Source organism: Microcoleus sp. CAWBG27, from assembly GCF_020883145.1.
Lineage (GTDB): Bacteria > Cyanobacteriota > Cyanobacteriia > Cyanobacteriales > Microcoleaceae > Microcoleus.
Genome location: NZ_JAHREU010000002.1, coordinates 12,769 through 70,439, shown reverse-complemented (window position 1 = coordinate 70,439; position 57,671 = coordinate 12,769). Strand labels below are relative to the sequence as shown.

General features: G+C 43.7%; 41 protein-coding genes and 1 CRISPR repeat array (1 of these 42 running past the window's edge). Of the genes, 25 read left to right on the top strand and 16 right to left on the bottom strand.

Features of this window, described 5'->3' with window-relative positions:
• Window positions 1–162: the 5' portion of a hypothetical protein gene (locus tag QZ938_RS01695; RefSeq protein WP_293152974.1), read on the bottom strand. Its footprint begins 3 nt before the window's first position; only the first 162 of its 165 coding nucleotides appear in the window; the start codon lies at window positions 160–162; its stop codon lies beyond the left edge, outside the window.
• Window positions 163–395: 233 nt separating this feature from the next.
• Here QZ938_RS01695 and QZ938_RS01690 point away from each other — a divergent pair, with 233 nt between their 5' ends.
• Window positions 396–1,301, top strand: a complete 906-nt coding sequence (locus tag QZ938_RS01690) for an alpha/beta hydrolase (RefSeq protein WP_293347022.1) — start codon at window positions 396–398, stop codon at window positions 1,299–1,301.
• 198 nt (window positions 1,302–1,499) lie between these two features.
• Here QZ938_RS01690 and QZ938_RS01685 read toward each other — a convergent pair whose 3' ends face one another.
• Complete coding sequence (locus QZ938_RS01685) at window positions 1,500–2,027, bottom strand: DUF4330 domain-containing protein (protein WP_293174713.1); 528 nt, start codon at window positions 2,025–2,027, stop codon at window positions 1,500–1,502.
• A 395-nt stretch (window positions 2,028–2,422) separates the two neighbouring features.
• On the opposite strand from QZ938_RS01685, the gene QZ938_RS01680 reads away from it, so the two are divergent.
• Window positions 2,423–3,274, top strand: a complete 852-nt coding sequence (locus QZ938_RS01680) for a M48 family metallopeptidase (protein ID WP_293347019.1) — start codon at window positions 2,423–2,425, stop codon at window positions 3,272–3,274.
• Window positions 3,275–3,812: 538 nt separating this feature from the next.
• Window positions 3,813–6,198: direct repeats of the CRISPR family, unit length 36 nt; unit sequence GTTTCAATCCCCTTGCGGGGAAGTCGTTTGGGAAAG.
• 391 nt (window positions 6,199–6,589) lie between these two features.
• On the opposite strand, the gene QZ938_RS01675 is transcribed toward QZ938_RS01680, so the two are convergent.
• The 5 genes from QZ938_RS01675 to rfbF form a co-directional block, all read right to left on the bottom strand.
• Window positions 6,590–7,369, bottom strand: a complete 780-nt coding sequence (locus QZ938_RS01675) for a metallophosphoesterase family protein (RefSeq protein WP_293347016.1) — start codon at window positions 7,367–7,369, stop codon at window positions 6,590–6,592.
• Between the two features lie 691 nt (window positions 7,370–8,060).
• Window positions 8,061–8,807 (bottom strand): DUF1995 family protein, encoded by a 747-nt coding sequence (locus QZ938_RS01670; protein ID WP_293347013.1) that lies wholly within the window; start codon window positions 8,805–8,807, stop codon window positions 8,061–8,063.
• Between the two features lie 150 nt (window positions 8,808–8,957).
• The gene (locus tag QZ938_RS01665; protein WP_293347010.1) at window positions 8,958–9,701 is read right to left on the bottom strand and encodes a cyclase family protein; all 744 of its coding nucleotides are present in this window, start codon (window positions 9,699–9,701) and stop codon (window positions 8,958–8,960) included.
• Window positions 9,702–9,896: 195 nt separating this feature from the next.
• On the bottom strand, window positions 9,897–10,961 hold the full coding sequence (locus QZ938_RS01660) for an acyl-CoA dehydrogenase family protein (RefSeq protein WP_293347007.1): 1,065 nt from the start codon (window positions 10,959–10,961) through the stop codon (window positions 9,897–9,899).
• Window positions 10,962–11,266: 305 nt separating this feature from the next.
• Window positions 11,267–12,043 (bottom strand): glucose-1-phosphate cytidylyltransferase, encoded by a 777-nt coding sequence (gene rfbF / locus QZ938_RS01655; RefSeq protein WP_293347311.1) that lies wholly within the window; start codon window positions 12,041–12,043, stop codon window positions 11,267–11,269.
• Between the two features lie 365 nt (window positions 12,044–12,408).
• Here rfbF and QZ938_RS01650 point away from each other — a divergent pair, with 365 nt between their 5' ends.
• Together QZ938_RS01650 and QZ938_RS01645 are read left to right on the top strand one after the other, a co-directional pair.
• Window positions 12,409–12,948 (top strand): RNase A-like domain-containing protein, encoded by a 540-nt coding sequence (locus tag QZ938_RS01650; protein ID WP_293153004.1) that lies wholly within the window; start codon window positions 12,409–12,411, stop codon window positions 12,946–12,948.
• The gene (locus QZ938_RS01645) at window positions 12,945–13,244 is read left to right on the top strand and encodes a contact-dependent growth inhibition system immunity protein (protein WP_293153007.1); all 300 of its coding nucleotides are present in this window, start codon (window positions 12,945–12,947) and stop codon (window positions 13,242–13,244) included. Before QZ938_RS01650 ends, QZ938_RS01645 begins: the two co-directional genes overlap by 4 nt.
• Before the next feature lie 1,023 nt (window positions 13,245–14,267).
• Here the strand turns inward: QZ938_RS01645 and QZ938_RS01640 are convergent.
• Window positions 14,268–15,596 (bottom strand): beta-xylosidase, encoded by a 1,329-nt coding sequence (locus QZ938_RS01640; protein ID WP_293347004.1) that lies wholly within the window; start codon window positions 15,594–15,596, stop codon window positions 14,268–14,270.
• Window positions 15,597–15,892: 296 nt separating this feature from the next.
• Window positions 15,893–19,399 (bottom strand): glycosyltransferase, encoded by a 3,507-nt coding sequence (locus QZ938_RS01635; protein ID WP_293347001.1) that lies wholly within the window; start codon window positions 19,397–19,399, stop codon window positions 15,893–15,895.
• Window positions 19,400–19,889: 490 nt separating this feature from the next.
• Here QZ938_RS01635 and QZ938_RS01630 point away from each other — a divergent pair, with 490 nt between their 5' ends.
• From QZ938_RS01630 to QZ938_RS01620, 3 genes are all read left to right on the top strand, one after another.
• Window positions 19,890–22,208, top strand: coding sequence for a tetratricopeptide repeat protein (locus QZ938_RS01630; protein ID WP_293346998.1), 2,319 nt, complete (start codon window positions 19,890–19,892; stop codon window positions 22,206–22,208).
• A 583-nt stretch (window positions 22,209–22,791) separates the two neighbouring features.
• Window positions 22,792–24,084: an ATP-binding protein gene (locus QZ938_RS01625; protein ID WP_293153022.1), complete on the top strand. Its 1,293-nt coding sequence runs from the start codon at window positions 22,792–22,794 to the stop codon at window positions 24,082–24,084.
• A 583-nt stretch (window positions 24,085–24,667) separates the two neighbouring features.
• A complete protein-coding gene (locus QZ938_RS01620; RefSeq protein WP_293346996.1) occupies window positions 24,668–29,860 on the top strand; it encodes a PAS domain S-box protein in 5,193 nt (1,730 codons plus the stop codon).
• Between the two features lie 259 nt (window positions 29,861–30,119).
• Here the strand turns inward: QZ938_RS01620 and QZ938_RS01615 are convergent, their stop codons facing one another.
• Complete coding sequence (locus QZ938_RS01615) at window positions 30,120–30,683, bottom strand: Uma2 family endonuclease (protein WP_293346994.1); 564 nt, start codon at window positions 30,681–30,683, stop codon at window positions 30,120–30,122.
• A gap of 165 nt (window positions 30,684–30,848) precedes the next feature.
• Here QZ938_RS01615 and QZ938_RS01610 point away from each other — a divergent pair, with 165 nt between their 5' ends.
• Entirely contained in the window at window positions 30,849–32,216 is a 1,368-nt protein-coding gene (locus QZ938_RS01610) for a lipid-A-disaccharide synthase-related protein (RefSeq protein ID WP_293346992.1), read from the top strand.
• Between the two features lie 413 nt (window positions 32,217–32,629).
• Here QZ938_RS01610 and QZ938_RS01605 read toward each other — a convergent pair whose 3' ends face one another.
• A complete protein-coding gene (locus tag QZ938_RS01605) occupies window positions 32,630–33,379 on the bottom strand; it encodes a 2-phosphosulfolactate phosphatase family protein (protein ID WP_293153034.1) in 750 nt (249 codons plus the stop codon).
• A gap of 219 nt (window positions 33,380–33,598) precedes the next feature.
• Between QZ938_RS01605 and QZ938_RS01600 the strand changes: the two genes are divergently transcribed.
• Entirely contained in the window at window positions 33,599–34,492 is an 894-nt protein-coding gene (locus tag QZ938_RS01600; RefSeq protein ID WP_293346990.1) for an EI24 domain-containing protein, read from the top strand.
• Window positions 34,493–34,495: 3 nt separating this feature from the next.
• Here the strand turns inward: QZ938_RS01600 and QZ938_RS01595 are convergent, their stop codons facing one another.
• A complete protein-coding gene (locus QZ938_RS01595) occupies window positions 34,496–34,771 on the bottom strand; it encodes a hypothetical protein (RefSeq protein ID WP_293346988.1) in 276 nt (91 codons plus the stop codon).
• 547 nt (window positions 34,772–35,318) lie between these two features.
• Here QZ938_RS01595 and QZ938_RS01590 point away from each other — a divergent pair.
• The 4 genes from QZ938_RS01590 to QZ938_RS01575 all read left to right on the top strand — a co-directional run bounded on the left by QZ938_RS01590 (window position 35,319) and on the right by QZ938_RS01575 (window position 40,085).
• On the top strand, window positions 35,319–36,830 hold the full coding sequence (locus tag QZ938_RS01590) for an MBOAT family O-acyltransferase (protein WP_293346986.1): 1,512 nt from the start codon (window positions 35,319–35,321) through the stop codon (window positions 36,828–36,830).
• Window positions 36,831–36,840: 10 nt separating this feature from the next.
• Window positions 36,841–37,743, top strand: a complete 903-nt coding sequence (locus tag QZ938_RS01585; RefSeq protein WP_293346984.1) for a hypothetical protein — start codon at window positions 36,841–36,843, stop codon at window positions 37,741–37,743.
• Between the two features lie 216 nt (window positions 37,744–37,959).
• Window positions 37,960–38,691, top strand: a complete 732-nt coding sequence (locus tag QZ938_RS01580) for a hypothetical protein (protein ID WP_293346982.1) — start codon at window positions 37,960–37,962, stop codon at window positions 38,689–38,691.
• Window positions 38,692–39,146: 455 nt separating this feature from the next.
• A complete protein-coding gene (locus QZ938_RS01575; RefSeq protein ID WP_293342734.1) occupies window positions 39,147–40,085 on the top strand; it encodes a serine/threonine-protein kinase in 939 nt (312 codons plus the stop codon).
• Between the two features lie 532 nt (window positions 40,086–40,617).
• On the opposite strand, the gene QZ938_RS01570 is transcribed toward QZ938_RS01575, so the two are convergent.
• The 3 genes from QZ938_RS01570 to QZ938_RS01560 form a co-directional block, all read right to left on the bottom strand.
• The gene (locus QZ938_RS01570) at window positions 40,618–41,244 is read right to left on the bottom strand and encodes a DnaJ domain-containing protein (protein ID WP_293153058.1); all 627 of its coding nucleotides are present in this window, start codon (window positions 41,242–41,244) and stop codon (window positions 40,618–40,620) included.
• A gap of 129 nt (window positions 41,245–41,373) precedes the next feature.
• A complete protein-coding gene (locus QZ938_RS01565) occupies window positions 41,374–41,967 on the bottom strand; it encodes an ATP-dependent Clp protease proteolytic subunit (RefSeq protein ID WP_193971784.1) in 594 nt (197 codons plus the stop codon).
• Window positions 41,968–42,150: 183 nt separating this feature from the next.
• Window positions 42,151–42,810 carry an ATP-dependent Clp protease proteolytic subunit gene (locus QZ938_RS01560; protein WP_293153061.1) on the bottom strand — a complete coding sequence of 220 codons (660 nt, stop codon included), beginning with the start codon at window positions 42,808–42,810 and terminating at the stop codon, window positions 42,151–42,153.
• A 775-nt stretch (window positions 42,811–43,585) separates the two neighbouring features.
• On the opposite strand from QZ938_RS01560, the gene QZ938_RS01555 reads away from it, so the two are divergent.
• The 5 genes from QZ938_RS01555 (at window position 43,586) to thrB (ending at window position 47,829) form a co-directional block, all read left to right on the top strand.
• The gene (locus tag QZ938_RS01555; protein ID WP_293346980.1) at window positions 43,586–44,821 is read left to right on the top strand and encodes a VWA domain-containing protein; all 1,236 of its coding nucleotides are present in this window, start codon (window positions 43,586–43,588) and stop codon (window positions 44,819–44,821) included.
• 204 nt (window positions 44,822–45,025) lie between these two features.
• Window positions 45,026–45,592 carry a Uma2 family endonuclease gene (locus QZ938_RS01550; protein ID WP_293346978.1) on the top strand — a complete coding sequence of 189 codons (567 nt, stop codon included), beginning with the start codon at window positions 45,026–45,028 and terminating at the stop codon, window positions 45,590–45,592.
• Window positions 45,593–45,599: 7 nt separating this feature from the next.
• Window positions 45,600–46,076, top strand: coding sequence for a tetratricopeptide repeat protein (locus QZ938_RS01545; RefSeq protein ID WP_293346976.1), 477 nt, complete (start codon window positions 45,600–45,602; stop codon window positions 46,074–46,076).
• A gap of 52 nt (window positions 46,077–46,128) precedes the next feature.
• Window positions 46,129–46,698, top strand: coding sequence for a Uma2 family endonuclease (locus QZ938_RS01540; RefSeq protein WP_293342708.1), 570 nt, complete (start codon window positions 46,129–46,131; stop codon window positions 46,696–46,698).
• A gap of 78 nt (window positions 46,699–46,776) precedes the next feature.
• On the top strand, window positions 46,777–47,829 hold the full coding sequence (thrB, locus tag QZ938_RS01535; protein WP_293346974.1) for a homoserine kinase: 1,053 nt from the start codon (window positions 46,777–46,779) through the stop codon (window positions 47,827–47,829).
• Here the strand turns inward: thrB and QZ938_RS01530 are convergent.
• Window positions 47,818–49,182 (bottom strand): NB-ARC domain-containing protein, encoded by a 1,365-nt coding sequence (locus QZ938_RS01530; RefSeq protein ID WP_293346972.1) that lies wholly within the window; start codon window positions 49,180–49,182, stop codon window positions 47,818–47,820. The genes thrB and QZ938_RS01530 overlap by 12 nt on opposite strands.
• Before the next feature lie 226 nt (window positions 49,183–49,408).
• On the opposite strand from QZ938_RS01530, the gene QZ938_RS01525 reads away from it, so the two are divergent.
• From QZ938_RS01525 to tal, 7 genes are all read left to right on the top strand, one after another.
• On the top strand, window positions 49,409–49,630 hold the full coding sequence (locus QZ938_RS01525; protein WP_293346970.1) for a hypothetical protein: 222 nt from the start codon (window positions 49,409–49,411) through the stop codon (window positions 49,628–49,630).
• A 112-nt stretch (window positions 49,631–49,742) separates the two neighbouring features.
• Entirely contained in the window at window positions 49,743–50,903 is a 1,161-nt protein-coding gene (locus QZ938_RS01520; protein WP_293346968.1) for an FxsB family cyclophane-forming radical SAM/SPASM peptide maturase, read from the top strand.
• A 34-nt stretch (window positions 50,904–50,937) separates the two neighbouring features.
• Window positions 50,938–52,782, top strand: a complete 1,845-nt coding sequence (locus QZ938_RS01515) for an HEXXH motif-containing putative peptide modification protein (protein WP_293346966.1) — start codon at window positions 50,938–50,940, stop codon at window positions 52,780–52,782.
• Window positions 52,783–52,788: 6 nt separating this feature from the next.
• Window positions 52,789–53,760, top strand: a complete 972-nt coding sequence (locus QZ938_RS01510; protein ID WP_293346964.1) for a DUF483 domain-containing protein — start codon at window positions 52,789–52,791, stop codon at window positions 53,758–53,760.
• 83 nt (window positions 53,761–53,843) lie between these two features.
• A complete protein-coding gene (locus QZ938_RS01505; RefSeq protein ID WP_293346962.1) occupies window positions 53,844–54,644 on the top strand; it encodes a hypothetical protein in 801 nt (266 codons plus the stop codon).
• A gap of 322 nt (window positions 54,645–54,966) precedes the next feature.
• Window positions 54,967–56,040, top strand: a complete 1,074-nt coding sequence (gene fbp / locus QZ938_RS01500; protein WP_293346960.1) for a class 1 fructose-bisphosphatase — start codon at window positions 54,967–54,969, stop codon at window positions 56,038–56,040.
• A gap of 165 nt (window positions 56,041–56,205) precedes the next feature.
• Window positions 56,206–57,360, top strand: coding sequence for a transaldolase (gene tal, locus QZ938_RS01495; protein ID WP_293346958.1), 1,155 nt, complete (start codon window positions 56,206–56,208; stop codon window positions 57,358–57,360).
• Window positions 57,361–57,671 lie beyond the last annotated feature (311 nt).

Below are 57,671 nucleotides of genomic sequence, written 5' to 3'. Positions count from 1 at the left end.
AAAGCCACTGCTCCGTAAAATATGGTAATTAATTATTTGCGATCGGCGATCGGATGTAAACCTGCCGCGATTAAAAGCTAGATCTGATACCGCTGCTTTCCGAGTGCCTGCTTTCGGAGTCGGCGAACCGACTTGATTGTGTTGAGGGGTCTTACCCATCATTTTGTTATTATCTCCGATCGCAAGTAGTTTGCAACGGTGAGGATAACTGCACAACCTGGGCGCGCAGATCGCAAAACTTAGTTGCTGTGTGTAGTTTCAGGCTTCACTTGTACTAAAATAGATTGAAATCAATACTGAATCTTTACAAAAACGGCGCCAGCTTTGCAATCTTTTTAAATAAAGACGAGGCGACGCGCGAAACTCTACAATCTCACAGCGATTGAGGCTTATTTATGCTTGTTCCTCTCGGCTTCGGTCAGCGATCGATCGTGACTTCTCTCGGCAGAATGGTATATTACACTGCTGAAAAAATGCCTTGGATCGGATTGCCGAACTCAAATTCGGAAAATCTACCTAATTTGGTATTTTTTCACGGTTTTGGGGGCGGGTCAAGTGCCTACGAATGGTCGAAAGTTTATCCGGCTTTTGCAGCGGAATATCGAGTCTTAGCACCGGATTTAATCGGTTGGGGGCGATCGGAACATCCCCAAAGAAATTATCAGGTCGAAGATTATATCACATCTCTGATCCAATTTATCGAAAAAACTTGCGGAAGTCCTACCGATGTGATAGCTTCTTCGCTGACTGGGGCGATCGCGATTCGAGCTGCGATCGCCCGCCCGGATCTGTTCAAATCGCTAATTTTGACGATTCCCAGCGGTTTGTCGGACTTCGGACAAGATTACGGCAGCAGTTTCTTCGCTAAGCTCGTCAATACGCCGATTTTAGACCGCTTGCTCTACAGTACGGGCATTGCCACAGATGGCGGCATACGCAGCTTTTTAGAAGAGCGCCAATTTGCCGATTCCCGTCGAGTGTACCAAGAAATTGTCGATGCTTATCTGGAATCTGCTTTGGAACCAAATGCAGAATATGCAGCCTTATCTTTTGTGCGGGGAGATTTGTGTTTTGATTTGTCACTTTATATCACTCAGCTAACAACGCCGACTGCGATTATTTGGGGTGACAAATCTCAGTTTACTAGCCCCGAGATTGGTCAGCGGTTGGCTAATCTTAACCCGGAAGCAATTAAGGTTTTTCAAACTCTGGAAAATGTGGGTTTGACTCCGCAGTTGGAAGTTCCGGCTGTGACTATTGGTTTAATTCGGCAGTATTTAAGGTTGTTTTCTGAGGAGTAAAGAAGAAGGTACGTAGTTGCGCTTCAGCGCTCTTAGCGAATATAAGATAAGAGCGCTAAAGCGCAACTACGTACCTAATTTGATAATTACAACTGTCAAACTAATCAAGGTACGTTGTTGGGCTTTAGCCCTCTTTAGACGTATATCTAAAGAGGGCTAAAGCCCAACAACATACCTATTTTACTGTCAACTAACTGACTATTCTTTAACTCGCACGTCGATGACGCTGGCGTTGAAAATGTATTTTTTGCCTTCAAGTTCGAGAGTAGTTCCGATTTTGACTTTCATGTTTCCTAAAACCGGGCCGTTTTCAGTAATTTGACCTTTCCCCTCTAAAGTAAATCTCATATTTCTGCTGAAAGATTCTTCTTCTCTAGGATCTGGGACAGCTTTTAATGTGCCGTTGGGCTGAGGAACTGCGAGGGTTCTAGTTATGGTTTTTACCTCTTTGATTGTAATCTGACCGGAGGGCTGGTTGCGGATTACTACGTTGATTTTATCGCCGGCTTTGAACAACTCTTGAAAGTTTGTGCCTTTGAGTCCGATCGCAATTGCATCCATTTCTACGGTTTTGACGCTGGCGCCGCCGACTTGGGCCACCGAACCGCCGGATGTACCGGGAAAGAAGAAGATGCCGACTGCAACTAGCAGCACAATCATTGCTGCACCTACGTCTAGAATGCTGAGTTTACCGAACAACCGGCCTTGAGAATCCAAAATTTTCATAAATCGCTTAATTCACTGACAGCGACAGGAGTATCTGTACAAGCCAAAAGATATTACCACAACGATCGCCCAAAATCCGCAGAACTTGGAGAGTCGGGAGATAGCCAGAGGGGGAAAGTGGTTAAAATTTGGTAACAAGTTAAAATAGCAACTAAGCAGCGTTATATTTCGTCTGCCGATTTATACCAATTTTTTATGAAGCTGCATACAATTCGGATATTCGGATCCCCCCTAACCCCCCTTGATAAGGGGGGGACAAGATTGTTCTCTTTCGTCTCCCCCTTATCAAGAAGATGCGAGGGCGATCGAGATATGTGCAAATTCACATTAAATTGGTATTAGTGACTTTTTGAGTTTTTCCTAAAAATTAATCTAACTTCTCGCACGTATCAATCATGTTAAAAGGTTTTTGGTTGACTTGTCGGCGTAGTTGTGGCCGGGGGATTTATCTATTTTTGTCGGTGATTGTGGCTGCGGGTATCTGCGTAATTTCCCCACAACCGACTCAAGCATTTTCTTTGCCGGAACTGATTATGCGGGGGATTCAAGTTATTCAATTGTCGAATATGTCCGATCGCCAGGAGGTGGCTGTTGGCCGACAAATCAACCAGCAGTTGACGAATCGGGAGTTTAGGATCGATCGCGATCGGGCTACTACAGCATACATCAACCGCATCGGTCAGCGGCTGGCCCAAGAAAGCGATCGCCCGGATATTCCTTATACTTTTCAGGTGATTGACGATAACAATATTAATGCTTTTGCGACGATGGGCGGTTTTGTTTATGTGAATAAGGGTTTGATGGCGGCGGCGGATAATGAGGCGGAATTAGCAAGTGTCATCGCCCATGAAATCGGGCATATTAGTGCTCGCCATTCGATTAAGCAAATGCGTCAAATGGCGATCGCATCTGGTGTAGCTTCGGCGACTGGGCTCAGTGGTTCTAGGGCGGTACAGATTGGGGTGGAATTGGCTTTGCGTCGCCCTCACAGCCGTCAAGCTGAGTATGAAGCGGATCAGTTGGGTTTGCAAACGATGGGGCGATCGGGCTACGCTCAATCTGGGATGGTTGATTTTATGAAAAAGTTGCTTAACAAGCCTTCTCCCCCAAGTATTTTGAGCACTCACCCGGCTACTAGCGATCGAATTGCTGCGATTTCCCAGGCTATAGATCCGGATCTGGCTAGCGGTGAAGGTTTGAATAATGCGGCTTATAAGCTGGAAATGCGTCGGCTGTTGCGATCGTAGATCGGGCGATCCGACGATCCGACAGGGGTTGAAACCCCTGTCTCATAGCGAAAGTCGTCTGAAGACGACTGAAGATTCATTGATATTTTAGTCGGTTTTTAACTGAGATCTTGTATAGCGATTCTCAGAAAGATGAGGTACGTTGTTGGGCTTCAGCCCTCTTGGTTTCAGTGGTTATGTAACCTGTCAGTCATACCTCACCTTTTTGAGAAAGGCGATACCAATGTCATTAAGCCGATAAAAGCTGGGTTTTTGGCGATCGCATGAACGGAAAATGGAAATATTTGTATATTGAAATACAGTTTTTACTACAATCCCAGGAGAGCCAAGATTCATTGGTATTTCAGTCGTCTTCAGACGACTTTCGCTATGAGACAGGGAATTAATTCCCTGGCGGACTTCGGGAAAGTGCATAATTCAGAAGGGGATGCAGACTTGGGGAAAGCGGATTAATTAAGAGGCGGATTCCGAGAGGCGGGGGAGTCGTTTGGGAAAGAGAAAATAAGGAGATCCTTGTTTGGTCAGGGACTCAAATAATGTTTCAATCCCCTTGCGGGGAAGTCGTTTGGGAAAGTAAGAATTCGTTGGGTGCAAATTGGGAAGAAGATGTTTCAATCCCCTTGCGGGGAAGTCGTTTGGGAAAGAGTTTCACTTTGTTCGCTTATGATTTTGGCAATGTTAGTTTCAATCCCCTTGCGGGGAAGTCGTTTGGGAAAGGGAAAAAAGAACCTCCAAGTTCGGATATATTCTTTAAGTTTCAATCCCCTTGCGGGGAAGTCGTTTGGGAAAGGCAAAAGTAGATGAAAGTCAAAAAACCGTAGAGTTAATTGTTTCAATCCCCTTGCGGGGAAGTCGTTTGGGAAAGAAGATGACTTTTGGGTCGGTTTTGGAATTTTTGAAAAAGAAAGTTTCAATCCCCTTGCGGGGAAGTCGTTTGGGAAAGAGTCTAAAGATCTTCTTGATTAAAAACTATCCCAGTTTGTGTTTCAATCCCCTTGCGGGGAAGTCGTTTGGAAAAGTCGAATATGAACAAAGACATTATTATCTTGATGTTTCAATCCCCTTGCGGGGAAGTCGTTTGGGAAAGTTCACTGTTCTTGTCTCTCTCGGTCTGACTTTGGTGTTTCAATCCCCTTGCGGGGAAGTCGTTTGGGAAAGCCAAATCTAAAATACAACGAAGTTGTACACCTCTACCGTTTCAATCCCCTTGCGGGGAAGTCGTTTGGGAAAGTTGATTCTGGTTGGCGAAAAGCTTAATCTATAAGGTTTCAATCCCCTTGCGGGGAAGTCGTTTGGGAAAGTCAAAGTGTTGCTTATATGGGCAATTATTACGAAAGGTTTCAATCCCCTTGCGGGGAAGTCGTTTGGGAAAGTGCCAGACGGCAATGGCGGTCTTAACTGCTTTCTGAAAGTTTAAATCCCCTTGCGGGGAAGTCGTTTGGGAAAGGCTGCCAGAGTGGGTGATGCTTCGATCAGGATTGGAGAAGGTTTAAATCCCCTTGCGGGGAAGTCGTTTGGGAAAGTTGATAGCTCTCAACAGCAAAAACTCCATCAAATTTTGTTTCAATCCCCTTGCGGGGAAGTCGTTTGGGAAAGTCAACCTTCGTCGCTTATTCCTAACGATGAGGACGAAAAGTTTCAATCCCCTTGCGGGGAAGTCGTTTGGGAAAGTGGTGAAAAGTGGATACGACATGACCGAAGAGGAAGACGAAGTTTCAATCCCCTTGCGGGGAAGTCGTTTGGGAAAGTGCCAAGTTCTGTTCGTTAATTTGGTCTGTAGAATATCAAGTTTCAATCCCCTTGCGGGGAAGTCGTTTGGGAAAGGGAGGTGGTAGAAAGCAGAAGTGAGGCAATCAAGACAAAGTTTCAATCCCCTTGCGGGGAAGTCGTTTGGGAAAGCCTCCTCGCTTTGACAGTGATAAAGACACACTACCAGGTTTCAATCCCCTTGCGGGGAAGTCGTTTGGGAAAGGTTTTTTTCGTTAAGAGAGGTTTTGTTGAAATGAAGTTTCAATCCCCTTGCGGGGAAGTCGTTTGGGAAAGTCGGGTAACTGTCGCTATTGCGACGGATTGGGTTATAAAAAGTTTCAATCCCCTTGCGGGGAAGTCGTTTGGGAAAGGCTCCTAGTGGCACAGACTTGGCTGTTCTAGGCTTATTGTTTCAATCCCCTTGCGGGGAAGTCGTTTGGGAAAGTTGGGTACATCGGATTAGTTTGGTCTTCCCGTGAAGAGTTTCAATCCCCTTGCGGGGGAGTTGTTTGGGAAAGTCGTAGTGGCTCTCGTTGTGGTCAATGTACCACAAAAGGTTTCAATCCCCTTGCGGGGGAGTTGTTTGGGAAAGCAAAGAAGCTACAATTAGTCGAACTTTCAAAGTTTGAGTTTCAATCCCCTTGCGGGGGAGTTGTTTGGGAAAGGCTTCTTCCAACTTTTCTACCGCTTTGGTTGAAGTAGTTTCAATCCCCTTGCGGGGGAGTTGTTTTGGAAAGTCAATTCTTTAATGCCAACGGAGGAGGTAATCTAAAGTTTCAATCCCCTTGCGGGGGAGTTGTTTTGGAAAGTTCTTTATCTCTTGTCCCAAGTTTTCCGCACCTGGTTTCAATCCCCTTGCGGGGGAGTTGTTTTGGAAAGTGTTTCGCATCATGCTACGACCCAAATACAACAAGTCGGTTTCAATCCCCTTGCGGGGGAGTTGTTTTGGAAAGCTAAAATTTTCACTCCATCGGGGATAAATCTAGGAGCACTGTTTCAATCCCCTTGCGGGGGAGTTGTTTTGGAAAGGGAACTTCGAGGACGGATTAGCGAGTTTCATAAAACGTTTCAATCCCCTTGCGGGGGAGTTGTTTTGGAAAGCATAACAAATGCATTGTAAGGACTGACAACATAGTCTTGTTTCAATCCCCTTGCGGGGGAGTTGTTTTGGAAAGAGTTCGGCTACAAACCCTTACCCAGAGAGCGTTCCAGACGCCAAATCGACGCACCGTTTTTTCACTCTCAATAAATGGGGGGTCATCTTCAACAAGCATAGGATTGAAAACGCCCAAACCCAGACTACAAAGACAATCGACGCACCTCAACGAAAGAATCAGGGTTTCGTCGATCGCCCTAGGTGCGTCGAAATCGCTTGCGGCAATGAAACCTACCGCAGCCGATCGCCCACCTAGATCGAAATCGCTTGCAGTAATGAAACCAACCGCAGGCGATCGCACAATCTATTCAATTTTCAAAGTTCCGCGTGAAAACTCTTGCTTTCCACTACTACAAACAATAGAGACTTAAGGAGAGATTGTCAAGCTTTTCCAAGCACTTCGTTTGGATTTAAGCTTCCTGTTGAACAACAGAGCTCAACTGAGCTTTTGACTGAACTTTTGGCAGAGGAATCTGCGGCTTCACTTGTCTGACAACTTCATCAAACGGCAAAATTCGGACTTGATTGTTAAACACATTTACCTGATAAACTCTGCGATAACTCAAGTCAAATCCAGTCAGCCAGCCACTCTTTGGATGATAAGCCCCCGTGTCAATATCCAGCCACCCTTGGCCCCTGACTAATTCCCCGGGCCTCACCCCCTCAAAGGTAAACGTGATCGTGTGACCGGTAATAATTAATTTATCGGGAAAATACGGTTTCGGCATCGCATGAAATTCCTTGCGAATCCAGCACAATTGTTCGATCGACTGTTTGTCAATTGGCATGGTAGGATGGACGCCCGCGTGCACCAGCCAGATATCCCCTAAGTCTAAATGGGTTGGGAGCGATCGCAACCACTCTAAGTGTTTGTACGGCATCATCCCCGTATCCTTGTAACTGGCGACAGTCGCATCCCCACCGCTGTACAGCCAAGATTGCCACGCCCGCAAATCCACTGAGGGCCCCGACAAAGCATCTAACATTAGTTGTTCGTGGTTTCCCAGCAGGGTTTGATACCGGCTTTGCTGCACGAAATCCAATACCTGAGCGCTTTTCGGCCCGCGATCGATTAAGTCTCCTAAAAAATATACGCGATCGTCCGAACTCGGGGCAAGTGCCTCTAGTAAAAGCATTAATCCATCGTAATGCCCGTGTACGTCCCCAATAACAATGCGCCGGTGCTCCACTGTGTTTATCCGTTTTTCTGACTCGAAACCTTAATTACTAGCTTATAGCATCTGATTTAGCTGCTATTTCCTCCGATCTTTTGCTTAGGAGGGGTGTCACCCATTATACTACTTTTATAAATTTTTGGTAAAGTTCCCCAATTTTGTTTGCGTAGTTACAGATCGGAAGACTGAGAAGTTATCCCAGCTTTCGGTATAGTTAAACAGTTGACAGTTGACAGTTGACAGTTGATAGCGAAGTGATAAGAACCGAGATTTAAACTCCGTTCCGATCGCAATCTGCCTTGATGAGTAAGGGCTTCAAACCCCTGCTATTCGGTGAAGTACAGAAATACCCTAGAAACACGGGAGTGCCGTATCCTGTGAATCTTTCAGAGATATTGATAACCGCTGTTAATTGTGCTGTGGTAATTGCTACTACCGAGTCATACCATTTTTCTGTGAAACGGCATAGAATCTGATCGCCCTGGCACTCCCCTTAATAAGGGGGGGACAAGAGTTAGTCAAAGTCCCCCTTCTTAAGGGGGATTTAGGGGGATCCGGATATGTGCAACGACCCATTAAATTGGTATCAGTCGATTTTAGATTGACTCAATATTGATTTCACGATTGATTTTACGGTGTAGGATGCGCCAGCGATTAGTCGATCGAGCAAATCGAAGATAACTCTAGCTAACGCATTCTACAATGACTACTGAGTCAAAGCTCTGAGAAAAGTCTGCATTTCTGCTAAAAAACCTTTCTTTTTTAGCGGTTTTGCCGGTGCAGTCGAATCCGGATCGGCGATTCCCATAGCTTTCGCTAAAATCCTTTCTAAATCGTCTCCCACAGGTTTTTGGGCAGTTTCCGAAATTAACTCGTATTCGTCGTTGATTTCCAGCCAAACTTGCCACGGCTGCGGATAACAGCGGAATAAAGCCGCCGTATCTAGCGGTCTGATATAGTAACAGGATTCGATTTTGCTCAGGAATCGATCGCGCAACTGACGGCCTGCATACCCTATACCTATAGTAGCAACATCTTCCAGGCGCGGGTTGAGCAAGATCACAGGGCGGCCCGCCGCAGCTATATAAAGTTTTTCAACTTGCGACACCTCTACCGCCGCCGGATTCACTAGCAAAAACAGTTCATCTTCCGGTGCTATATTATCTTCAACAGGAGTGCGGCTGCTGCCCAAATCACTTATTTTAAAAGGTACTTCTCCCCAATCGCGGCGGGCGAGGGCGGCTGCACCAGCATCGGGAAAAAAGACTTTCATTCCCGAGTGGCTTTCCTCAAATTCTGGTAAGAATTGTTGCGTGATAGATTGTGCTTGCAGGGCGATTTCGGGAAAGACTAATTCGACTTGCAGGAGATTCTTGCCATCCGAGAGGGCGGCGGCGGTGGCAATGCGCGATTGGGCGATCGCATCATTGAGATCGTTGGGCAGTTCTGTCATTAATCTTATTATTCGTACTCGACTTCTCTCAATCTAATTTTACCGCATTTAAGAACGCTCAGCATTGAAATTTTAATCTTCAAAAATAATCAAAATCTTCTGGGCGGGCTTTTAGCGGGCCCGAAATATCCAATTTAAATATGCCACAGCTTAAGCCACAAAAGCTAACACAGACACGGGCGAACCGGAACCTCCCAAAAGGCGTAATATTCCGATCGCCAAAGTGAAGTCTGTCGCAGGTAATAAGTGGAGGTTTGCCAGATTTTCCAGTACAATTCGCTGCTGTTGCAATACCATTTTATTGACAGCAAAACTTTCATCTTGTCCCGGATCGACTCCGTGAGTGTCAATACCAATTCCCGCAATCGATCGCTCTTCTAGCAAAAATTGAGTCGCAGCTTGACCAAATCCCGGAAAGTGGCAAACTCCGCCTTCGTCAGGATTTAAAAATGCTCGCTCATCATGCCATTTGGCTTGCCATCCAGTATATAATAGAACTAGATTGTCCGGTTCAATAAATTTGTGCTGGCGTTCCCAATTCAATATATCATCTATCGTTAAAGTGTAATCGGGATTGGCAAGACATTGCTCCCGAAGGTCGATCGCAATTCCGGGCAAAACTAGAGACTGCGGCGCATAACTATCAATACTCGCGCCTGCTGGATCGAAGGTATTGGGTGCGTTGATGTGAGTCCCACTGTGTTCTCCCATCGAGAATTTTCGCAGGAAATAGCCGTTTTTGTCTATTTCAGATACTATTTCAAATTCCGGCACTGGATCTCCCGGCCAGATGGGAATTTGTGGATGAATTGGATGGGTTAAGTCTATAATGTCGCGGTAGGCGATCGTTTTTAAATTATTTGAGTTACTGTTTGAGTTAAAGTTGTTTGTCATCGACACAAAAACTCACATTATATTAATGGTAAGGTGCGTAATATCAAATCCGGTAGCATCGTCCTGTATTATAATCTCTCTAGTCTCTCTCTGTGTCCTCTGCGCCCTCTGCGGTTAAATAATTCCGGTACAGCCTGATTGAATATCAGCCATTAGTCGATCGCTCTAATCCAAAATCCTTCTAACCGACGCACCCTACAAATCGACAAGGCGATCGAGCGTCGCTGCCATCACATCCTTTGTTTGCCCGGAAACAGTATACACCAAAGCCTCTCGATAAACTCTTCCAGCCGGGTGCAGCCTACCGTTAGCCGCACCGCTGGAAACCACCACCGCAGCGTGCCCGCACCGCACCGCCAAATCAATAGCTGCCGCTCGGAGCGCTAATTGTTCCGCTTTTGAGCTATGTTGAGATTGTAGGAAATGCTGTTTTAGCCGATCGAGCTTCTGTTCCAATTTTGTGCAAGCCGCTGCGATCGCAGGCGAATCTTTAACTATCGCCGCCGCTGCAATTACATCCAATCCCGCGCGAATGCAGCCAAAAGTAACCGGCACAAAATTCAAGATATTTTTGCTGTCATTTTCCGCAATCCAACCGACAGCTTTAACCGAAATTATTTCCGATTCATGCAACAACCAATTATTGAGACTTGCTGTCACAGTATTAGTCGAGTTCATCGCGATTAACGGCATGATTTCGCTAACAGCTATTTTACCAGATTCCCGTTCAACATTAGCAAAAGGCAGCAAACCAAAAACCGCGCGATTGTCTGGAAGTACCGCAGCCACAATAAACTTGTCAAACAAGCCAAAACCAGTAATCCAAGGAACATTCCCCGACAGTAGATAGCCATCTTTTACCGGAGTTGCCGTAACTGCCGGATTGCCAGATCGCCTCAAATGCGAAAACCCAACACCCAAGCGTAACTCTTTTTGGGCGATCGCGCGCAAGTATCTGCCTTTGAGCATTTCATTGTCACTGTTAGCAATCATCGCAGTTGCGCTGTGGTGCTGAGTTTGGAGGAAAGACAAAGCCCCAGAATATCGCGCAGTCAATTCCTGATATTGGTAAAAAAGCTCCGGTGGAATGTCCGCGCCGCCCCATTTTTGGGGAAATCGCAACGCTAAGAGCGATCGATTTTCCAATCCTAAAAGTGCTGTTTTCAGCGCTTCTGAGTCACTGTCGATAATTTCCGCGCGGGGTGCAACGCACTCTTTCAAATAACTTTCCGCGCTATCAAGAATATCTTGAAAATCCATCTTTTATAATTAATTTTATATACCGATTATCAAAAAAAATGAGGTACGTTGTTGGGCTTTAGCCCTCTTATATTATATAGTAGTAAGCGAGATCGCATCAAAAAATATTTACATTAATACCTCATATTTCGGAGCGATATTATATAGCCTTTCTCAGAAAGATGAGGTATGACTGGTGGCTTGTATAACCGCTGAGACTAAGAGGGCTAAAGCCCAACAACATACCTAATCTTTCCGATCAATGCTATAGTTATTTTTTATGATAATGATTGTGGGACGGGCATCTTGCCCGCCCCAAAGCTCACTTATTCCCAAACTTTCCAAGGAGCCTTACCTTCATCCCAAAGCTCGTTTAAATACTTATATTCCCGATAAGTATCCATCGCATAAAAGAAGCCTTCATGGCGGTAAGCCATCAACTGTCCATCTGCTGCCAAACGTTGCATTGGCTCCTGTTCTAAAACACAATCATCTCCACCCAAATACTCAAATATCCGGCGGTTAAATATAATATATCCAACACTAATCCAGCCGTCTATTTGAGGTTTTTCAGCAAATTCTCGTACTTGACCTTCACTGTCAACATCCAAAATTCCAAAACGCGAAATCGGGCGAAATGTAGTTACAGTTGCCAGCTTACCGTGAGACTTGTGAAACTCCATCAATTTATCAATATTGACATCAGCAACTCCATCACCATAAGTCACCATGAAATTCTCGCCATCGATATATTTCTCGATCCGTTTTACCCGCCCTCCCGTCATGCTTTCTGCACCAGTATCAGCCAGCGTTACATGAAAATTTTGTTCGCGATGTTCCTGCTGATAAGTGATGGTATTTTTCCGTCCCAGACATATCGTAAAGTCATTGTTCATGGCTTCATAATTCAGGAAATATTCTTTAATCATGTTGCCGCGATAGCCCAAGCAGACAATGAAGTTTTGGAAGCCGTAGTGGGCGTAGATTTTCATGATGTGCCAAATAATCGGGCGCCCGCCGACATCAACTAAAGGCTTGGGGCGAAATTCTGTTTCTTCTCTCAGACGAGTACCAAGACCGCCCGCTAGGATGACTACTTGCATTTTTTCACCTTTTGAAAACTTATCAATTAATCTATCATCAATTATCTGGGATTTTTTCAAAGAATTATTAATAATTTCTCAGATTGAGTGAAGCTTTGTAAACCCTAAAAAAATCCTATTCTAAATACAATGTAGGGTGCGGACTGTGCATCGCGCACTTAAATGGTGCGTGCAATTCCTAACTCAGTCTGTCCCGGACACATCAACCTCAAAGAAACCGGGTTTTTCACCTAATTTGTGGGTGAGAGCGAATAATTTTCGTGAAAAAACCCGGTTTCTAGCCAGTGCGTCCAGGACTATCACTAATGCTAAACTAGGAAACAGACAAAAACATTAGACAACTATACTGAACATCAAAAACAACAATGAAAAGTCAACTCGATCGCCTAAAAAGATTTTTAGGTATAATCTGCGCGATCGCCTCAATTACAATTTTATTGCACTCGGCAACATCCGCTGTTGGTGGCGCTGTTTTTGCAGGGGAGGTCTCAAATATACCACAAACCACCATAGCCTTTGTCCCTCAGATACCGGGCGGCGGATTGGATGTTCACGAAGCCGCAGGAGGGCATACTTTAGAGAGACACGTTGGTAAAACAGAAGGAGAACTAGCACAGCGACTCGGACGAGAAATGGAAATTTCTGCGGCATCTTCCTTTGCTAGCCGTTCCATCGCTGAAGCCGCGATTGCGGAAGCAATGTACAAACAGAAAAGTGCGATCGACTCCTGGGTGAAAAAAGGAGGCAATCGTTATACGATCGACTACAACGCCAACAGAATAATTGGCATTAGCCTGCGCCGCCGTTCATCCAAAGCAACTCCAGTCTCTCGCCTAAAAATTGTCCTCCAGCGCAGCAAGAAATTACCTCCCGGATACTTTATTCTCACCGCTTATCCCCAATGATCGATCAATTTCCTAATTTAACCCAATTTTTCAGTTCCTACTTTCACCAAGACTGGCCGCTAGAAGCTGACACTCCCAGCCAAGCAGTCAACAACTATTTGAACAGCGAACCCCCCGAAAGTATTGAAGCTGCATCGCAAGAACTCGCTCAACTGCTAGAAATGCCGATTTCAGAACCAGATTTAGAAACCTTCATCCTCGATGAATTAGGCTGTTACTATGACGCACAATCGGAAAATCAAACCGTCAGAGAATGGCTAGAATCTGTGCAAAAATCTTTGACAGATCGCAGTTAATTCGGCGGTTGAAACCGCGACTACACAAACCAAGTCTGCCTCCGCAGACTAAGAGATAGAGGAATATTTAAGCCTGATTTTTTTGTAGATACTGCCTACTCTTTAGTCTCGCGTTGGGCGGACATCGTTTGTGTAGTCGCGGTTTCCAACCGCCGGGTTTCTAACCGCCTCGGATTTCAAATTAGATCGCACATTTCTCTCAAATCCCATATTTCTTCGTCCGCGAAGGCGGACATCGTTTGTGTAGTCGCGGTTTCCAACCGCCGGGTTTCTAACCGCCTCGGATTTCAAAATAGATCGCACATTTCTCTCAAATCCCATATTTCTTCGTCCGCGAAGGCGGACATCGTTCAGAGAATGGCTAGAATCTGTGCAACAATCTTTGACCAATCCTAGATGATTCGGCGGTTGGAAACCGCGACTACACAAACCAAGTCTGCCTCCGCAGACTAAGAGATAGAGGAGTATTTAAGCCTGATTTTTTTGTAGATACTGCCTACTCTTTAGTCTCGCGTTGCGCGGACATCGTTTGTGTAGTCGCGGTTTCCAACCGCCGGGTTTCTAACCGCCTCGGATTTCAAATTAGATCGCACATTTCTCTCAAATCCCATATTTCTTCGTCCGCGGAGGCGGACATCGTTCAGAGAATGGCTAGAATCTGTGCAAAAATCTTTGACCAATCCTAGATGATTCGGCGGTTGGAAACCGCGACTACACAAGCCAAGTCTGCCTCCGCAGACTAAGAGATAGAGGAATATTTAAGCCTGATTTTTTTGTAGATACTGCCTACTCTTTAGTCCGCGAAGGCGGACATCGTTTGTGTAGTCGCGGTTTCCAACCGCCTCGGATTTCAAATTAGATCGCACATTTCTCTCAAATCCCATATTTCTTCGTCCGCGAAGGCGGACTTCGTTTGTGTAGTCGCGGTTTCCAACCGCCGGGTTTCTAACTCTCAAATCCCATATTTCTTCGTCCGCGGAGGCGGACATTGTTTGTGTAGTCGCGGTTTCCAACCGCCGACTTTTACTTGCTAATAGTCAACAAATAACCTTCATGGACATTGACATTAGGAACAACATAAGTCAAATTATTACCAACAACCGAAACACTTTCTTCTTTAACCGCAACCAGCTTTTGCACAGCGCCTTCGAGATTGTTAGGAATCTTCTCTAATTTGAGACTAACTTTTTGACCGCTTTTAATTCCAAGCTGCTGCAAATTCACAAGATTCAAGGTAACGGTTGTGGCTGACGAATAATTGCGATCGAAATAACCCAAAAGTACCTGTGCTTTACCTTCGGGATTTGACTTGCTAGCTAAGGCCACAAGACGATCGCGATCTGATCGGCTCAGCACCCGCGAATTTACTCCATCAGCATAAGCTTTGTAAGTCCACCAAGCAGCCCTCGGCTCAAAAGTATTCGGTACAACCGTCCCAGTCAGCGTATTGTTGAAGCAATTACTAACTTTTTTACCTACTGTTGTATCCCAACAAGCTCTGCAAGCACCATCAGCTCTTGCATACTCTAAGTTAGACAAATAACCTAAAATTTCCCCAGGCTGGTACTGCGCTAATTCTCCGACAATTTCGTTGACATAAACTTTTTGCATTTTCAGTTCCTTGTAAAAGGGACTTTGTTGAAAATTGCGTTTAGCATCAAATACGTGATCGTCAACAAATAAAATTATGGTATCATTGAGTTCGTGCCAAGCTAGGAAATTTACTTCCAGTTTGTTCGCTTTGCAGTAATCCAAAAAATCCGCAAGATATTCTTTGTTGTAAGTGCTGATGCTCGGCCCGCCAATCATCGCTGACGGCCCCAATTCTTGCCGCAAGATTTTGTAAGCCCTTTTGTAAGTTTCAAAGAATTGTTCTCTGCTTCCCTTCCAAAACGGATTTGCTAAATCTGGTTCGTTCCAGATATCCCAAATAATTTTTTTGCCTTTATTTTGTTGGGCCAACTGTCGGATGAAGGCTTCCCACGCGGGGTAATTTTGATAGGGCCAGCCTTTGGGGTTGCTGCCGTAGCCCCAGAGGTCGCTAACTAATAGTTGAAATTCGGCTCCGCTAGCGATTACTCGATCGTACACATCGAGTCTTCCGGCGCGCCACAGCTTGGGCTGCAAGGGCTTAATCGAGCTATCGGGGGGCTTGCTGGGGTCGATTCCGTGCAAGAAGCCGCTCATGGAGGTGATACCGGTGGCTGGTTGTCCAAAATCGACTGTGACGTGCGATCGCATTTGGGCAATAGTTGGCTGCTGACCAAAATACGCGATTAACAGGACTGTTACCAAAGTTAAGCAAATTGGTAGCAGCTTATTAATTGGTTTGAACTTGAAGGTGAATTGCATATTGTATGTGGTTGAAAATAGAAAGAGACTTCAATAAAGGTATGTAGTTGCGCTTTAGCGCTCTTTTCTATTTAATATATGAAAGAAAGAGCGCTGAAGCGCAACTACGTACCTTAGAATGAGTTCAATCAAGGTATGTAGTTGCGCTTCAGCGCTCTAATCTATATATTCAAAGAGCGCTGAAGCGCAACAACGTACCTTAAAATGAGGTTTTTGAAAGGTATGTAGTTGCGCTTTAGCGCTCTTTGAATATATACATTCAAAGAGCGCTTAAGCGCAACTACGTACCTTAAATTTTAACGAACAGACAAGGCAACTTCATAACCCTGTACTAATTCCATCAATTCTTGCCAAGCTTCTGAATTAATTAGCGAACAAGTATCAAGTTGAACCCCCTTTTCTGAAGATAACGCAACAAAATTTACGATCCAACTCAAGATAGTTTCGCTTGTCAACAATGGCGTGCATTTCCAAGCTGACTGCAACTTCTCCACCATCCCGGACATATCCCCCCGCTCCCAAGCTTGCCAAGCCTGCCATACTAGATAATAGTAATGGAGCATACTGTCAACTTTTTCGATCTGTTTTTGGACTTTGGGGGCGATCGCAAATTTGTCTCGATTCCCACTAGCAGATAGAACTTGGGCGACAACTTCTGAGTATTCCAACAGCATCCGTTCTTCCTTAAAAAGCTCTTGAGCCCGCAGTTTGCAAGCTTGTCCTGCCAGCCTCCGCAATTCGGGATTTTGGGCCCATAATTCTACGGTTTCAGCTAACTCTTGTACAGTCTGTTGCGAATCTATTGTCGGATCCGCAATTAACTTTCCGGTATCTCCCAACTCTTCGGGAATTCCGCTGACTGCTGTGGCAATTACGGGCAATCCCTTCGCCATTGCTTCCATTACTGCTAGCGGCATTCCCTCGGCTTTGGATGATAAAATAAAGATGTCGCTGGCATCCAACCAATCGGCAACATCCCACCGCTGGCCGATAAATTTAACTTGTTCGGTGACTCCTAATTGGCTGACAGTTGCTCTCAATTCCGGTTCCATGTTGTCGTGAGTGGTGGAACCGGGGCCGGCCCAAACGAAGTAAATTTGCGGCCAAACAGGCAGATTTTTCAGTTTGGCGATCGCCTGCAATTGATACTGATATCCTTTAATTGGAGTCAGTCTCGCCGCCGTGAAACAAACCACAGCCTCTTCGGGAATGCCTTGTTCTTGGCGCAGGCGTTGGCGGGTTGAGAGATTGGGCGGTTCAAAGTAATTGTTCGGCCTGCCGTAATAAATTACTTTCCCCCATTCCCGAGGCATTTTGAACAAACTCTTGAACAAGTTTAAATTCTCGTGGGAAACAGCTATCACCGATTTAGCCAAGTTGTACTGGTAGGAGACTGCATCGAAATAGGGAATCTGATCTCCACGGTTAAAAGTCTTATAAGTGCGATCGATATAACCGAGAGTAATTACATAAGGTATGTTCTGTTTGAGTGCAACTTGTTTCGCAGCAAAATTTGCCATCGGCCAGCCATCGCTAAATATAATTAAATCCGGTTTAGCTTCCGCGTAAATTCTTTCAGCATCGCTACAATTGTAGGCAATTCGCAAAAACTCCCTCATCGTATCGAACTCCAGCCAAATATGCTCGATACCTAGTTGTTGTTGTTCGGTAATTAAAGGATTAGAAGCTTTAGTTTGCACGCTAGTAACTCGGTAGCCATCGGCTGCTAATTTGCAAAGCAGCGAGTGGTTAAACTGCGCCAAACCGCCGATTCCGTGGTCTTCTGCGTAGACGAGTACGTGCGGTGCAAGTTTGCGGCCAATTGAACTGGGTTCTGATTTAAATTGATAGGTATTGTTGACTGCCTCCGCCACCATGTCTTGCCATTCTTTTAAATTGGTTAAGGCATAGGCATCAAAGTTGTTCGTGTATTTTTCCGAAGAAACTCTAAAAGTTTCCAACCATTTAAAAACTGTTTCTGTGCCATTATAAGGAGTATAGTAGAGAGATTTTTTCAAACACTCGACCATCTCTGGCAAATATCCGTCGTGGTACATCCGCCACGCTATCCACACTAAAGACTTGTAACGTTCTGCCTTTTGTAATTGGCGTATGCGATCGGGTAAATTGGGTTGGGCGAAGAATTGCTCCATCACAGTTTCCATGCTTTTCATCACTTTTTGCCCGCCGGACATGAGATTGCTATTGTGCTGGCGGTAGCAGGTTAATATCTCTTTCAACCACGCACATTTGCAGCCTTTTAAACCCAAACGCAAAGCAAAATCTAAATCTTCTGTTGGCGGAAAGCGATGGTCAAAACCGCCCAGACGTTCCCACCACTCGCGCCGCACCATCATTGCACTGGGACGCACGCTTTTGTGCAGGACAAAGCTTTCTAAATCTAAGTTGGGCGTGTCTTCCCAAGGCATGACTGGGTAGATGTCTTTTCCGGTTTCATCAACCATCAACCAGCCGTTTTGTACCATCCCTAAAGAGGGGTCAGCTTCAAAACAAGCAATTTGTTTGGCGAGTTTTTCTGGCAGGAAAAAGTCGTCGGCATCCAGAAATGCTAAGAATTCGCCTTTGGCCAGTTCGCAAGCGCGGTTTCGGGCTTTTGCTGCTCCTTGATTTTCTTGATATACGTACTGAATTACATCGCGGTACGGCTCTAAAGTTTGCCTCGTATTGTCTGTAGAACCGTCATCTACGACGATGATTTCCCAGTTTTGGTAAGTTTGATTTACAGCACTCTCCACAGCTCTAGTAATGTAGCGTTCGCAGTTGTATGCCGGGATAATTACGCTGACTCGCGGTGTTTTTGAGGTAGGTATGCTAGCCATTATTTTTTTCCATTCTGGTAAGTTTCTTAACGATTGAAAATCGATTGTAACTCCATAAGTTTGAGCGATCGCACTCAGACGCTTCTGCCAATCTGTGACTGTTGGCCTTAGAGGATAAGGACTGTACTGGATAGATTTTTGGAAAAATTCAACCGCCTCTACTGGATGGTTACTATAGTACAATTGCCAAGCCATCCAAGTCAATGCTTCGTAAAAAGCCGGATTTTCTAACTCGCGGATGTGCTGCGGCAAATCTGGTTTGGCGAAAAATTGCTGTTTTAAGGTAATAAAAAGATTGGCTTGTTTGAGAGCTTTTTTTATGGATACATTTTGATCGTGCTGGCGGTAGGATACTGTCACTTGAGGCAGCCATGCTGCTTGGCAACCCAAGAGGGCTAAACGCAGGACTAAATCTGAATCGTCTACTGAATCAAATTCTGAATTAAATCCGCCTGCAAGTTCGAGCCAATGGCGCGAAAACATCATGGCGCTGGGAAGTACGGGCATTTGTACTATCCAAGTTTCTAAATCTAATTTGGGGAAATATTCCCAAGCTTTGATATCGGAAATTTTGTCGCCTTGCTGGTTGACAATGCGCCAGCCGCTGTTAACAATTCCTAAGGATGGTTGCTGGCGAAATAGGGATATTTGTGCTGCTAATTTATCTGGCCAAAAGAAGTCATCTTGATCTAAAAAAGCGATGAATTCGCCTTTGGCTTCTTGAATTCCTCGGTTGCGGGCTGCTGCTACTCCGGCATTTTCTTGATATACGTAGCGAATTTTGTCAAAATAAGGCTGCAATACCTGATGTGTCTCATCTGTCGAACCGTCGTCTACAACGATAATTTCTAAATCAGTAAAAGTTTGGCACAGCACGCTTTCTACCGCTTGCACGATGTAGCGAGATCCGTTGTATGCTGCTATAATTACGCTGACTTGCGGTGTGCGTGTGGCTGCTGACATTGTTTACCTGGTTGTTAAGTAGAAGGCCGAAGGAAGAGGGAAGAGGGAAGAGGGAAAAAGATATACACAACAAGCTTGAGGGCGAGCCGTATTTTGAGTTTTATTAGGTGGATTTACTTGACTGGTTGCTATCTTAGTTTAATCGAAATATGTGTTTGCTCGACTTGCCTACAAATTAACTTAAAGTTCGTTAGCGCAGCCCTCGAAGAGGATCGCACCAATGGCATCCAGATACTCGGCATTTACCAAAAAAAATTGGTTGAAAGCCCCAATCCGGAGCGGGAGAAATTAAAATCAGACTATTCATTACTCGATTCGTCGGACTTAATGGTAGAGTTCGATTTAAGGTGTCAACTGTCAACTGTCAACTGTCAACTGTCAACTGTCAACTGTTGAAAGCCGGCCGATGTCGGTGCACGATTTGGAGGATATTAGAGAGGTTTTGCTCTACAATTACACAGGGAATTATTACTAAACAGGAATGTTAAAAGTGAATTCAGAAACAGCAGCGGTTGATTTGCAACAACAGGCAGAAATATATTTAGCTTTAGGGAAGTTGGATCGGACGATCGCACTTTGCCACCAAATTCTCGAATCCCACCCCGATTCCGCCGAGACTTGCAAAACCCTAGGAAAGGCGCTGCAAGCTCAGGGTAAGCTAGAAGACGCTCGGTATTGGTATAAAGTTGCGATCGCCCACAAACCCGATTTTGCCGAAGCTTTTGCTAACCTCGGCACCCTCTGCGCTAGTTTGCAACAATGGCAAGAGGCGATCGACTGTTACCAAAAAGCGATCGCCCTGCAACCAGACTTTGCAGGATTTTACCGCAATTTGAGCCGGATATTTACCGAAGTCGGTCAACCTCGGCAAGCAGCCGACTGTTGGTATCAATCACTCAGCGTGGAACCCATCGACATACCGGAAGAATATCTAGATTTGGGCAATACCTTATTGGCGCAAAACAAGCCACAAAAAGCTCTAGTTTGTTACCACCGCGCTATTTATTTAAACCCTAGTTGTTGTGAAGCTTACACCAAATTAGCCGAAGCTGCTAGCGCCCTAAAACAGTGGGACGAAGCTATTGTTAACTACCGCAAAGCTATCAAGCTGCAACCGGATATTTCGGAGTTACATTACAAATTAGGCAATGTTTTGCAAGCCAATAAACTCTGGCGCGAAGCAGAATCTGCCTACTGCGAAAGTATTGAGCTGAATCCGAATTCTTTTTGGTCTTACTACAATTTAGGCAGCGTTCTGCTCGAATTAGAACAATGGCAAGAAGCTATTATTGTCTACCGCACGGCTGTGGCAATTGACCCAAATTTTTCTTGGTCTTACTACAGCCTCGGCGAAGCTTACGGCAAATTAGAAAAATGGTCGGAGTGCGCCGCAGCATACCAGCACGCTGTTGACTTAGACCCAAATTTTTCTGGTTCTTGTCACAAGTTGGGAGATGCACTTTTTCAATTAGAAAAATGGTCGGAAGCTGCGACAGCTTACCAGCGGGCGATCGCCCTTAATTCCGAATTCTTTTGGTCTCATTATAATTTAGCATTAACTTTAGTTAAACTCCAGGATTGGTTGGCAGCAATCTCCGCCTACCAGCGCGCCATCGAACTCAATCGAGACTTTTCTTGGGCTTACCACAATTTAGGAGAACCGCTGTTAAAAACCCAGCAGTGGAAAGCAGCAGCTACTGCTTATCAGCGCGCTATTGAACTCAACCCCAATTTTTCTTGGTCTTATTATAATTTAGGCGATGCTTTGACTGAGATCCACAACTGGAACGAAGCTGTTTCTGCTTACCTTTGTGCGCTGCAAATCGAACCCGAACTCCCCAACATTGACGCCAAGTTAGGCGATGCTCTCATCAAAAGAGTGCCGTCAGGGTTAGATCCGGCAACGAGTTACTATCACCACGAATTGCAGCCGCTGCACGCTCCTGAATTTTACTGCGAAACAGCCCAAAAGTTTGCCGAGAGCGATCGCCCCGACGCAGCTACAGTCTTGTACTTGATGGCGTTAGAAATTCGGCCGCAAGATGCCGCAATATCCGGGAAATTGGCGGAAATTTTGCAAAAAAAGGACTTTACGGGCGATCGCAGTATATTATCAGAGTTGGAGAATGACGATATTCGCGATCGCTACATTGCCCGAGTCGTCAAAAATCACACTTTTGCAGAAGTCGGGGGATTGTGGGGAACAGTCAACGAAAAAGTATCTGTAGCAAGCAAATACGGTGCAGTTTCTCTGACAATGATTGATGTCACGCCCCCAGCCGCACACATTTGGGATGATTTTCGCGATCGTATGGCAAGTTTAAATATTGCTAATTATAATTGTATCAGTCAAGATATAACTCAGATTCAGCTTGCAGAAATTGGTGAGCCTTACGATGTCGTCCACTGTGCAGGAGTTTTGTACCATCACCCCCACCCTTTGCAAATTTTAATGAGCTTGCGTCAAATAACAGGGCAGTATTTAATCTTAACTTCAGCAATTACCCAAGAACTTATAGAAAACGAGCGGGGACGCTACGAAATTCCAGCTTCTGGGGTAATCTTCATTCCCGCTTTGGGCGAAGCAGAACGAGCTATCTTAACAGCTTACTGGCAACAGTACACCTACGGCACACCAATTCTCGGAGTAATTGATAAAGCAGTTTTTGACATCAACGACTTTGGCCCATGGTGGTGGCTTCCTACAGCTTCTGCTTTAGAATCTATGTGTAAAGTAGCTGGCTTTAAGGTTTTAGATAAAGGATTGACTTGGTACAATAACGCTCTGACTCTATTGCTGGAGATTTAAAGATTGTGCATTCAGTTGACAGTTGTAGGGGCGGTGGATGGTGCGTGCCCGCCCTCTTCGTTAACAGTTGACCGCTTGAGGGCGACCTCTACCTAGAAGGAAGAGGATTGGAGTAATGAATAGTCTGATTTTAATTTATTCCAAAAGGGAGAGGATTTAAACCAATTCTTTCTGGTAAACGAACAATTTCAAAAAATCCGCACAAACAAATGATCGAAAATTCTATTTATGAGATGATTCCTAGTTCTCTTCCTCCAATATTCCTACTAGAACCCAGTCTGTTTTTAATTGCCAAATAAAATATACGAACCGCACCCGATGGTTGGGATTTTATTAATTACCCAAATCCTTGCTTTATTGCTTCTGACTTATCTTCTACATAACTAAGCCTTATTCCATCCGTTACAGCGGTTCTCAAAAAAGTGATGTATGCCCTATGCCCTATGCCCTGTTTGCCCTATGCCCTATGCCCTATGCCCTATGCCCATGAGTACCTCATATGGGAGATCGAAAAGCTATACATCTTCTGTTACATAATCCATTGCCGAACTTCCTTCTTCCTTTATATTTGGAAAAACACTCAATGAACAATCAGCAACCAGAGACGGCATTAGGAAACATTTTAGTAGTAGACGATACGCCAGAAAATCTGCGGCTGTTGTCTACAATGTTGACTCATCGGGGGTACGCGCCCCGCTGCGTGATTAACGGGCAAATGGCTCTGAGAGCCTGCAATTCTAATCCGCCCGATTTGATTTTACTCGACATAATGATGCCGGAAATGAACGGCTACGAAGTGTGTCAGCATCTGAAATCCGAACCTAAAACTCGCGAAATTCCGGTAATTTTTATCAGCGCTAAAGATGAAGTTTTCGACAAAGTAAACGCATTTGCAGTAGGAGCCGTTGACTACATCAGCAAGCCATTTCAGTTTGAAGAAGTGCTCGCCCGCATCGAAAGTCACCTGACCCTGCGGAACTTACAAAAACAGCTAAAAGAACAAAATGTGCTGCTTCTAGAAGAAATAACCAGCCGTTTAGCCGTTGAAAAAACTCTTTACGAAAAAAACCAGGTTTTGCAACAAGAAATCAGCAACCGCCTCGCCGTTGAAAAAGCCTTGCAAGAGCAAAACTTGCTCCTCCAACAAGAGATATCGAACCGCAAGCGCGCTGAATCTGCCCTCTTAAAATCTAACCAAGAATTGGCGCGGTCGAATGCCGAACTAGAACAATTTGCTTATGTAGCTTCTCACGACTTGCAAGCGCCTTTAGCAACTATTGCCAGCTACGCTCAACTTTTAGAAAAACGCTACAAAGACCAACTCGACAGCCAAGCTATTAAGTTTATCACCAATATCGTTCAGGGCTGCACGAGAATGCAAACTTTAATTGACGATTTGCTCGAATATTCGCGAGTTGGTCGCAGTCAGAAACCCTTTGAATTGGCAGATTGCAATCATGCCGTCCAGCAAGCAATTGCCAACCTACAAGGGGCTATCCGCAACGCTCAAGCAGTTGTTACCTACAGTGAATTGCCAGAGGTAATGGGGGATATTTCTCAACTGGTACAGCTTTTTCAAAATTTACTCGGCAATGCAATTAAATATCGCCACGATGCACCGCCTACGGTTCATATTACCGCTTCCCAACATGAGGAAAACTGGTTGTTTTCTGTGTCGGATAATGGGATTGGGATTGCTCCACAGCATCAAGAACGCATCTTTCAAATTTTCCAGCGCTTGCACACTCAAAGAGAATATTCTGGGACAGGTATTGGTTTAGCAATTTGTCAAAAGATTGTGGAACGTCACGGTGGATCTATGTGGGTGGAGTCGGAACCGGGTCAAGGTTCAACTTTTCACTTTACTCTCCCTTAATCGAGACATCAAGCACACACTTATAGCGGTTATCGGAAAGATGAGGTATTGACCAATTCATTAACCATTACAAAATTCCGCAATCCCCGAATCCCCGAATCCTCGAATCTCAAATCTCAAATCAAATTTGTACCTCATCTTTCGCTCGAAAGGCTATATAGCGGTTCTCAAGCGTGGTGAGGTATTCCCGATGCCCGATGCCCTATGCCCGATGCCCTATGCCCGATGCCCGATGCCCTATGCCCGATGCCCTATGCCCGATGCCCGATGCCCATGAGTACCTCATATTTTTGAGAAAGGCTATATCCAGAAGCTAGATGACAGGAGAAGCTGAATTAAATCCTATATTTTCAGGGCGAAGCTTGAAGGTAGCAGTTAAATTGCAAGTTAGAATAAAACATATTTCGCGTTGACAGCCGAGTGAATTTGTGATATAATTATAACTCTTAAACACAAGTTTTGTAGCGTTCAGTCACACCGCAATCCGATCGCCGATGTATGTGTAGGTGCAATTCGATAACTCCCCCGGAAATAAAAGATAAAATCCAAGTTAGCTTGAGACAACTTTTAATTAATAAATATTATGAAAGCAGTTTTTAACTTAGCTGTACCTCCTACGTGCTTCAAGGTTCTGTTAGTAGAAGACCACCCTCAGGAAGCTGAGCTTATTGAAGATTTGCTCTCAGGAATTAGCGGCCTGCAGTATATATTGCTGACGAAAGTAGAGTGCCTCAGCGAAGCGCAGCAGCGATTGAATCAAGAAAGTTTTGACATAATTTTATTAGACCTTTCACTACCAGACAGTCAGGGCATCGAGACGGTGGCTCGGATACAAGAGTACGGGGTAAATGTGCCGATCGTAGTTTTGACCGCCCAAAACGACGAAGAGCTGGCGCTGCGGTTGATTTCGGTGGGCGTACAGGATTATTTAGTCAAAAGAAAAATCGACGGCGAACTGTTAATGCGATCGCTCCGTTACGCCATAGAACGCCAGAACAGTCAAGATGCTTTGCGAAAAAGCGAAGAAAAATATCGCTCGGTGGTGGAAAATTCCCTGATCGGAATTGCCATCGTCGCTCCAATTATTGACCCCGCAATTGCTGAAAATTGCAATTGGATTGAAGTTAACGACGCGCTGTGCGATTTGCTCTTATACGAGCGCGACGAACTCGTAGACAAGCATTGCCTGGAGCTTACTCATCCAGAGGATTTTGAGGCTAATTTTGAAAAATTTTCTCAGATGTTAGCAGGTAAAACCGACGGTTACATCTCAGATAAAAGGTGGTTTAGAAAAGATGGCGAAATAGTTTACACGCGAGTTTCGCTGCGCTGCATCCGCGGCCTAGATGGATCTATTGACCGGATAATTGAAGTGGTGTTGGACGTGAGCGATCGCTACCGCTACGAAGCACAACTGAAAGCATCTGAAGAATTTTTAAACCACACTCTAAATGCGACCCCAGATCCAATTTTTGTCAAAGATGACCAGCACCGCTGGATGATATTAAATGATGCTTTTTGTCAGTTGATAGGGAAATCTCGACAAGAACTGATCGGCAAATCAGAATATGACTTTCTTCCAAAATCAGAAGCGGATGTTTTTTGCAGAAAAGATGAAGAATTATTGGCAAAAGATATCAGTTTGGAAACAGAAGATAAATTCACCGACACTGCGGGGAAAGAATGGATAATTTCTACCAAAAAAAGCGTTTTTAAAAGAGCTGATAACAGTAAAGTAATAGTTGGCACAATCAGAGATTTTACCGAATACAGACGGCAGCAAATAGCTCTGGAACAAAGCGAAGCTCGATTTCAAAAACTCGTAGCTAACCTGCCCGGAGTAATTTATCAATTTCGCTCTTCAGCAACTGGAGAAAGATCTTTTCCCTATGTCTCTTCTGGGAGTCGCGAACTTTACGAATTAGAGGCGGAAGTAATAGAGCAAAATGCAGAATTGTTTTTCAGCGGAATTCATGCAGACGATCGCTTAGATTTAGAAGCATCGATCGCAATTTCAGCCGCTACGCTGGAACCTTGGCGGCAGCAGTGGCGGCAGATTATGCCATCCGGAAAAGTTAAGTGGCTGCAAGGAGCATCCAGACCGGAAAGGCTCACCAATCAGAGCAAATCTGAGAGCAAAGGCGATATTCTCTGGGACGGTTTAGTGATGGATATCACTGAGTTAAAGCAGGCACAGACAGAGCGCGATCGCTTTTTTACTATTTCCTTAGACTTGCTTTGCATTGCTGGTTTCGACGGCTATTTTAAACGATTAAACTCTGCTTGGTCAAATGCTCTGCGCTACAGCAGTGCCGAACTGCTCGCCAAACCATTCATCGAATTTGTTCATCCAGACGATCGAGCAGCCACCTCAGCCGAAATGGAAAAACTAATCGCCGGTACGTCCATTATCTACTTTGAAAACCGCTATCTTTGCCAAGACGGTTCCTACAAATGGTTGCTGTGGACGGCATCGCCTTTTAGCGAAGAAGGTTTGATTTATGCAGTGGCTCGCGATATTACTTCTCGCAAAAAAGCTGAGTCGGAACTTCAGCGACAAGCAGTAGCAATGGCCGCTGCTCATGACGGCATTGCTATTTTTAACGCTCGTAAAGAATGTATTTATTCAAACGACGCTTATCTTAAAATGTACGGCTTGGCTAGCGCTAGCGAACTGTATGGGAAGAAATGGAAAATGCTCTACAGCCGTGCTGAAATTCAATATCTTGAACGTGAAATAATCCCGGCGCTCCAGGAAAAAGGGTACTGCAATATAGAAGCGATCGGTCAGCGGCGCGACGGTACTAAGTTCCCTCAAGAATTGTCGCTGACAATGCTTGCAGGGGGCGAGATAATTTCGATCTTCCGCGATATCACCAAAAGAAAACAAGCAGAATCAGAACTGCAATCTAGCCAGCGCCGCTATCAAACTTTAGCAGAAGCATCGCCGGTTTGCATATTTCACAGTGATGCCTTTGGTAATTGTCTTTATGTGAATCAGCGGTGGAGCGAAATCACGGGATTAGATCCAGAATTAGCAGCCGAAACAGGCTGGATGAATGCCGTACATCCTGATGATGCCGAGCGGGTGAAAAATGAATGGTATGGAGCAGTTATTAACAAAATTCCTTTTAAATCAGAATACCGCTTTCAGCGTCCAGACGGTCGGGTAATTTGGGCGATCGGTCAGGCGATCGCCGAAATCGGAGACAAGCACGAAGTTAAAGGCTATATCGGCAGCATTACTGATATTAGCGATCGCAAACAAGCTGAATTAGACCTACTGCGGGTGACTCAAGCCGTAGAAAGCACCAGTGATGCGATCGGCATTGCTGACTTGACAGGGCGATCGATCTACCACAATCAAGCCTTTATTGTGCGGTACGGCTACACAGCAGAAGAACTGAACGCAGCGGGTGGAGCAACGGCAATTTATCCGCAAAATTCAGTGCTGCAAGAAATGTTTAAAACGATTCGTAAAGGCAAATCTTGGCAAGGCGAACTCAAAATCAAAACTAAAAGTAAGGAACTGGTAACAACCTTATTTCGCGCTGACTGTATTAAAGATGAAACTGATAATTTAATCGGGTTTGTGGGAGTAATTACCGACATCACAGACCGCAAACAAGCTGAGATGGCGCTGCTAAAGCAATTAAGGCGAGAACGCCTGGTAGTTGCCATGCTCGATCGCATTCGCTCCTCCCTCAATTTAGAAGAAGTCCTCACCGCTGCTGTCGATCAAGTGCGGCAATTATTGCAAACAGACCGCACAGTTATTTACCGCTTTAATCCCGACTGGAGCGGCACTGTAGTTGTCGAATCCGTGGCAAAGAATCGAATTTCGCTCCGAGGTTTTAACAATTTTGACCTCTGTTTTAAAGATAAATTTGTTGCTATTTACCAGCAAGGCTGTATTCGAGCTATCGAAGATATTTATGGTGAAAATCTGAGCGAATGCTACATTAAAATTCTCGAAAGTTTTGAAGTGAGAGCTAACTTAGTAGTGCCGATTTTACAAGCACGAGAAAGCATTTACCCTGCCCAATCCACCGCAGAAAATCAACTTTGGGGACTGCTGATCGCCCACGATTGCAGCGGCCCCCGTGTCTGGGATTCCTCAGAAATAGAATCCCTGCGGCAATTGTGCGTGCAATTGGCGATCGCGATCCAGCAATCAACACTATTTCAACAAGCACAAACCGAAATAGCCGATCGCAAACAAGCAGAAGCAGCCCTACAATTAGCTAAAGAAGCCGCCGAAACCGCCAACCGCGCCAAAAGCGAATTTCTCGCCAACATGAGCCACGAACTCCGCACGCCTTTAAACGGGGTTTTAGGTTACGCTCAAATCCTCAAAACCGACAGAGACTTAAGCTGCGATCAACAAGAAAGTCTCAGCAATATTCAACATTGCGGTCAACACCTGCTGATGTTAATCAACGATGTTTTAGACCTTTCTAAAATCGAAGCTAGAAAAATGGAACTCTACCCGGAAGAGTTAAATTTTCTAAATTTTACGAAAAACATTGCGGATCTGTTTCAGATGCGGGCAGATCAAAAAGGAATTTGTTTCAATTACGAACAAGTATCGCCCCTGCCCACCTGCGTCCAAGTCGATCAAAAAAGATTGCGCCAAATTCTAATTAATTTACTCAGCAATGCGGTTAAATTTACTAACAGCGGCGGAGTAACTTTCAAAGTCGGCTATGTCGGCACAGAGGCCTGGAGTCGCAGACAAGGAGAAACATACGAATTCTCGCTTTTGAGTTCTGAACTCAAAGAAAATTATCTGCGCTTTTCCCACAATGCGATCGCAGCTAAACACGCTTTAAAAATCCGATTTCAAGTCGAGGATACCGGGACAGGAATAGATAAAAGCAAGTTAGAAGAAATATTTTTGCCGTTCCACCAAGTAGGAGGCAATACCTTTGTTGAAGGTACGGGTCTAGGACTCTCGATCAGCCAGAAATTAGCTAAACTGATGGGCAGCAAAATTCGCGTCAACAGCACTTTCGGAAAAGGCAGCACTTTCTGGCTAGATTTAGAATTGCCCGCAGCCAAACGCTACTTAGAGGTGTCTCCTTTGCGGGAAAAACGCTGGCTGGTCGGTTTTGTGGGCAATAAGCGGAAAGTGCTAATCGTGGACGACAATCAACTAAATCGCGATTTGTTGTGCAGGATGCTGGGGCGTTTGGGATTTGAAGTTGCAGAGGCACAAAATGGTCAAGAATGCCTCTACAAAGCAGTCAAATTTCAACCTGATGTGATTTTAATGGACTTGCAAATGCCTGTAATGGATGGCTTAGAAACTACAAGGAGACTGCGGCAGTTGCCGGAATTAAAAGATGTCGTGTTAATCGCTTTGTCAGCTAGCGTTTTCGAGTCGGCGCAGCAAGAGAGCATCCTTGCAGGGTGCGATGATTTTCTTCCCAAGCCGATCGAAGCAAATCACTTTTTGGAACAGTTGCGCGTGCATTTGGGACTAGAATGGATTTACGAGGAATCTCCGGAAAACCAAAATTGTAAAACTCCCAGTTTGTCACCAGCATCTGATTTTCCTGCTTATGCTGCTCTGTTACCTGCGGCTTCTGAGTCGGTAGCAAAAATTGTGAAACTTGCGGCTATGGGCGACATTGAAGAAATTTTTGAGGAGAGTGCTAAGCTGGAAAGTTTGGAACCAAAATTAGTGCCGTTTGCCACGAAGCTCCGCCAACTTGCTAAGGGATTTCAGCTCAAACAAATTCGGAATATTTTACAGCAGTATATCGATGGTTAGTAGTTATTAGTTATTGGTTATTGGTTATTGGTTATTGGTTATTGGTTATTGGTTATTGGTTATTGGTTATTGGTTATTGGTTATTGGTTATTGGTTATTGGTTATTGGTTATTAGTTATTAGTTATTGGTTATTGGTTATTGGTTATTAGTTATTGGTTCAAATGCCCAATGCCAATGCCCAATCCCTCCGCTACGCTCCGCCCAATGCCCAATGCGTACCTCATGTTAGTGAGAAAGGCTATATAATATTCTGTTGTTTCACTGTAACAGCCAACCAAATAAATCTCCTACTGTCAGTTGCAATTCCCTGGCAAAAGATGGCACGGGCAATAACTGTTCCGGTTCGTCAAACACCTCGGTTGATTGAGCCGGCCGATATACAAAAACCGATCGCTCTTCTGGATCGATTAACCAACCCGTTTGAGTTCCGTGTTTGAGACAATGTAAAATATTTTTAGTAACTTTAGTTTGGCTTTGGTCGGGGGAGAGGATTTCAATTGTCCAATCCGGGGCGATCGCAAACACATTTGCCACACCGCCATTTTCGTTGCGGGGAATGCGCTCCCAAGTGAATACAGTCACGTCGGGAACGATCGCGCGACCGCCAAAAACACACCGCAGTTCGGGAAATGCTCGCGCCACCTTTTGAGGTTTGAGAGCAGCATTAGCAGCACTTGTCAACTCGCCTTGAATTACACTATGTTCTCCTTGAGGCATGGGTTTTTGAATGATTTTACCGTCAATGTACTCGCTGGCTGGCTTGGTTTCTGACAACTTCAGAAACTCTTCGAGTGTCAAAGATTTTGGCAGGGTTTGTACCATCCGATTTTACCTCTAAAATAGGAGTTTCACCTGCTATTTTACCAAAAATGGCCCGACTCGCGCGATCGCCGCTCCGCTTACTTCTTGCTTCGGCTATACCACCTTGCATCCTGCGGCTAATCTTGCTTCTATATATTCAGAGACAGTTTTTTGAGAGATTTGGGATTGAAAATACTTTGCCTCAGTAACGGCCACGGAGAAGATGCGATCGCCCTTCGCATCTTGCGAGAAGTGCAACAGCACCCGCATCCCCCAGAATTATTAGCCGTGTTTCCGCTAGTGGGGGAAGGGCAAGCTTTCGCTCAACTAGAAAACGCCCGCATCATCGGCCCGGTGCAGCGGATGCCTTCGGGTGGCTTTATCTACATGGATGGAAGGGAATTTTTGCGCGATGTCAAAGGCGGGTTGCTTCAGTTGACTCTAGCTCAGTTTAAAGCTATCCGCGCTTGGGTGCGATCGCAACAACAGTCTGGAAATCACAACGCCGCGATTTTAGCTTGCGGGGATATTGTACCGCTGCTGTTTGCTTGGCTCAGCGGCGCGCCCTATGCCTTTGTCGGCACGGCCAAGTCCGAATATCACGTGCGGGACGAGCAGGGGCCTCTGGCTGGCAAATCCCGCCCGTGGGCTTGGAAGATTTGGTCGCGATCGGTTTATTTCCCTTGGGAGCGCTGGTTGATGACTAGAAAGCTCTGTAAAGCTGTTTTTGTGCGGGACGCCCTCACCGCCGAGACTTTAGAAAAGCTGGGAATTCCCGCCTACAATCTCGGCAATCCCATGATGGACGGACTCGAACCGGAAAACCCCGCCCGTTTTTACGGCGCTGATGCAGAGTTTCGGGAAATGGAGCGATCGCTCGTCATCACCTTACTGCCCGGTTCCCGAGCGCCGGAAGCCTATGCTAATTGGCTGCTAATAGTAGAGGCTGTAGCCGGAATTTTGTCTCTGTTTGGCGATCGCAAATTGTTATTTTTCGGAGCTATTTCTGGCGAGTTAAACTTAGAAGCTTTGCGACCTAGTTTAGAATTTTTCGGCTGGCGCCAAGAGGGCGAAACTAAAACCCAGCGGCGAGAAGGTAGTATTTTGCGACCTGCTGTTTCTAACGCTCAAGAAATTAGGAAAGAATCTCCTAATTTGCTATTGCCCTTGACTTTTGTGCAAAGAAAAGCCACGATGATTTTAACTCAGCAAAGTTTTAACGATTGTTTGTACCAAGCCGATTTAGCGATCGCAATGGCCGGAACCGCTACAGAACAATTTGTCGGTTTAGGAAAACCGGCGATCGCCATTCCCGGAAGCGGCCCGCAATTTACTCCCGCTTTTGCCGAAGCCCAAAGTCGCCTCTTAGGCCCCTCCTTAATTTTAGTCAAACATCCCGCCGAAGTTGCCGGCACTATCCAGTCTTTGCTTCGCGATCCTGACAGGTTGCAGCTAATCGCTGAAAATGGCTGGCGCCGCATGGGAGAAAGCGGTGCATCAGCCCGAATTGCCGAGTGTTTAATTCAACGGTTCGACGAATCCAACAATTCTTAATTGTCTGGAACACTAGGAATACAACAATATTGTATCCCTGTTCAATATCTTTAATTGCACTTTATTGAAAAAATATTGTTCGCTAATTACTAACTTCCGTCGTTCGTAGTGAGAAATGCGATTCCTCCGAGCTTATGCGGACTAAAGTCCTCACTACGAACCAATTTTACAGTTCGTAGTGAGGACTTCAGTCCTCTGATTGGATGCGGACTAAAGTCCTCACTACAAACCAATTTTACAGTTCGTAGTGAGGACTTCAGTCCTCTAATTGGATGCGGACTAAAGTCCTCACTACAAACCAATTTTATCGTCGTTATTCGAGTAGGTTAATACAAGAGCGTACCTACCAATACTGCACTCGCAGACAATTTCAATTCGCCTTTTTTTCCGAATAATAGAACCCAGAAATCAGCCTAAGAAATTTTAAAATCCGACTTCACCAAAACACCCGGTTCTCGCTGCATAGGAAGCACATCTAAAGTATCCAATTGCGCGCAATATTTTAAATCTTCAATCACACCCAAACCGAGGAGGCGCTGGCCGTGACTGGCTTTTTCCAACAATTCATGCAGCCGATCTTGCCAGTGCAAATAAAGAGCGATCGCCCCAAACACTTCATCGTTACCAGCAAAATCGATCGCCGGAATACCGCTTTCTGCTAAAAGACTTTGGGCGATCGCACCAGCACACACCGTATCCTCCAACGAATAACTCCCTTCCCAACCAGAACCCACAATCCAAATACTTTCCGGCTTTTTGCTTAACAGAAACTGCACCACAGATTTGCGGTTGTTCAAAGCCGCCGTCAACACCGTTGCAGCATCTTGCACTCGTTGCAAAGCCCGAGTACCATTAGTTGTGCTGATAAAAATTCGCTTTCCAGTCACCTTTTCTGGCGCGCAGTCCAGCGGCGAATTCCCCATGTCAAAACCGTCAACTTTCGCGCCACCGCGCTCTCCGGCGCGAATCCGCTTGTCTCCAGGCCATTTTTCGCTCTCTGCCATCAGCTTATCTAAGTCGCTGAAAACTTGCACAGCTTCCGCCCCATTATTCAAGGCCGTCGCCATTGTCGTAGTCGCCCGCAGTACATCAACTGCGATCGCGCAAGCCGGCATCTTGTCTGCTGGCGTAAGTTCCGGGGTATGGTAAATAAAAAGCTTCACTTTTGGGCAACCTGCAATAAATCCTCATACGCAATAATAATAGAATTTGTACCCTGAGCATAGCCGAAGGGCTTTCTTCCTTCTTCCTTCTTCCTTCACCGAATAGCCGGGTTTGAAGCCCCAGCAGGTCGGCAGATTGTGATAAAAACGGAGTTTAAATCTCCGTTCTTATCAATTCGCTGTCAACTGTCAACTGTCAACTGTCAACTGTTTAACCATATGTCAAAACAGCTCAATTCAAATCCCGCCCCCGCAGCCATTACCGCTCCCCTTGGACTTTTGGTAGGTTTCACCTATCCTTTTCGAGCTTTCACGCTGATTTTTCAAACTCCCAAGCTGTGGACTTATGTATTAATTCCCGTCGTCCTAAATTTTTTAATTGGTATCGGTCTTTATTTGAGCTTGCTATTTCCTAGTTTGGCAGGCATAGACATTTTAGTTGCCGATTTGTCCGTCAGATTTCATAATTTAATTGTCAGTTTGCCAGCTTGGCTGAGCTTTCTCGGCGTCTTGACAATCGGTTTTGGCTGGCTGCTGCGCGTACTTTTAGTTTCAGGACTTTTGTTAATAATCGGGTTTTTGTTAGTCCAGTTTGGCGTGATTTTAGGTTCGCCCTGGTACGGCAAATTATCCGAACAATTGGAACTTCTGCGGAACGGTCAATTGCCCGCAGAAGCACCAATGAACTTGGCGAGTATTTTTCGGGATCTACAAATGGCGATCGGCTTTGAAATCCGAAAACTACAACTTGTGTTCAGCATCGGGATACCGCTCCTGCTGCTGAATTTTATCCCCGGGCCCGTATCTATTCTTAGCAGTTTAGGAGGCGTAGCTTTGGGCGCGACTGTTGTCTGTTTGGACTTTTTAAATGCACCTTTGGAACGGCGGAAGCTAACTTTTCAGGAGAAATTTGAGATATTTCGGGCGAGTTTGCCGGCTAGCTGGAGTTTTGGTTTGGTTTGCTTGGGTTTGGTGAGCATTCCCCTGTTAAATCTGTTGGCGATTCCGCTATGTATGACGGCGGGAACTTTGTTTTTTTGCGATCGCATTTGGCCCGCCCGCTTCGCCCCAGAAGAAACCAACAGCCCGACCGAATCTAACATTACAACTTAAAAACTAGCGAGAGGCTTCTACTTTCTGCCGAATGCCTTCTACCTTCCGCTGACTCTGAGATTTAAAACTCAGAAACGGGCTTAAAAATATCCAACTAACGAAAAAGAAGGAAGCTGTAAATAGCTGGACAATATCGATCGCCGACAGATATCCGTCAGACAATAGTGCAATACTTCTATCTGTCAGCCCGAATATCCAAGACAGAATCCCAAACAGCCAAATGCCTTTTTGGAGCATTGGCAAAAATGCTGAAACTTCAGAGTTTTGCTGCTGGTTCATTGATTTAGCCCTTGTTTGCGAAGAATCTGGTTAACCGCGCACCCCAAGGGCTTAAGGATTTTTGGTCTCCTCGGATTCCCTTTGTTATCTATATGTTAAGAAATATTTCTCAATATTGCTACTCGCCCGTGGAGGTATTTCCGCATCTATCTAAGGAGGTAGTCGCAGCCTCAAAAATAGGTAAATTTTGCTACACTTTCGCAGGAATGGCGATCGACCTCTCACCACGAGTCCGCTCTTGGCATTAGTGCCACTCCTTGATATAGTGAGTGATAACTTTTTCGATTTTCGATTTTCGATTTTCGCATAGAATATCAAAAAGTTGGAAATGACTTATTGTGTATGGATTTAAAGCTTGCCAACAGTTGCATTATTTTAGGAAAATGGTGTCACAACTTAGGTAAAAAAACTCTGGGATGCAGAAACTAGGTTTTTTCACAAAAATCCCACCAGAGAACGCGAGGGATATCGATTGAAAAACCGATGAAAAACCAAAGTAATCAACCCGCTGTCCGTTAGACTTATCAAAGACCGAAATCAAAAGAATATGTTATTTAACAGTATTGAATTTCTAGTATTTTTTGCAATTGTTTTCAGCATATACTATTTCCCTCCCTTGCAAAAACTGCAAGTTCCCATTCTCATAATTGCCAGCTTCATATTTTACAGTTGGAACGCTCCCGCACTGCTGTCAATCCTGCTACTATCAATTGCGATCAACGCTACAGCAAGCTTTCAAGTTGCCAGAATCTCAGACAAGAAACAGCGTTTTTTTTGGGCTTTATTAGGAGTAGTTCTGAATGTATTAATTTTGAGCTTGTTTAAATACGCCGGTTTGCTCACTAACTTTGTTGCAGATGTTTTTAATATTGCTCGATCCGAAGGCAGTATTGCTTATTTATTCTTGAAATTACCTCTGCCAATCGGTATTTCTTTCTACACCTTTGAAGGCATAAGTTTAGTGGTAGATGTACTGAGTCAAAAAGATAAAAGCGAAAGCGAAACAGAATCCCACGCTTACGTCTCACCCAAATTCAGCCAACACCTGCTCAATACTTCATTTTTTATTAGCTTTTTCCCCAATTTACTCTCAGGCCCTATTTTAAAATCCAAGACATTCTATCCCCAGATTGAGCCTAAATATTTAAAAGACATTTCTTTCAATTTCATTTTTAGATCGCTCACAGTCGGCTACTTCCTAAAAATGGTCGTCGCCGACAACTTAAAAGACTATACCTTCTGGATCAGCTTTCCCTACTACCAAGGATTTGGAACTATTACCAACCTGACGCTGCTGTTCGGCTACTCAATCCAAATCTTCGCCGATTTTGCCGGTTACTCCTTAATTGCGATCGGTTTAGCAGCGGCTTTGGGCTACGCAATTCCCGACAACTTCAACTTTCCCTACATCTCCCGTTCCCTCTCGGAATTCTGGAGAAGGTGGCACATTTCCCTATCAACTTGGCTCAGAGATTATCTATACTTTCCCCTAGGAGGAAACCGTAAAGGAAAAATCAGAACTTATCTTAACTTAATGACAGTAATGACTTTAGGCGGATTGTGGCACGGTGCTGCTTGGAGTTATGCAGTTTGGGGCATTTATCACGGATTTGGTTTAGCAGTAGAACGCTTTTTTGGGTTCGACAAATCCAAAAATAAATCCCCAGAACCCAATTCAGCAGAAACCAAACCAATCTGGCAACAATTATTATTTGACAGCCTTAGCGTTGTAGGAATTTTCTCTTTTGTTTCCTTCGGATGGCTGCTTTTCAAACTACCACGATTTGAAGAAGCAGTTGACTTCGTAGTTACTTTAGTTCGCAACTATAAAGTCAAGCCTGGTTGGACTCACATTATTCCGACGCTAATTTTTTCCCTGCCAGTAGTAATTTATCACATTCCTCATTTTCCCACTTGGCAAAATCTGATGAAACATGATTCACTTAAAAAAAATCAAAAATTCTGGAGTATTTATCAAGATGTAGCTTTAGGAATTATGCTGGCAATGATATTCCTCAACAGTGGCAGCTCGAAACAATTTATTTATTTCCAATTCTAGAAGGTGTTCAATGTTTATAAAATACAAGTTGCGATCTATTCTGCGCCCGGTACTAATTTTCCTGTTTCTAATGAGTTTTTATCAAGTTCTCGTCAGTGGCGGAGTGTTACCAGCTTCTGACGGAGTTAGCCTAATTCAAAATAATATTGTCAAAGCTCAAAGGTATGTATATGATGATTCCGATCGGAAAATTGTCATGGTGGGTAGTTCTCTATCTGCCAACCTTCGTGTTGCAGACATTGGAAAGGGCGTAAAGAGCATAGCTTTGGGGGGAGGATCGAGCCAGACGGGTTTAGAAATAGTTAAAAAAAGTAATAGCAACCCTCCGATTATTTTGGTAGAAATTAACGATACTATTAGTCGCACAATAGATAGGGATTTAGTTGAATCTTTGTACAATCCTGTTTTTTATTGGATGCGCCAGTATTTGCCAATACTGAGAGAAGAATATCGTCCAGTCAGTGTTTTTATACATTCGTTAAAAAAAGGCTATAAATACAATCAAAAAGCAACTAAAGAGGCACTAGACAGCATAGAGGCTCGCAATCTTACTCCGGAATTATCGCAAAAAGCTATCCAAACAACTGTTGATATTCAAAGCCAACCTTTGTCTAAAAAAGATGCAGAAGATATCAAAAAAGAAGCTGGTGTAATTAGAGCTCAAATCGCTGAAATCAATAAAAATAGCGGGGCAAAAATAATTTTATTTGACATTCCTCAAGAGTCGCGAGTTGACGCTGCAATCAGGAGAAAACAAGTCCGAGAATTGACTAAAAAGCTGTTTCCGTCCGATCGCTTTGAGTGGCTACCTCCCCCGCCCCCGCGAGAATGGCGCACCAATGACGGCATTCACTTGATCCGCAGCGATGCTAGGGATTTTGCCAAGTTTTTGAGTCATAAATTGTTGGGCTAGTCAGGGCGGGGACTCTTGGCATGGCCCCTGCAAAGGAAAGCTTGTCATTCTTTTTGAAGTATGTCATACTACAAATATCCGTGATGTCAGCTTAAAAATCGTAAGGTTTGCAGTCAGGACTTCAGTCCTCAAAGCCGTAAAAGCCACACGAGAAAGAGTTTGACGATCGCCCTGCAAGCATACTCGACGTGACTTCAGCATCAATAATATAGAACTATGGCACGATTAAATCAGATTATCGCGATCGAGAAAGGCATCAAAAGCCGATCGATCCAAGAGCTAGCAGAAGCCCAAAGAGCGCTCCAAAAACCCGCTGTGCTTTCGGGAATCTCCCGCACGTACCGCCCCAAAGACGAAGAAGGCGAACAACTGCCACCCGAGTCCAAAAAAGTCGAAGTCAAAGCCGAAGAGATTATCCGCAAAACAACAGAAGTTTTGACCAAACTCTTCGACGTAACCGCAACCAAAGATTGGACAAATTGCAGAGCCCGCGCCGACATAACTGTAGACGGAAACGTGCTGTTAAGCCAAGTTCCCGTCAGCTATTTGCTATTCATTGAAAAGCAACTGTCAGATTTGCAAGCATTCATCAAAAAACTTCCTGTTTTAGATGCTTCCGAGACTTGGAACTTCGATGCTTCAGCCGACTGTTGGGCAACAGAACCGGTGCAAACTCTCAAGACTTTTAAAACTCCGCGCAATCACGTGAAAGCTGAAGCTACGGAACATCATCCGGCTCAAGTCGATGTTTATTACGAAGATATTACGATCGGCTACTGGCGCACTGTCAAGTTTTCTGGAGCTTTACCAGCGCAGCGGATCAATGAGTTGCTGCAAAGGGTGGAAATATTGCAGAAAGCTGTGATGTTTTCCCGCGAAGAAGCTAACAATTCTGAAGTTGAAGAACAGAGAGTAGGAGAGCGAATTTTTCAATTTATTTTCCGCTAATAGCTTGCTTTTTTGATAGTTATGGTTTAAGATATAAACAGAGTACAAGCTCAATCTCAAACTTTAATTTAAACTGTACAAGTGTGACAGTGCAGGTTCGATTCCTGTCCCTTCTACCTAACCTAGAGGGTAGCCCAATTGGCAGAGGCAGCGTTGCGTACAAATTCAATAGCAAGTTATCACTCTAAACTCAGCATTCACCGCCGATCGCCAAAACGAATGTCAGGACTACGTCATCGAGGTTGCTGGTTCAATTCCAGCCTCCCCAACCAAACACTGGGGAGTAGCTCAATCGGTAGAGTGCGATGAGATTAATCTTAAATCCTTGACTTAAATGTGGTAGCGTGTAAAATGGCCGGTAATAGAAACCCAGTAGTAAGGTCAGAACTACTGGGTTTCGCGCTAATAATTGAATCAATCCGTTAAATCCGTCAGTCCAGGACGCATCAAGACAGATGATTTACTGCATCAATCCTCAATGCGAACAACGGGAAAATACTGCTGCTACTCAAAATTGTCAGGCTTGTGGCACGGCTTTACTAATTGCCGATCGCTATCGTATCATCAAGCCAGTGCGATCGCCCAATCCCGCACGCCCCACAGACATCTTTGAAGTCCAAGATTGGGGAACCGGGGAAAACGAATGGGGAACTGTCAAAGTTTTAAAAGTCTTGAAACACACACACAATCCCGATTTACTTCGTTTGTTTCAACAAGAAGCGCGGGCATTAATTTGGCTAGGAGGAAAGGGAAGAGTTCCCCAAGTCGAACCAGACGGTTATTTCCAAATCACAATCCCCCATAACTCCCAAAAATTGTCTTGTTTGGCGATGGAAAAAATTATTGGCGAAAACTTGGCAGAATTTCTAACTAAACATCAGTACATTTCTCAAACATTAGCTGTTGATTGGCTGCAACAAATGCTCTATATTTTGGAGGCAATTCACAAATATCATTTAGTACATCGGGATATTAAGCCATCCAACCTGATGCTTGCAGCGGATGGGAAATTGCGATTAATTGACTTTGGGGCTGCAACAGAAGCGGGGATTGATACGACGCCTGTAGGTTCTGCTGGATACTCTGCGCCCGAACAAATTGCAGGTAAACCAGAAGTGCGATCCTCTTCGAGGGCTTCGCTAACGGACTTTTTTGCCCTGGGGCGTACTTTTGTGCATTTATTGACCGGTTTACCGCCGATCGACTTTCCCGTAAATCCTACAACTGGTAAGATTAATTGGAGAAACCAGGCTGTAGGTGTTGACCAGTCATTCGTAGAGTTGATCGACCAATTGATGGAACCGCTACCCGAAAACCGACCAGAAAATACCCAAGTTATTTTAGAAAAACTCAAAAATATAGAGCTTTTGATTGCCGGCGCAGAACCGAAGTAATAATCACCGTGATAGTAGCACTAGCAATCAAAGTAAAAGCAAGCTGCACAACCCATTGAGTCGCTTGCTGGTAGTTGGAAAAGCGATCGTTGAACTTCTCGACATCAGTCGCTAGGTGGTCAACACGGGTTGATAGGTGGTCTAATTTTTCGATTACATTTGTCAGTGTTGGTTCGGTGGATGGTGTGTCAATTATCTCTGGTTTCTCAACTCAATAATTCTATGATATCAGAGCGGAATTGCCGATCGTAAAAAATAGTAAGGTTCGTCCCGAGCTACAATCTGCAAATTTCATCGAACATCTCACAAGGTTCGTAGTGCGGACTTAAGTCCGCAGCTTTTTGCGGACTAAAGTCCGCACTACAAACTGTTTTTTATGATAATCGAGCAGACATGATATGACGCACCCTACAAGTTGATAGAACACAATATAGTCTTTCGATTCCTTGCCCAATGCCCTGTTTGGCCAATGCCCTGTTTGCCCGATGCCCAATTCCCTGTTTGGCCAATTCCCTGTTTGGCCAATTCCCAATCAATAAATCTCTTCCAACCTGCGAAAATCCCGCTCAACTTCCGCCCACAAAGCCCGATTGTGAGGGTCAGTTTTCACCGCCTTTTTCAAATAAATTCTCGCTTTGTCAACCTGCTTTTCTCCGATCAAATGCCGTCCCCAGCGCTGATAGGCGATCGCCTGCCACTGTCGCACCTCTCGATCTTCGGGCATCCGCTGGGCCAAACCCTCAATTAGGGCGATCGCCCGCGGAAACCTCTGATATTTCAGCAACTGTTGCAGTTCAAAATAAGCATCTTTTTTTAACTTGTCTTCCGCCGCCGACAGATCCTGCTTATCTTCAGTGGGTTGCTGTTTCCGAGTCACCTTAACTGTCTGGGGTTGAGCTTTCACCGCCTCTGCTGGCGGTGTCGGAGGAGGTGGCACATTTGAATTGGCAACTTTCGACTTCGCAACATCGGCGGGGGCAATATTCACCAGGAACTTATAAGCCTCAGTAATAGTAATAAACTTATTCTTAGCCTGTTCGTTTCCCGGATTCACATCGGGGTGATACTGTCTGGCTAACTTTCGATAAGAGGCTTTAACTTGCGATAAACTCGCACCAGACCTTAGCCCTAACTGTCGGTAATAATCTGCAATATCCATTTACCATGAATCAAGTTTTATAATACCATTAAATATGGCAGAATCCTTAAATGTAAAGATTCTGCCAAAATTTGATGCGAACTAGGGTAGTGCGAGGGTTGCCCGCACTACTGAAGCCGAAAAAATAACTTACGGACGATCTTCTACCACTTTGTCGATCAAGCCGTATTCTTTGGCTTCCTCGGCGGACATGAAATAGTCGCGATCCATGTCTTTCTCGATTTTCTCGATCGGCTTTCCGGTATTGCTAGCATAGATACCGTTGAGTTGGTGGCGCAGTCGCAGAATCTCCTTCGCCTCAATCTGAATATCCGTTGCTTGTCCCCGCGTGCCCCCAGAAGGCTGGTGAATCATGATCCGCGAGTGAGGCAAAGCCAACCGTTTGCCCTTCGTACCCGCAGCCAGCAGGAAAGAACCCATCGAAGCAGCCAAGCCCACACAAATCGTCACCACGTCAGATTTAATGTGCTGCATGGTATCAAAAATAGCCATGCCTGCCGACACCATCCCGCCGGGGGAATTGATGTACAAAATAATATCTTTGCCCGAATCTTCCGAATCGAGATACAGCATCACCGCGATGATTTGATTGGCAATTTCATCGTCAATGTCCTTGCCCAAGAAAATAATCCGTTCCCGGTAAAGGCGATCGTAGATATTAATCCACTGAGTATCATAACCACCCGGCATTTTGTAGGGAACTTTTGGCACACCTATAGGCATAATTCGGAACTCCGTTTAGTTGTTAATCGGCCAAAGAGGGCATTGGGCATTGGGCATTGGGCATTGGTTACTTGTTATTAGTTACTTGTTATTAGTTACTTGTTATTAGTTATTTCTTGGTTTGGAGTTTTTGGTGATAATAACCAATAACTAATAACCAATAACCAATAACTAATAACCGAGTTAGATAACTCCCGCAGCAACGGGTTTCGCCAATTCTTCCGAACTTTCAAGAACCCGATCGATCAAACCGTATTCTTTAGCTTCATAGGGCGTCAGGTACAGCAACCGATCCATATCTTTAGTAATCTTGTCGATCGGCTGACCCGTACAGCTTGCAAAAATATCAAGCATTGTCGCTTTATTTGCCAGCACTTCCTTAGCCCGAATTTGAATGTCGCTGGCTTGACCTCGCGTGTAAGCCTTGGGTTGGTGCAATACAATCGAAGCATGGGGCAAACTCGCCCGAAAGCCCTTTGTACCGGCAGCTAACAGCATCGCAGCCATGCCCATTGCCGAACCGAGACAAATAGTCTGCACGGGCGGCTTAATATACCTGATCGTGTCGCAGATAGCAAAAGCTTCCGTTTCAAAGCCGACGGGTTCGCCGCTGTAACCAGAAGTGCCGGTCGAGTTGATGTAGATTTTGATCGGCTTATCCGGGTCTTCGTACTGCAAGAACAACAGTTCAGCGATAATGAGTTCTGTTACCGCAGGTACCAGAGGCATACCCAGATAAACGATCCGCTCCTTCAGCAACAGGGATGGCAAATCGGGAGGCGGCGTCCGAGAGTTGCCTTCCCCGTAATATTGCGATTGCACAGCTTTAATGGGTGTTTTCATCGAAAATGTTGCCTAAACTGATGGAGCTATTCGTGAAGTACCCCTACTTGCTTCGCTAAGTCAGGGCTTCCAACACAGCTAACAAGGACGGTCTTATTCGTCTTTCGGGTTTGCCACTTCATCCGCCGTTGCCTCTATCCTGCAAGCAAGATTTTGGACTTACGCAGCGTCCATAGCCAGTAGTCCGCCTTCCGCAGACCGAAATATCTGAGTCGTACCTATACCATGTCCATCCTGTGCCTCATCCTACTACCATCATTGGTGTTTCAGAACGAGCGGGTCAGCGGGCTAGGTCTTCTCCAATCTCTGCCGAGTACATACTTTAATTACCCAAAGGGTGGCCTCTTAGTCAGTTGGATGGGTCGCAACCAAAATTATTATATCAAATCTCTTAGATGGCTGCCCTAAGCCCAATATATGATTTTTCGTCTTGTCGCCCATCCCTACCTTCGGAGAGCTACTTTTGTAATATTAGTCTAAGATCCTAAAATTACAGGGATCAAAGGCAATCCCACTATCCCTTCAAAACATGAAGGATTACTTTTTTTAACTGGGATGCGAATCCATGGATTCAACGGTTGGCGTTGTCTGGACTCAAAAAACACATAAAGTATTGCGTGTCACTCTAACGGGAATTTGAGCTTACAAGAGACAGATATCGTTTGCATCATAAACTTATTATACTTCATCTACACAGTTTGAGGAAGGCGTTATACCCAGCCCCGCCTTCCTCCCTGCCCCCTTGTGGGCAGGGTTTCCAGGCGGGAATACCTTTATGAAAGTTAGTTTGCTCCCTGCTTTAAATGACCCCAACCTTGATGCTGCTGCGCCATCAACCCAGCGCCAGCTAGCCGTTTCAGTGTCGGCGACGGCAAGTGCGATCGACTCTAGCGTACCTTTAAACCTGTGCCTGATTCTCGACCACAGCGGCTCGATGGGCGGGCGCCCCTTGGAAACCGTCAAACAAGCCGCCGGACGCTTGCTGGACAGGTTAAAACCTGGGGATCGCTTTTGTGCGGTGGCTTTCGATCACAAAGCCAAAGTCCTCGTCCCCAATCAAGTTGTCGGAGACCCTGCTAACATTAAACGACAAATCGAGCAATTGCGCCCCGCCGGCGGCACAGCAATTGATGAAGGCATTAAGTTAGGTATTGAAGAGTTGGGGAAAGGCAAAAAAGAAGCGATATCTCAGGCGTTTCTGCTGACTGACGGCGAAAACGAACACGGCGACAACAATCGCTGTTTGAAGTTGGCGAAACTGGCCGCTGAGTACAACATGACTTTAAATTCTCTGGGATTTGGGGATAACTGGAACCAGGATATTTTGGAAAAGATTGCTGATGCGGGCGGCGGTGCTTTGGCTCACATTCAGCGGCCCGAAGATGCGGTTGATGAGTTTGGCAAGCTGTTTACTCGGATCCAAGGTGTAGGTTTGACTAATGCTTATTTGCTATTTTCGCTGATGCCAAAAGTGCGGTTAGCCGAACTAAAACCGATCGCGCAAGTTGCTCCGGATACGATCGAATTACCGGTGCAGCAGGATGGCGATCGCTTTATGGTGCGTTTGGGAGATTTAATGAAGGATGTAGAGCGAGTAGTTTTGGCTAATATTTATATTGGACAGTTGCCGGAAGGTACGCAGGCGATCGGGCAATTGCAAATTCGCTACGACGATCCGACAGTCGGTGAAGGTTTGCTTTCCGATCCTGTTGCAGTTTCGGGTAATGTCCTAAAAGTTTATCAGCCTGCACTTAACCCGATGGTACAGCAGCACATTTTAGCTTTGGCTAAGTACCGCCAAACTCAACTCGCAGAAACTAGACTGCAACAGGGCGATCGCGCGGGTGCGGCCACGATGCTACAAACGGCGGCTAAAACTGCTCTACAAATGGGCGATAAAAGTGCCGCAACAGTCCTGCAAAGCTCTGCTACTCGCTTGCAGTCGGGTGAACAATTGACGGAAGCCGATCGCAAGAAAACTCGCATTGCTTCTAAAACTGTTCTTAAGTAATCTCATGGTTTGTAATTCTCAGGAAATCCGGCGATTGGAAATCGCGACTACACAAACAAAGTCCGCCTTCTCGGACTAAAAATATAGAAACCCGCGCTAGCGGGTTTTGTTTTTGCGTTCGTTTGCACTCACCAGTTAAAATTTGTGGATGCTTTAGATGCTCGATCGTCTAGAATGTTCGTACCACCTATCAAGAGTGCTTGTATGAGCCAGACAATATCTGATAAAGTACGCTGGACTACCGCCGATTTAGAACTATTGCCCGATAACGGCGATCGTTACGAAATTATTGATGGAGAGTTATTTGTGACTAGATCACCGCATTGGGGTCATCAACAGACTTGTGGCAGATTTTTCTCTGTTCTAGATAGTTGGTCAATGTCTGCTGGTTTAGGACGAGCAGCGATCAATCCGGGTCTGATTTTTACGGATGCTGATAACGTCATTCCTGATGTAGTTTGGGCAAGTAATGAACGCTTGGCCCTCTTGCTAGACGAAGCCGGACATTTAACCGCTGCACCCGAGTTAGTTGTTGAAGTATTGTCCCTCGGTGCAGACAATGAAAGACGGGATAGAGATTTGAAACTCCGACTCTATTCAGTGCGAGGAGTACAGGAATACTGGATTGTGAATTGGCGGTTGCAGCAAATTGAGGTTTATCGCAGGGAACAAGCAAGTTTAAGATTAGTTGCTACGCTGTTGAGTGCTGATGAATTGACATCGCCTTTGTTACCTGGTTTTAGTTGCTCTGTAGCTCGAATTTTTGCTTAGATTATTTATGAAACTCTTTTACAGGGCGATCGCACTTTGCGGATTTGTTACCGTTTTCGGCGGCATATCCCCTGCCATTTCTACTCAAAACTCACCAATACTCATCGTTCAAAATTCGGCTGAAGACTTATTTAACAGCGGTTTAGCCAAGTCAGAGGCTGGAGATATCCCAGGGGGGATCGCAGATTACACCGCAGCTATTGCCATCAACCCCAACTACGCCAAAGCTTATAACAAACGCGGCATCATTCACGGCCGCTATCTCAAGGACTATCCAGCAGCCAAAGCCGACTTCGATCGCGCCATTGAAATTAACCCGAAATATGCCGATGCTTACTACAACCGTGCGAAAGTCCGCTATTTATTAAAAGACAAACCGGGCGCGATCGCTGACTATCAAAAAGCCGCCGATTTTTATCAAAAAGACGGCAAGCCAGAAGATTATCAAGATGCAATGAAACACCTGCACAGGCTGCTATTATAAATGTTTTGGGAAACAGGTTATAATATAACCACAGCTTTAAAATTTTCAAATTATGACCTTAAGCAAAAGTTACAACTACGCCTCCCATGAAGACTATTTAGAAGGGGAAAAATTTAGCCCGATCAAACACGAATACAGACAAGGAGAAATCTACGCAATGGCGGGAGCAAGCGATTCTCATGAGACAATTGCAGGCAACTTATTTGCGCTGCTGAGAAACCACGTTCGGGGTACAGGATGCCGCATTTACATAGGAAACATGAAAGCCAGAATTGAGCAAGCAGACGTGTTTTACTATCCAGACATCATGGTGACTTGCGACGAAAGAGATAGAAGCCTTGAATATTTCAAACGCCACCCGCGCTTAATCGTAGAAGTTCTATCTCCAACAACAGCATCATTCGATCGCGGAAATAAATTTGCCGACTACCGCACCATAGAAACTTTGCAAGAATACGTAATTATCAATCAAGAAAGAATCGGTGTAGAATGTTATCGGCGCAATGCAGAAGGGCGCTGGGAACTTTACCCTTACGTTGCTGGCGAAGAAGTTCGCTTGGCTAGCGTAGACTTTCAATGCCCGATCGCCCAAATTTACGAAGATGTTCTAGGAATCAGTTAAAATAGTCGATCGCACAAACACCAAAAATTCATCTGCGTTCATCAGCGGTTGAACACTCGAAATTCACCCCGTCAAAAAATGCCTGCAACTTCCACCGTCACTGTCACCGTACCCGCCACAACCGCCAACCTCGGCCCTGGTTTTGACTGCATCGGCGCCGCTTTAAGCCTCCACAACTCCTTCCAATTCTCTCTCCTCGAACCCCCAGCAACCGAGAAACTAAAAATTACCGTTACGGGCGCGGAAGCAGCCAAAGTCAAGACAGACGACAGCAATCTCGCTTACCAAGCCTTTGTCAAGTTATACGAATACCTCCGTCAATCCCCCCCACCAGTTGCAATACATATAGATATGCAAGTGCCGCTGGCGAGGGGTTTGGGGAGCTCCGCTACAGCTATTGTCGGTGGGTTAGTCGGTGCAAATGAGTTAGCTGGAAAGCCTTTGAGTCAGGTGGAAGTGATGCAGTTGGCGATCGAACTTGAAGGACATCCTGACAATGTTGTCCCCGCTTTACTCGGAGGCTGTCGCCTCGCTGCTAGCGATGCACCCCCCCAACCCCCCCTTAGTAAGGGGGGGCTAAGAGAAGAATCTCTTCTTGGTAAGGGGGGGCTGAGAGAAGAATCCCCTCTTACACCCCCCCTTAGCAAGGGGGGGCAGGGGGGGGTTCTCTGGCAAATTTGCGACATTCCCTGGCATCCCGATATTGTTCCCGTGGTAGCGATTCCCGATTTTGAACTTTCGACAGCCGAAGCGCGCAAGGTTTTGCCAACAGATTACAGCAGGGCTGACGCGATTTTCAATGCGGCACACTTGGGTTTGTTGGTGCGGGCGTTGGAAAAGGGCGATCGCAATTGGCTGCGCTGCGCTCTCCAAGACAAAATTCACCAGCCTTACCGGCGATCGCTGATTCGGGGATATGAAGCTGTGCAAGAAGCTGCGTTGAATGCAGGGGCTTGTGGGATGGTGATTAGCGGTGCGGGGCCGACGCTTTTGGCTGTAACGGATGTTACTAATGCTGATGCGGTTGTGAGGGAAATGGCGGCGGCTTGGGGGGATTTTGGGGTGAAGGCTGATGTAAGGGCGATCGGGCTTGATAGCCAAGGCGCGCAAGTGTCAAATTTAGGGTTGTAAATTTAAACAACAATTCTTTACATATTCCTGAAAAACAGAAGACAATTTAAACAAAATTTTATCCTCTTTTATTTGAGTTACTAAATATCTTTGTTGTAAAGACTGTAAACCATTAATTAAATCCATTGATGATAAATCTAAACTTTGTCTTAAATATTCTCTGGATACTGGTCGATCGAGCTTACTTAATTCTAAAACAAGTTGCTGTTCTGTATGTGATAATCTGTTAAATAACTGGTTCAATTTATATTGCATATCTTTGGCGATCGGCAAGCTATTATCAGCTAAAAAATCATTAATTTTGCCATCAAAAATATTTTTTATGAGAGAGGCAATACTTTTTAAATAACCTGGATTACCTTCATATAAATTCATTAACTTTGACCAACTGTCCTCATCTTTTAAGCCACTAGCTTTCATAATTTCTACATCCTCTAAATTTGATAATTCTAAACATTTAATCGGATATAATTCCTCATCTAAACACTCCATTTCTGCACATTGCTCTTGACTAACTAAAATCACATTACTTTGATGCTCAGTTTCTGCAATCGTGGCGAACAAGCTTTGATAATCTTGATATTCAGATTTATATTGTCCAGAAAATTGACCGGGAACAAAAATATTATGAATATCATCAAGGATAATCAAACATTTTTTGTCTCTCAAAGCATCTAATAATTGTTTTAAGTTATCATCTATAGTTTCTTTAGCTTCTTGTTTACAAGCATTCAAGAGATCGTTAACCAATAACTCTAAATGTTTAGGAAACTTTAGGCTTCTCCAGATAATTACTTCAAATTGTTGTCGATTGAGATCGACAAACCTTTTAACGAAAGTAGTTTTACCAATTCCACTCAATCCCAATACTGAGATTAAACGAGTATTGTCATTGCTAATCGATTTAGAAATAATTTTAAGTTCAGGTTCTCTTGCATAAAAATTGATGATTTGAGGAGCTACGGTTAAATCGTGATATGAGGTATGTTGAGTAGTTATATCACTTTTTTGATGTTGTTTATTATGCCGCTCTAAGATTTGTGAACTAAAATTAAAGTTATGATTAGTACCAATACAAATATTTTGAGATGATTCAATATATACTCTTTCTAAGCTAGAACGAAAATTAGTTTTTTTTATATCCTCATCCAATATTTCCGATAAAAGTTGCCATAATTCAGCCCCTACATCACCTACATGATTTTTAGTGACATAGCACTTCTGGGCGATATCATCATAGGTTTGTCTTTCCCAAGTCCCCTCAACTACAGCCCTTTGAACATCATCTAGGTGCTTTCCAGTTCGTTCAACCACTAGCCGATCGACAAATTGTAACAGTTGGTTGACATTCATAAAAGCTATACATGGCAAAGGTTTAGCCCATTATAGCTGAATTTAATCCTATCTTTTCCTATCTTTTCCTATTTTTTGCTTAATATTCTGTAACACAGATCCCGTTTAAATCCGAGTTTTTCCGATCGCAGTCTCATATTTAATTTTGGTATGCTCTTAAATCGAGCACAGGCTTAAAAAGTCGTGCTTTTTCCGTTGTTGATGATTTTTTAGGAGCATTACTAAAATGACACAAGCAAAAGAAAGATTACTCACTGATACTTATTCACAAAATGATTGTATAGTTCTTGACCTTGAAGAATTTGACTTAAGTGACTTAGATGCACTCAAAAATACAGCACTTGGTAATATTTTAGAAATAAATCTTCAAAATCGAATGGCAACATCTCATAACGTACACACTAGCCATTCTTCTCACGATCAATTTAGCCAATCTCTTTGGGGGTAGTCAAGCACTGGCTACTACAGAATACTAATTAAATGGCTGCTAAGTTACTTCAAGCAATAGTAGCCATTTAATTCTGGCATACATAATTTATTTTTTGAACATATCATAATTTATGGCTGAGTTTACACCCTTACATTCGCTGGTTTGTAAAGTAGTATCCCGTTGCAATCTTAACTGTGATTATTGCTATATGTATCAGCATAGCGATCAAAGTTGGCAACAGCAACCTTTGAAAATGTCTGAAGCAACTATCACACAATTAGGTAAGAGAATTGATGAACATACCACCAAACACCAAGTCTCAGAATTTTCTGTAATCATGCACGGTGGAGAACCTCTTTTAGCAGGGTTAGACTATCTCAAAAAATTTCAAGAAATTATTTCAAAAAATGTGCGTAATGTTAAACTAAGATTTGGCATACAAAGTAATGGTGTGTTGTTAAACGATGAAATCTTAGATTTCTGTATTTCTAATAATACAACAATAGGTCTAAGTATGGATGGCGATCGAGAAGCTAACGATTTGCACCGCTTAGATCATCAAGGTAAATCTGCATTTTCCAGTTTAGAAAAAACTCTTCAATTATTAAGTAGCGATCGAGGACGGAAAATATGGGCAGGTTTTTTATGTGTGATCGATCTACATAACGATCCTGAAGCTGTATATTCTTATTTATCACAATATAATCCTCCTTCGATTGATTTTTTGTTACCTTTAAATCACCATGATTTAAGACCTCTTGGTAAAGAACAATCTCTTGATGTAACTCCTTATGCAGACTGGCTACTTAAGATTTTTGATATTTGGTATCATCAAAAACCTCAAACAATCAAAATTAGGAAATTCAAGGAAATTATTTTGCTAATGCTAGGATTGCAAGGAAATTCAGAAGAATGGGGCTTAAACCCTGTTGATTTTGCCGTTATTGAAACCAACGGTGATATTGAAGCCGTTGATTCTTTGAAAGTTACTTATCCCGAAGCTACCAAGTTAGGAATGGATATATTTACCCACAGTTTTGATGATATTTTTGACTCCCCAAAGGTTATTGAACGTCAAGAAAAGTGGCAATATTTGAGCGAAACTTGTCAACAATGTAACTTAGTTAAAGTTTGTGGTGGTGGTTATCTTCCCCATAGATATTCTAGCGAAAATTACTTTCATAATCCATCAGTGTATTGTTCCGATCTCAAAAAAATGATTACTACAATTCGCCACCAAGTAATTGAAGATATGCAAACAATAAAGAAGAAAAAAATTCCTGCTGTTTAGTCAAAATTTGTCTTATTAAATTAGGGTTAGCGCAATGAAGATCGATCTGGATATTAATACAATCAAAAACTTAGTTTCTCCTACGGGGGCTTCCGATCCATTAGTTAAAGTAATTTACTTAGCAGAATATCATAGAACTTTGCTAAGGTTCAGTAATTTCTCTCAAAAACTGCAATCAGAATCACCTAAGTTAATTGATGGTTTAACCAACTTTTCTCAATCTTTTGAGTTGGTAAAATCATTTTCTAAAAATGCCCAAAGAAAGATTTTACGCTATCCATCTTTTAGCGTTTGGTTAGATACAGCTTGGCAATTAGTTAACCGCAAAGCTCATATTATGTTTCCAGAAATGCACATTAAGTTTCATCTGGAATATTTCGCAAAGTTTATTTTAGCAATGGCAAAATATGACAATATAGAAGATTTTGAGTGTTTTTTATATACCGATCGTAATGGAATTATTGCCATACCCGGAACCGGAATTTATTTACAGCATCCTCAACATATTGCTTTTCAAAGATTGCGTTTTGTTACCACAACTAATGATAGTTTTAATATTTATACAGATGGCAATCAAAATTTGGAGATGGTTCAAAATGAAATACCTCATCTCAATAACGGAATTGAGTTAAATGCTTTTGATAGCGATCTACGCTTAGGTGGTCGCTACGATTTAAATTTTGAGGAATTAACACCAACTTCCACTATTAAATGGTTATCTAGTTTAGAGGAAGCTTGGTTTTGGATAGATAGTTGTTCAAGTTTATTAGCAAGTGAAATTGTAATGGGAGTACAATCTTTAGTTCCAGTACATTCTCATGCTATTGATGTTCATAGAAGTCAGACATTTCGTGAAATACCCGGACTTCTCGTTTTATCTTGGATGTCAGATACCTCAGTAATAGTAGAAGCTTTAGTCCATGAATATCATCATCATAAACTTAATGCTTTATTAAATTTAGATCCAATCATTGTAAAAGGTAGTCCTGAAGCAATTTATTATTCTCCTTGGCGTGACGATCCTCGACCTCTCAGTGGTATTTTGCAGGGAATTTATGTATTTCAAGCTGTTTTAGAATTTGGGCATAAAATGCTGAAAACAGATATACCTGTTTTACAAGAAAAGCGTTTGCAACAAAGAGTGTATACTGCTAAAAAACAACTGCTAACTGCACTTAAAGTTTTAAAGACAAATGCAGAATTTTCTTTGATTGGTCAAGCCTTGATTGAAGGAATAGAAAAAAATATCGGTCGAGTTGAACCTGAAATTTCTCAAACAGAAAAACAACTGATTGACGTTAGATTAAAAGAACATCAGCATAAATGGGAAGCGGCAAATCCTAATTTAATCGGGACACAAATATTGCCAATTCAAGTATCTATTGATTTGGCAAATAATGACAACAATACTATATTCAATCAATCCTGTCAATGGCTGGGAATTACACCAAATATTGATTTACGTCCCTTAACTTATCTGAGACAACCATTCGATCTAATTCTTGAGACTTTAGTATCTGTTTACCACGATAAAGGCTTAAAAGAATTAGAAGACATATTAAAAGAAACTCAGTTCGGAGATTCAATTTTATTAGATTTAATATGTGGACATACTGCTTATATTAATCAAGACTATCAGAAAGCAGCAGAATTTTATCAAAGTTGTCTGGAGCAATATCCTAATGCTCCTTATTTTTGGCAATGTTTTATGTTTGCAGTGAGACATTTAAACCTGTTAGAAGATTACGAATTAATCTTGCTTAATCTAGATAAACTTGTTGCTAATACTTTAGAAACCAAAAGATTAGTCAGGCAAAACCCAAGCTCTGAAAATAAAGTTCAAATGATGGTTGAATTAGTTAAAACATTACTTAACTAAAAAGATATGAATACAGCAAGTTTGAGCAAATACTTAGTAAATAGTCCTTTTAGCAAATACCTTGAGATATTTCCTGATGGGGGACAATTACCTTCTTTTATTGCTACTGTTAAAGGGTTAAAATCGGCAACAGATTTATGGGTGCAAAAGCCAAAATGGAAATATTTTTGTGAATTAGCTCAATATTTTGGCTTGTATTATTATGTAGATGCTTATTTCGATCGAGATTTGGGAAAATTAAACAGTTTACCTCAAGAGTTATTTACTACAACTAAAGCTGTTTTTAGTAAGGAATTTTCTGACCAAGCTCATGTTTTTATTGCTAAATCACAAGATGCTTTAACAAATGCAATTGCTTCAGGATGGTATCCTTTAGTTGTCGGTCAAAGAGTCATTGAAAAACATTTACCAGACCATTATACTTTTGGAAAAGCACTAGGTTATCCTCAATGTTGTCTTGATTTTTTTCAAGAGCGAAATCATTGGAATTTTTATAATAATTACTATGAAACTTATCGCAATACGATTAACAAACCTACATATTTCTCAAATGGATTATTACGTCATACTCCATTTTCACTAATTCCCCATATACCTTGTTCTTTTAATTGTGAAGCATCTATCGAATATGCTCAAAAAAATCGCCTTCTAATTAATGAGGAGAGCCAAAAATATTTAGAAGAAATAGAACATCATTTGCAAACACCAATTTTATGTCTTTCAGAACTTAAGATTTATCGTTTTGAAGGTAACATTGTTGCTGAAAATGTAGTCAACTATCAATCTGTAGAGGCAATATATCCTACATCACAAAATGATTTACTATATCAAATACTTGTTAAAGGTGATACTTGTATTGTTGAGGGGAATATTATTAGAGTCTACCGAGACAATGTTCAGATCAGTGCTTATTTTGCTAGAGGTGACAAACATGAAGTAGAGATTCCATTTTTAATTAGTTTTTACAAAGATACTTAATTGACAAAATAGGTATTATTAAAAACATTTTAGGGGGCATAGAAAATGTATACTTTAGTTTTAATTAGACGAGGATTAATACAATGAATCTTGTAGAAAAAATTATTAACAATATTCAAGAAAAAGACTTACAATATATTCTTGATTTAGAAAAAGAGATTTTGAATTCTAAATTAACTTTAGATATAAATTTGTTAATAGATGTGGAAGATCAAAAAACCGCCCAACGATATTTCTATCTTTATACACTACCGATGTTAGAAGGACTAGGATTATTAGAGCAGCAGGAAAATGCTATCTTTTGGGGGACTGTGCAATTATGTTTAGATTTACATCTAAGATATGTGGATTACATCATAGATGATGATAAAATAGACATTAGCAGATTATTAATTACGCAAAAATCTTATAACTATTTATTCCGATCGCAAATGCTACTAAATCAAAAAGGCTATTTGTGGGGTTCCGATCAAATGGCTATTTATACGCAATATTTTGACTACGAGAAGGAGGCAAATACCGATCTGTTTCATGATTTTGGTAGCTTATGGAGACGAGTATCTCCTCTATTCATTGTTTCTGGAAGTTACTTAAAATTATCTGGTCAAATAGTTGATTTTGATTTTTATTACAAACGATATATAAGTTCTTGGCTGCTCAAGGCAGATTGCTGGGATATTATTAAGGATATTCATAAACAAAACACTCCGATTACCCATTTAGTATATAATTACGATGCTCAAATTGATAAGAATGTAATGTTGATGGCTAAGACTATTAACTCTATTGATGTCAAACTCGATCGAGGTTTAACTCAAATCAAAAACCACATATCTAACAAACTTCCAATATGGAGAATAATTATTGAAAGTTTGTTGTCTTAAAGTTTCGCGATCGGGTTCGTTCTGCAAAGCATGATTTATAACTTAATTACAACATTCGTTTCGATCGCCCATGAGATATTCCCAACATTAAGCGCCCTCAGCGGTTAAATAAAAATTTGGTGATTTTGAATACAACTCCCGACTCAACAGCCGATCGCACCCCTCAATTTTCCGTGGGGATCTAAAGTTACCCTAAAGTTCGCCCCCCTTTTCCGAAACCCTCCGTAATATAGAACTTACAGGACGATCGGTCTCATCGCCGATTCAGCAACACCTGAAAAATCCCAAACCAGGGAGCCATAACAGGGAGGATATCAAAATCATGGTAAACGCGCCCACAGGGGAAGCCCGCCTAGGCCCAACCGAACAGGTACAAGCCTTAGACCGCGATTGTACAACTCTATCCCGTCATGTATTCCAACAACTTCACAGCTTTTCACCAGACGCTCAGGATCTCAGCGCCCTGATGAATCGCATCGGATTGGCCGCCAAGTTGATCGCAAGGCGACTCAGCAGAGCTGGACTCATGGAAGATGCTTTAGGCTTTACAGGAGGTGTCAACGTCCAGGGAGAATCCGTCAAAAAGATGGATATCTATGCCAATGAAGTGTTTATATCGGTATTCCAACAAAGCGGACTTGTCTGCCGTTTGGCTTCCGAGGAAATGGAAAAACCCTATTATATTCCTGAAAATTGTCCGATCGGGCGTTACAGTCTGCTCTACGATCCCATAGACGGTTCTTCTAATCTTGACATCAATCTCAATGTCGGTTCCATATTCAGCATCCGCAAGCAAGAAGGGGATGATGCAGACGGTTCGGCCTCAGATTTGCTCCAACACGGACATAAACAAATTGCCGCTGGTTATGTGCTCTACGGCCCCAGTACCATGCTGGTTTATTCGATCGGGCAAGGCGTTCATTCTTTTACTCTCGATCCCAGTTTGGGCGAGTTTATTCTAACTAACGAAAACATTCAGATTCCAGACAGCGGCCCGATTTACAGTGTCAATGAAGGTAGCTTTTGGCAGTGGGATGAATCTTATCGGGATTACATTCGCTATGTACATCGAAATCAAGGCTATACCGCCCGGTACGGTGGGGCTTTGGTGGGAGATTTCCACCGGATTTTATCTCAGGGAGGCGTGTTTTTGTACCCAGGAACGGTGAAAAAACCGGAGGGCAAATTGCGCTTGCTCTATGAATCGGCTCCTTTGGCGTTTTTGATGGAGCAAGCTGGTGGACGCGCTAGTACGGGTATTCAAGACATCTTGGATGTTGTGCCGACTAAAATTCACGAGCGCACGCCTTTGATTATTGGTAGCAAAGAAAATGTAGCCCTGGTTGAGTCTTTCATTAAAGAGCGATCGCGCAATCCCATAACACTTGAAGAGTGAAGTTATTGGTTATTGGTTATTGGTTATTAGTTATTAGTTATTGGTTATTCGTTATTGGCGAGTAACAACTAACAACTAACAACTAACAACTAACAACTAACAACTAACAACTAACAACTAACAACTAACAACTAACAACTAACCAAATTGTAGGAGTTAAAGATCGTGACAGAAGCGACAAAGAATCACCTGTTAGAAATCAAAGAAATTGGCCAGAGCATCTGGATGGACAATTTAACTCGCAATTTGATCGAGTCCGGCGAACTCAAAAAGATGATTGAAAGTCGCGGGCTGCGCGGGATTACATCGAACCCGGCGATTTTCGAGAAGGCGATCGCGGGTAATGTCATTTACGATGCTGATATCGAAGCTGGCATCCAGGCTGGTAAATCTGTACTCGAAATTTACGAGTCCTTGGTGTTTGCCGATATCCGCAATGCTTGTGATATCTTCGCTCCAGTGTACGAAGAGTCCAAGGGTTTGGACGGTTACATCAGTATTGAAGTGCCGCCAACGATCGCCAATGATACAGAAAGCACGATTAGTGAAGCCTTACGGTATTATCAGGCGATCGGCAAACCAAATGTGATGATCAAGATTCCCGGAACTGCTCAAGGATTACCCGCAGTCGAGCGAGTCATCAGCGAAGGCATTAACGTTAACGTGACTTTGCTGTTCTCCGTTGACAGCTACGTCGAAACCTTCTGGGCTTACATTCGCGGCTTGGAAGCGCGGGCGGCTAAGGGTTTGGATGTGAGCAACATCGCTTCTGTTGCCAGTTTCTTCTTGAGCCGGATCGACATCAATATTGACGGCAAGATTGACGAGAAACTCAAAAACGTCACTGATGTTGCTACGAAAGCCAAACTGGAAGCGGTGAAGGGAAAAATTGCGATCGCCAATGCCAAAGTAGCTTACCAGAAATATAAAGAGATCGTCGCGAGCGATCGCTGGCAGGCTCTAGCAGCAAAGGGAGCAGAAGTGCAGCGACTGTTGTGGGCGAGTACCAGCACCAAAAACCCCAACTACAGCGATGTGATGTATGTGGATGAATTAATCGGCCCCGATACGGTGAACACTTTGCCACCGAACACTGTGGAAGCTTGTTTCGATCACTGCGATGTCGCACCCCGGATTGAGAACAACGTGGCAGAAGCTTACGCGCTGATCGAAAGTCTTAAAGATCCAGATATCGATATCGATTTGGACAAAGTGATGGCAGACTTGCTCCTGGAGGGGATTGAGAAATTCGTCAGCCCGTTCCAATCTCTGATGGATTCGTTGGAAGAGAAAGTTAAGAAGCTCGCAACCGTCGCCTAAAAAGATATCTGTATCCTTGAAGGCAGAAGCATTTGGGAGTCGGAATAGATAATTGTTTTGGCTCTTGAATGGTGAGTTTTCCAGCCCTAACTGGAAAAACTGAGACCAATTGGTCTCAAAATGCCTACAGAGGAAAATCAAGTCTCTAGAATTTAGGTTCCTAAATGCTGAGTTTTCAGTCTCGAACTGGAAAAACTGAGACCAATTGGTCTCAAAATGCCTACAGAGGAAAATCAAGTCTCTAGAATTTAGGTTCCTAAATGCTGAGTTTTCAGTCTCGAACTGGAAAAACTGAGACCAATTGGTCTCAA

Excerpts from the sequence above, each read along its gene's own strand:
- QZ938_RS01625 (WP_293153022.1), top strand. The coding sequence starts at position 22,792 with ATGAACAATCAGCAACCAGAGACGGCATTAGGAAACATTTTAGTAGTA.
- QZ938_RS01515 (WP_293346966.1), top strand. The coding sequence starts at position 50,938 with ATGAAGATCGATCTGGATATTAATACAATCAAAAACTTAGTTTCTCCT.
- QZ938_RS01520 (WP_293346968.1), top strand. The coding sequence starts at position 49,743 with ATGGCTGAGTTTACACCCTTACATTCGCTGGTTTGTAAAGTAGTATCC.
- QZ938_RS01685 (WP_293174713.1), bottom strand. The coding sequence starts at position 2,027 with ATGAAAATTTTGGATTCTCAAGGCCGGTTGTTCGGTAAACTCAGCATT.
- QZ938_RS01570 (WP_293153058.1), bottom strand. The coding sequence starts at position 41,244 with ATGGATATTGCAGATTATTACCGACAGTTAGGGCTAAGGTCTGGTGCG.
- QZ938_RS01540 (WP_293342708.1), top strand. The coding sequence starts at position 46,129 with ATGACCTTAAGCAAAAGTTACAACTACGCCTCCCATGAAGACTATTTA.
- QZ938_RS01665 (WP_293347010.1), bottom strand. The coding sequence starts at position 9,701 with ATGACAAACAACTTTAACTCAAACAGTAACTCAAATAATTTAAAAACG.
- QZ938_RS01555 (WP_293346980.1), top strand. The coding sequence starts at position 43,586 with ATGAAAGTTAGTTTGCTCCCTGCTTTAAATGACCCCAACCTTGATGCT.
- QZ938_RS01545 (WP_293346976.1), top strand. The coding sequence starts at position 45,600 with ATGAAACTCTTTTACAGGGCGATCGCACTTTGCGGATTTGTTACCGTT.
- QZ938_RS01550 (WP_293346978.1), top strand. The coding sequence starts at position 45,026 with ATGAGCCAGACAATATCTGATAAAGTACGCTGGACTACCGCCGATTTA.
- QZ938_RS01620 (WP_293346996.1), top strand. The coding sequence starts at position 24,668 with ATGAAAGCAGTTTTTAACTTAGCTGTACCTCCTACGTGCTTCAAGGTT.
- QZ938_RS01525 (WP_293346970.1), top strand. The coding sequence starts at position 49,409 with ATGACACAAGCAAAAGAAAGATTACTCACTGATACTTATTCACAAAAT.
- QZ938_RS01645 (WP_293153007.1), top strand. The coding sequence starts at position 12,945 with ATGATCGATCAATTTCCTAATTTAACCCAATTTTTCAGTTCCTACTTT.
- QZ938_RS01595 (WP_293346988.1), bottom strand. The coding sequence starts at position 34,771 with ATGAACCAGCAGCAAAACTCTGAAGTTTCAGCATTTTTGCCAATGCTC.
- QZ938_RS01615 (WP_293346994.1), bottom strand. The coding sequence starts at position 30,683 with ATGGTACAAACCCTGCCAAAATCTTTGACACTCGAAGAGTTTCTGAAG.
- QZ938_RS01650 (WP_293153004.1), top strand. The coding sequence starts at position 12,409 with ATGAAAAGTCAACTCGATCGCCTAAAAAGATTTTTAGGTATAATCTGC.
- QZ938_RS01635 (WP_293347001.1), bottom strand. The coding sequence starts at position 19,399 with ATGTCAGCAGCCACACGCACACCGCAAGTCAGCGTAATTATAGCAGCA.
- QZ938_RS01565 (WP_193971784.1), bottom strand. The coding sequence starts at position 41,967 with ATGCCTATAGGTGTGCCAAAAGTTCCCTACAAAATGCCGGGTGGTTAT.
- QZ938_RS01640 (WP_293347004.1), bottom strand. The coding sequence starts at position 15,596 with ATGCAATTCACCTTCAAGTTCAAACCAATTAATAAGCTGCTACCAATT.
- QZ938_RS01560 (WP_293153061.1), bottom strand. The coding sequence starts at position 42,810 with ATGAAAACACCCATTAAAGCTGTGCAATCGCAATATTACGGGGAAGGC.
- QZ938_RS01575 (WP_293342734.1), top strand. The coding sequence starts at position 39,147 with ATGATTTACTGCATCAATCCTCAATGCGAACAACGGGAAAATACTGCT.
- QZ938_RS01590 (WP_293346986.1), top strand. The coding sequence starts at position 35,319 with ATGTTATTTAACAGTATTGAATTTCTAGTATTTTTTGCAATTGTTTTC.
- QZ938_RS01680 (WP_293347019.1), top strand. The coding sequence starts at position 2,423 with ATGTTAAAAGGTTTTTGGTTGACTTGTCGGCGTAGTTGTGGCCGGGGG.
- QZ938_RS01670 (WP_293347013.1), bottom strand. The coding sequence starts at position 8,807 with ATGACAGAACTGCCCAACGATCTCAATGATGCGATCGCCCAATCGCGC.
- QZ938_RS01510 (WP_293346964.1), top strand. The coding sequence starts at position 52,789 with ATGAATACAGCAAGTTTGAGCAAATACTTAGTAAATAGTCCTTTTAGC.
- QZ938_RS01585 (WP_293346984.1), top strand. The coding sequence starts at position 36,841 with ATGTTTATAAAATACAAGTTGCGATCTATTCTGCGCCCGGTACTAATT.
- QZ938_RS01660 (WP_293347007.1), bottom strand. The coding sequence starts at position 10,961 with ATGGATTTTCAAGATATTCTTGATAGCGCGGAAAGTTATTTGAAAGAG.
- QZ938_RS01600 (WP_293346990.1), top strand. The coding sequence starts at position 33,599 with ATGTCAAAACAGCTCAATTCAAATCCCGCCCCCGCAGCCATTACCGCT.
- QZ938_RS01505 (WP_293346962.1), top strand. The coding sequence starts at position 53,844 with ATGAATCTTGTAGAAAAAATTATTAACAATATTCAAGAAAAAGACTTA.
- thrB (WP_293346974.1), top strand. The coding sequence starts at position 46,777 with ATGCCTGCAACTTCCACCGTCACTGTCACCGTACCCGCCACAACCGCC.
- fbp (WP_293346960.1), top strand. The coding sequence starts at position 54,967 with ATGGTAAACGCGCCCACAGGGGAAGCCCGCCTAGGCCCAACCGAACAG.
- rfbF (WP_293347311.1), bottom strand. The coding sequence starts at position 12,043 with ATGCAAGTAGTCATCCTAGCGGGCGGTCTTGGTACTCGTCTGAGAGAA.
- QZ938_RS01690 (WP_293347022.1), top strand. The coding sequence starts at position 396 with ATGCTTGTTCCTCTCGGCTTCGGTCAGCGATCGATCGTGACTTCTCTC.
- QZ938_RS01580 (WP_293346982.1), top strand. The coding sequence starts at position 37,960 with ATGGCACGATTAAATCAGATTATCGCGATCGAGAAAGGCATCAAAAGC.
- QZ938_RS01530 (WP_293346972.1), bottom strand. The coding sequence starts at position 49,182 with ATGAATGTCAACCAACTGTTACAATTTGTCGATCGGCTAGTGGTTGAA.